Below are 57,019 nucleotides of genomic sequence, written 5' to 3'. Positions count from 1 at the left end.
TGCGCATCGCGCTCCGGCACAACCGGGTGCTGATCGCGCGCGACCTGCTCGCCGAGATCTATGAGACCGAATATGCGCTCAAGGTTCGGATCGACGGCATCGAGCAGTGTGAGTGGGGCATTCGGCTCCAGCAATTGATGGACGCGATCGCGGCGCTGGTGTCCGCCGAGGTGAGCCGCTTCCCCTCCAATGTCGGCCACATTCTCGGTTCGCGCCGGCTGCGCAGCCACGACACGCTCGGTGGAAAGCTGTCCTATCTGGCCTGGAAGGGACGCGATGCGATCGAGGACGGCGCGGCCGCGTTGCGCAAGCTGATCGGCCAAACCTGATCCCGCGCTAATGCGCGCGCGGCAGGCACAGGAAGCGATCGAGAAATCGCCCTGACAGCACGAACCTGAACCACCAATACATTATTCGCCGCGACGTCATTGCTGCGATCCTCGACAGCCCACCACCGGCTGCCCACAGCAATAGCGCACGTGCAGCAATCCGCTTGTGATGTGCTTCACATTGGCGCCGGCGCGCACCGGCGCGTTGTCGCAGAACCGTCACGAGCGAGCCGGGAAAAATGCGCGCATGACGCGCAATTGAGGCGCTCCATTATTCAGTTGGGCGAGGCGCGCGCGGCTTGGTCCAATTGCAGGACAGTGCGCGTGCATGCAGCCGCACGGCACGTCGCGAAATCTCCAGTGATTGGCGCAACCCTGCGCCCGGTGCGCGGGCAGACGTAAAAACTTCTCGACCGAGACGCAGACAATTTTAGACATGATGGGTGCTTTAACGTTACCCAGATAATTCGACAATCGACTGAAGCCTTCCATATTTGAAACTGCTCACGTCGCTAACACACCGCACGGAACGGGAGTGCTTGCGATGAACGACGACATTGTAGAACTCGCCGAACGAAGGCCGAAGACCTTCGGACGGCGAAAGATGAAGCCGCGCGCCTGCGTGGCCGACGGCAAGCGCCATCTGCGCGCGTTTCTCGCGGAAGTGCTGGAGGATCTCGGCTTCGTCACCACCGAATGCGCCAGCGCCGAGGAGCTGCAGAGCGTGCTGACGAGCGAACTGCCCGACCTGATCCTGCTCGGCATCGCCGCCGACGGCATCGAGCCCGGCAAATTTCTGGAGACGCTGGTGCGCGAGGCCTTCGACGGCAGGGTTCTGACTGTCGGCGCCCGCGAGTCGATCATCGTCAAGGCGGTGCAGCAGGTCGGCGAGGAATACGGCCTCAAGATGCTGCCGCCGCTGACCACGCCCTTTGCCGCGGAGACGCTGCGCGACCGTGTCGCGATGCTGTTGCCCGAGGAGCCGGCGCCGAGCCCGGCCGTGCATGTCGGCGAGGCCCTGCACGCCGGCTGGCTCGAGCTCTGGTACCAGCCCAAGATCGACGCGCGCACGCTGATCCGCAACGGCGCCGAGGCGCTGGTGCGGATGCGGCATCCGACCTGGGGCGTGGTGCCGCCGGCCTATTTCATCCCCGAAGAGCACGACCCGCATCTGCGCGACCTCTCCGAATTCGTGATCGAGCGCGCCATGCAGGACTGGCACTATCTGCTGGAGCAGCAGAGTCCGGTCGACCTCGCGATCAATTTGCCGGCGTCATATCTGAAGGAGCCGCAGGCCGTGCGCGATCTCTGCCGCCGCATGCCGACGCATCCGGCGTTCGGCGGGCTGACGATCGAGATCGACAGCGAGGAGGCGATCCGCGACCTCGATCTCCTGGTCGAGGTCGCCCGCGAACTGCGTTTGCACAATATCGGCCTGTCGGTCGACAATCTCGGCGCCAACTGGCCGTCGCTGATGGACCTGGGCAAAATTCCTTTCATCAAGCTGAAGGCCGACCGGCACTTCGTCACCGGCAGCGGCACTGATCGCCTCAAGCGCACGGTGTGCCGCCACATCGTCGAGCTTTCGCATGGCTATGGCGTGCACGCCGTCGCCGAGGGCGTCGAGAGCCGCGCCGACCTGGTCGCCGCCAACGAGCTCGGCTTCGACCTCGTGCAGGGTTTTCTGTTCGGCAAGCCGATGCCGCTGAAGAAGTTTGCGCGGAGCACGCTGACGCGGACGGTGATGGGGTGAGAGTGAGGCGGTCTCAGGCAAACCGCCGCGCGAAGAACACGCAGGCGACCACCAGTGCGGTCGCCACGATCATGCTCCAGGCAACCGGTTCGTGCAGAAGCCAGCCTGCCAGCGCGAGGCCGAAGAACGGCTGGAGCTGCTGCAACTGGCCGACGCGGGCGATGCCGCCGATCGCGAGCCCGCGGTACCAGAAGATGAAACCGACGAACATGCTGAAGACCGACACGTAGGCGAGCCCGATCCAGGCGGGCACGCTGACGCCGCTCCATGTCGACGGCCAGGTGAGAATCGCGACCGGCAGCATCAGCGGCAGCGACAGCAGCAGCGCCCAGGAGATCACCTGCCAGCCGCCGAGCCGGCGCGACAGCGCGGCGCCTTCGGCATAGCCGAGCCCGCACAGCACGATCGCCGCGACCATCAGCAGATCGCCGGTGAGCGATGCGGTGCCGTCGTTGGACAGCGCAAAACCCGCGACGGTGGCGCTGCCGAGAACAGCGAACAGCCAGAACATCGGCTGCGGCCGCTCGCCGCCGCGCAGCACGCCGAAGATCGCGGTCGACAGCGGCAATAGCCCGATGAAGACGATCGAATGCGCCGAGGTGATGTGCTGGAGCGCGAGCGCCGTCAGCAGGGGAAAACCGACCACGACCCCGATGGCGACGATGACGAGCGAGACGAGATCCTTGCGCTGAGGCCGCGCCTGACGGAGCAGGAAGAGCACGGCCACACCGATCAGCGCCGCGATGACCGCGCGCGCCGAGGTCAGGAACAGCGCGGAGAACCCGCCGACCGCCACCCGCGTCGCCGGCAGCGAGCCGCTGAAGATGATGACGCCAAGAAGCCCGTTGCCCCAGCCGCTGCCGGAAGATTGCATGTCCGTCTCGTCTTGTCGGTGGTGATTGCGCACACGTCGCGCTTCATTTTGCAACGCTCGTAAAGGGTGACATGGTTTTCATCGACGATATGGAAATTCGTAGTGAGGACGAATACGAACGCGAAGCCGATGACCTCGCAAGAGAGTCCCTCATCCCTTCAGATATTCTGAACCAGATTAATTGGGGCCCGGAGACAACGTTTGATGATCTTACAACACTCGCAGCGCGTGCCCGCGTTCACCCCTCCATTGCCGCTGGCCGTTGGCAGAAAGATCATCACAATTACAAAAGATTTTCACGACTGATCGAGCGAAATGCCATTCGAGAAATGTTTGATGTGGAGTGATTTTCCTAGGCTCCTGCCATCTGCAACCTCTATCCGCTACAACTAACTAGGTGGCAATCCGCCCGCTATTCAGCGAACCACGCCGGCGAGCGTCCATTCTCATCGAGGGCGCACTCGCGCGACGTACGCCGGCATCGGCGAGCCTTTGACCGCCAAATACCAGTTCGGCTAATGCATCGCCTGCTGCGACCCAAGCCGACGAACAAGGTAAGTCGGCGCGCCTCGCCGGCGGCTGGTGCTGCCCGTATTCGGGGCTGCGTGGTCATGGACTACCTCGGGGGATACACGCTTCCGCACTTGCACACTCACGCAGGCCGGAAGCGCGACTTTTCAAGGTTTCTGCGCGAAGCAAGTGTCGGATAGGATCTCAATACTGGCGGAGAGGGAGGGATTCGAACCCCCGATAGGCTTGCACCTATGCCGCATTTCGAGTGCGGTGCATTCGACCACTCTGCCACCTCTCCTGAAGGCGCCAAGTAAGGAGCATGGCCCCTGTGGTTCGGGCGTTAATAGGCGAGGACGGCGGGCCAGACAAGGCGCGAAAGGGGAAAATCCGCTGCCTGTTTCACCGCTTCCGCTCTGTTTCTCGCCGCGCTATCAATAACCGGCACCGTTTCCTGGGCTACCCCCCTCCCTGGCCCTCCCCCACATCCGCCTTCGCCCGAAGGCGGGCTTCGGCGAGACAATCGCGGGGGAGGGAACGCACCTTTATCGAGGCGCGAGCCCGTCTCATTCATTATGCGCTGAAAAAGGGGTGGGACCGCCAGACGCGGTAAACACTGGCGGTCCCGGTGCCGCTCATTGAAATACTGGCTGGGAAGGGCGGCTTCGCCAGCCAGGTGAGGCGACGGTTCCGACCGTAGCGTGCGGCCAGTGCACCGCAACGCAATCCGGTCCTTAACCTAACCAGTCAAGGTTACTCCTTGTCGGTCTTGGCTTTTTTCTTCCCGTTCTCCGTGGAATCGCGGTCTTTGCCGTTATCCTTGTCCTTGCCGTTGTCCTTGCGGCGGTTGGTGAAGCGGGCATTGCCCAGCCCGGTGCCGATGGTGAGCACGCCCCAGCGATCGACGTCCTGCATGAACGGCACCTCGGAGAGGCCCTGAACCACGCCGTCATTGTGCATCAGGATCGCGGTGTCGTGCTCGCCGATGGAAGGGATGCCCTCGAGCAGGCTCGCCGGCAGGTTGAACTTGCTGCTCTCCCAATTGCCCGGCAGGTTCTGCGCGCCTTTCTCAATGGAGCCGTCCGCGTTGATCACGCCGGGACAGGCAATGCCGATGAACGGCGCCAGCTTGAAGCCTTCCTTCTCGGCCTCGGTGATCAGCCCTTTCAGCATCTTGGTGAGCCGCTTCACCGCGCCTTCGCGCGTCGGCTCGTCGTCGGCATGACGCCACAGCTCGGACTTCACGACCTTGGCTTTCGACAGGTCTTTCGCCTTTTTCCAGCTGGTCTCCACCAGGCCGCAGCGGATGTTGGTGCCGCCGATATCGACGGCGAGGATGCTGTCATGAGCTTCGAAGATCCATGACGGCGCCAGATGCAGCGCGCCGATCAGGCCGGCCTCGTCGGGGTGATGGCGGATCGGCACCATGTCGATCTTGAAGCCCTCAGCGATGAGGATGATCTCGGTGCGCGCGATCGCGAGCTCGCCGAGCCGGGAATCGCGGAAACCACCGCCGACCACGATGCGCTCCGTCTTGGCCCAGGCCTTGGACTTGAGGAAACGGCGGGTGACGTAAGCGAGCTCCTGGGCAAAATCCTCGATGGCGCTGTGCACCACCGCCCAGGCCTCGGTGTCGTCGCCGACCAGGATGGCGTCCAGCGTCTTCTTGCTGATCTCGTCCGACGGTTCCTTGCCGAACGGGTCCTCGCCGGACTTGCGCAGCGGCTTGCGCCAGCGCTCGAGGATCTCGCGGAACGCGCCCTTGCTGGCGCGGTCGCCGATGAAGCCTTCGTCGTCCCTCATCTCGATGTTGAAGCTGTCGATATCCACCGACGGCAGCCGCTCGGCGCCGTGATGGGCGATGCCCGTCGTCGTCTTGACCAGCTCGTCTGTTGCCATGGTAGCCCCTTGCCCGTGTGACTGAATTCGCCGGGACAACGGCGGGGGAACCCGTTGGTTGCGACGTCGTCGGAAATTCGCCAGCGGGGCCGGATCGGGCCCAAATGCTTCAAATCCGGGCCGTTTTCGCCGGCTTTTCCTTGACTCCAGGGGATCAGCGGCTATAAATCCCGCAACCGGCGCGGGGCGTTTCTCGCGCCGCTTGTTTTTGCGTGGGTTTTCAAAGGGATAACTTCCGCCCGCACAAAACTCGCATAAACCCATAACGACTGACAAAAAGCCGGCCCCGACACTCTGTCGCGAGGCCGGGAATGAACACGAAGGAAAACAACGATGTTCGCAGTCATCAAAACCGGCGGCCGGCAGTACCGCGTCGTTCCGGATGATGTCCTGGAAGTAGGCAAGATCGAAGGCGAAGTCGGCTCGATCGTGCAGCTCAATGAAGTTCTCCTGGTCGGCGGCGACACGCCGATCCTGGGTCTGCCCACGGTCGCAGGCGCCTCCGTTGCGGTCGAGGTGCTCGACCACAAGCGCGGTCCCAAGGTCATCGCTTTCAAGAAGCGCCGCCGCAAGAACTCGCGCCGCAAGCGCGGCTATCGCGACGAGATTACCGTGCTGCGCATCTCGGAGATCCTGACGGACGGCGCCAAGCCCACCAAGGGACCGCGTCCGAAGCGGGAGAAGGTCGCCAAGGAAACGACCACCGAAGAGGCCGCCGCATAATTTGATCACGCGCCATCACGAATTGATGCGTGAGAAATTGTGAAATGATTCCGTCAAGGAATTGATCTAGAAATACGTAGAATTTCGGAGACGAGCCATGGCTCACAAAAAAGCAGGCGGTTCATCGCGCAACGGTCGCGATTCCAAGGGCAAGCGCCTCGGTATCAAGGCGTTCGGCGGGGAAGTTGTGATTCCCGGCAACATCATTGCGCGTCAGCGCGGCACCACCTGGCATCCCGGCCTTAATGTCGGCATGGGCACGGACCACACCTTGTTCGCCAAGGTCGAGGGCCGCGTAACGTTCCAGGCCAAAGCCAACGGCCGCACCTTCATCTCGGTGCTCCCGCTCGCAGAGGCGGCTGAATAGACGGTGGATCAAATTTGGAGTCCGCCGGGTCCCAGACCGAACCGGCGGAGTCCTTGAGATCAAAATAGATCGAAGGCTCCAGGGGAGGCGGGAAACCGGCCTCCCCTTTCGTTTGCGTGCTCACTTTTCACTTAGTGACTTCGACGGAGCCGGACATGTTGCAGGACTTTTCGAGCGTGACCTTGCGGGAGGCGAGACCGAGCGGCGTCGCCACCGAGCGGCTGACGTTGCGGCGGCCGACCCTCGCCGACGTCAGGACCATCGCCCTCCTCGCCAACGACCGTCGCGTCGCCGAAAACACCAGGCGCCTCCCGCATCCCTATTCGCAGGACGACGCCGTCGCCTTCGTCCGCGCGACCGCCGCGCCGGGCGGCGAGACCGTATTCCTGATCGAGCATGACAGCGGCCCCATCGGCATGGTCGGCATCGACCGCTCGACGCCCGACAATGCCGAGCTCGGCTATTGGCTCGGCGTCGAGCATTGGGGCCGGGGCTTTGCCACCGAAGCCGCGCGCGGCGCGATCGACTTCTTCTTCGAGGAGTTCGAGGACGATCATCTCCATGCAGGCGCGCGCGTCACCAACCCGGCGTCGCGCAACGTGCTGGAGAAGTGCGGCTTCCAGTGGAGCGGGGTCCAGCTGCATCGCTTCCTGGCGCTGGGCTCGTCGACGCCCGTCGACTGCTTCCGCCTGTCACGCAGTGTGTGGGCGTCGCTGAAGAGCTGGAGCAGTGCGAGGCGGGTGAGGTAGGCCGGAGGCGCCTCAATCACAGCTGTCATCCTGGCGAAAGCCAGGACCCATTACCCCAGCGAGAAGTCGTGGCGCGAACTATCAACCACGAATCTTCGCCAAACTCCTCCCTGGGGTGATGGGTCCTGGATCGGCGCTCCGCTTGTCCAGGACGACGCTCGAATTTATCGGCTGCGATCACGCCGGCGGATTCACATCCACGTCCCCCCGCCCGAGATCGCGCTCACGCAAGTAAATATAGAACCCGGCGCCGATGATGATGGCGGCGCCGACGATGGTGGCGATCTCGGGCACGTCGCCGAACACGACGAAGCCGAAGATCACCGCCCAGACGATCATCGAATATTGATAGGGCACGACGACGCTGGCCGGCGCCAGCTTGAGCGAGCGGTTGACGCAGAACAGCGCCGTGACCGAGACGCATCCCGCCAGCGCGAAGATCACGAGGCTGCCCGATGTCGGCGGCACCCAGTGGAACGCCGACAGCACCGCGCCCAGCAAGAACGTGCCGACGAATTGCGACGACGCCATCACGATGTCGGGCGTCTTGCGCAGGCTGCGCGTGATCAGCATCAGCGTTGCGAAGGAAAGACTGCCGCCAAGCGCGATCAGCGCCGGCAGGCTCACGGTCTGTGCCGACGGCCGCAGCGCGATCAGCACGCCGCAGAAGCCGATCAGGATCGCCGTCCAGCGCCGCCAGCCGACCTTCTCGCCGAGAAAGATCGCCGACATCGCCGTGACGAAAATGGGCCCGGCGAGATAATAGGTGATGACGTCGGCGAGCGGCAGATAAACCGTCGCAAGGAAGAAGGCCGCCACTTCCAGCGTCGACAACACGACGCGAAAAAGCTGGAGGCCCGGCCGCTCCAGATGCAGGAACTGGTGACGCTGCCGCCAGACCAGCGGCGACAGCAGCAGCAGCGCCGCGCAGGCGCGCAGGAACAGCAGCTGCCCCACCGAATAAGTCCCGACCAGGAACTTGCCCATGGCATCGCCGAACGAGAACATGAAGATCGACAGCACCATGAGCGCAATCCCGGCGAGCCGCGCCGAGCGTTCGTCATAGGCCGAGAGATTCTTGAACAGAGGCATCGAGCGCCGTTGTAATGACGCAGGCCGTCGCGACAAGCCCGCGTTGGACGAATTGAACGGATTGTCGCAGTCTCCGCGTCGCGGTAGCGACAGGTGTCTCACAAAAGAGCCAGGAAAGAGCTTAGCCATGATCGACTTCGACCCGGCCCGGCATCGCATGATCCCGGCGCAACGCTGGTTTGAGGATTTCGTGGTCGGCGAGCGCTTCGTGCTGCCGAGCCGCACGCAGACGACGGCGGTGTTCGCGGCATTCCAGACCGCGAGCGGCGATACCCATCCGGTGCATTACGATGTGGAGTATTGCCGCAGCCGCGGCATGCCGCATCTGCTCGCCCACGGTTTCCAGACGCTGATCCACACCGCACCCGGCGCGGGCCTGTTTCCGTTCATGGTCGAGGACTCCCTGGTCGGCTTCCTCGAGCAATCCAGCCGGTTCCTCAAACCGGTGTTCGCCGAGGACACAATCTATCCCGCGCTCGATGTCACCGAGCTGGTGCCGGGACGCTCGACCGGCGCGGTGACGCTCAAAAGCACCGTGTTCAACCAGCGCAAGGAGCTGGTGCTGGAGGGCACGCAGAAATTCCTGATCCGGCGCCGGCCCAACTAACGTCGTCCCGAACCTCATCTTGGGGTTAAGCACGCCCCAAAATCGCGGAAATTCGGCCGATTTGCGGGTCTATCCGGGTTGCCGCGCGGGACCGGCTGGCCTACCTATGGCCCATGAAATTCCTTGACGAAGCAAAGGTCTATATCCGCTCCGGCGACGGCGGAAACGGCTGCGTGGCGTTCCGCCGCGAAAAATTCATTGAATTCGGCGGCCCCTCCGGCGGCAATGGCGGCCGCGGCGGCAATGTCATCATCGAGGTCGCCGACGGGCTGAACACGCTGATCGACTACCGCTACCAGCAGCACTTCAAGGCCCAGAAGGGCGAGAACGGCTCGGGCTCGGACCGGCATGGCGCCAACGGCAAGTCGATCGTGCTGAAGGTCCCGATCGGCACGCAGATCTTCGACGAAGATCGCGAGACCATGATCCACGATTTCACCACTGTCGGCGAAAAGTTCGTGCTGGCCGAAGGCGGCAATGGCGGCTTCGGCAACGCGCATTTCAAGACCTCGACCAACCGCGCGCCGCGCAATGCCAATCCCGGCCAGCCCGGCGAGGAGCGCTGGATCTGGCTGCGGCTGAAGCTGATCGCGGATGCCGGCCTCGTCGGCCTGCCCAATGCCGGCAAGTCCACCTTCCTCGCCAAGGTCAGCGCGGCCAAGCCGAAGATCGCCGACTATCCCTTCACCACGCTGCATCCGCAGCTCGGTGTCGTGAATGCCGACGGCCGCGAGTTCGTGCTGGCTGATATCCCCGGCCTGATCGAAGGCGCGCATGAAGGCGTCGGTCTCGGCGACCGCTTCCTGGCCCATGTCGAGCGCTGCCGCGTGCTGCTGCATCTCATCGATGCGACCTGCGAGCATGCCGGCAAGGCCTACAAGACGGTGCGAACGGAGCTGGACGCCTATGCCGGGCAGCTCACCGACAAGATCGAGATCGTCGCGCTGAACAAGATCGACGCAGTCGAGCCGGACGAGCTGAAGAAGCAGAGGGACCGGCTGAAGCGCGCCGCCAAGAAGACGCCGCTGCTGCTCTCCGCCGTCACCGGCGACGGCGTGCAGGAAGCGCTGCGCGCGTTGGCGGATGTGATCGGCGAGAGCCCGGTCTCCGCGAAAGCGAAGAGCGCGGCCGAAGCGGAGCCGTGGTCGGTTTGAACGCTCTCCCCACGGTCGTCCCGGCGAAGGCCGGGACCCATACCGCGTGATCTGTCGGTTGGGGATGGTCTTAGTACCGAACTACTAGTCTTCGCCAAACTACTCCCTGTGGCTATGGGTCCCGGCCTTCGCCGGGACGACGCTGGAATGTGCAGCCACGACCTCGCGCGTCACCGCCCTGCTTGTCTTCGCGCCCTCGATAGCGCAGCATCGACCCATCAAGACACGGCAGGGATCACGCATGGCGCGCGCGAAGAACGTTCTCTGGATCATGTGCGACCAGCTTCGCTACGACTATCTCGGCTGCACCGGCCATCCCACGCTGAAGACGCCGAACATCGACGCCATGGCGAAGCGCGGCGTGCTGTTCAGCAAGGCCTATGTGCAGTCGCCGATCTGCGGCCCCTCGCGGATGTCGTTCTACACCGGGCGCTACATGCGCTCGCACGGCTCGCACTGGAACGGCTGGCCGCTGCGCGTCGGCGAGCCCACGCTCGGCGATCACCTCAAGAAGCTCGGCGTGCGCAACGTGCTGGTCGGCAAGACCCACATGGCGCCCGACCTCGAAGGGATGAAGGCACTCGGCATCCCGCCGGAATCGATGATCGGCGTGCACGTCGCCGAATGCGGGTTCGAGCCCTATGAGCGCGACGATGGCCTGCATCCCACGGGGCGGCCGCGTCCGAAATACGACGAATATCTGCGCCAGCAGGGTTTCGATGCGCCCAATCCCTGGGAGCATTGGGCCAATTCAGGTGCGGCCGAGGACGGCTCCCTGCAAAACGGCTGGCTGCTCGTGCATGCCGACAAGGCCGCGCGCGTGCCGGACGAGCATTCCGAGACGCCCTACATGACGCGGCGCGCGATGGACTTCATCGGCGAAGCGGAGACCGACGGCAGGCCATGGTGCCTGCATCTGTCCTACATCAAGCCGCACTGGCCCTACATCGCGCCCGAACCCTACGCCAGCATGTATTCCAAGGACGACATGATTCCGGTGATCCGCTCCGAGCGCGAGCGCCAGAATCCGCATCCGGTATTCGGCGCCTATATGGACATGCGCTACTCCCGCAACATGGCGCGCGACGATGCCCGCGAGAAGGTGATCCCGACCTATATGGGCCTGATCACCCAGATCGACGACCAGATGGGTGTGCTGATGAAGTTTCTGGAGGAGCGCGGCCTCTCGGACAGCACCATGATCGTGTTCACCTCCGATCACGGCGACTATCTCGGCGATCACTGGATGGGCGAGAAGGATCTGTTCCACGAGCAGTCGGCGAAGATCCCGCTTGTTATCATCGATCCCTCGAAGGAGGCGGATGCGACGCGCGGCACGCGCAACGATGCGCTGGTCGAAGCCATCGATCTCGCGCCGACCTTCGTGGATTATTTCGGCGGCAAGGTGCCGGGCCACATCCTCGAAGGACGCTCGCTGCTGCCGCTGCTGCGCGGCGAGAGGCCGCCGGATTGGCGCAAGGTGGCTTTCTCCGAATACGATTATGTCATGCAGGACGTGCGGCTGAAGCTGAACCAGCCGATCGAGCGCTGCCGCCTGTTCATGGTGTTCGACGGCCGCTGGAAATACATCCACGCCTCCGGCTTCCGCCCGATGCTGTACGACCTCGAAACCGATCCGGAAGAGTTTCTGGATCGCGGCGACGATTCCGAGTGCGCCGGAATCATCGCGCGACTGCAGGCGGAATTGTTCGACTGGGCGCTGCATCCCAACGACCACATCACAACGTCCCGCGAGAAGATCGCGGCCTATGCCGACAACCAGCTCCAGGTGAAGGGTGGCATCCTGATCGGCATCTGGGACGAAGCCGAGCTGGCATCGATCAAGGACGGCATCGCGCAACGCGCGAAGCTGTAGGTGAGCGGAACGAGGCTCTCTCAGCTCGTCATGCCCGGGCTTGACCCGGGCATCCACGTCTTGCGTCAAGTGGCGGTGCACGTGGATGGCCGGGACAAGCCCGGCCATGACGGCGGAGAGCGGAAACAGAAACTAATTCTCGATCTTGTACCCTGTCGCCTTCACGATCGGCTGCCACAACGCGGTGTTCGCGGCGAGCTCCTTCGTCAGAGCTTCCGCGCTGCTGCCGACCGGGATCAGCCCGATCGCGGTGAGCTTTTCCTTCACCTCGGGCTTGGCGAGCGCGGCGCTTGCGGCCGCGCCGAGCTTGCTCGCGAATTCCGGCGAGCTGCCGGCGGGAAGCCACATGCCGTACCAGGCGTCGGCGACGAGATCGATGCCGCTCTCCTTCAAGGTCGGCACCTCCAAAGCAAACGGCGAACGTTCGGCGCTCGCGACCGCAATGATCTTCACGCCCTTGGCACGATGCTGCGGCAGCGCATCCGCCAAGGTGACGATGCCGAAAGAGATGTGACCGCCGATGATGTCGTTGAGGATGGGCGCGCTGCCGCGATAGGGCACGCGCGTCAGGGCAATGCCGAGGTCCTTCTCGAGCTTGGAGCCCATGAAATGCGGGATGGTGCCGTTGCTCGGCACGCCGAACGACGCCTTGTCCGGATGCGCCTTCAGCCAGGCGACAAATCCCTTAAAATCCGCGGTATCGATCGTCGGGCTGATCACGACGGCGAACTCGAACCGCGCCAGCAGCGAGACCGGGACGAAATCCCTTGCGGTATTGAAGCTCGGGGTCGTCTCCACCATCGGCAGCAGGTACATCGTGGGCCCGGTGGTCACCAGCACCATGCTGCCGTCGGGGCTGGCCCCTTTCACCGCCTTGATGCCGATCAGGCCGTCCCCGCCGGTGCGGTTCTCGACCACGACGGTGCGCTGCAGCGCCGGCGCCATCTCCTGCGCGATCAGCCGGCACAGCGTGTCGCCGCCCGCTCCCGCCGCGAACGGGAAGATCATCTTTGTCAGCCCGGCCTGAGCTTGCGCTTCGCCCGCCTGCGCCAACAACGGCAACCCGAGGCATCCGGCAATGAAGTTGCGGCGATCCATTGGTTTCCTCTTTGAGCCCATGATGGTTGGCGACAGTTAGAGCCAGACGGGCGCTCCGGACAAGCGCCGTTTACGGGGCCTGCCGCCTTGCGCCAGCCATCGTCCTGCTGCAAAAGCAGGCCTTACCGGCGCCGCTCTCCAGCACGTACACACACCACATACACACATGGCCAGCCCCGAACTCAGTCAATTCCGCCGCATCGTCGTCAAGGTCGGCTCCGCGCTGCTGGTCGATTCCGACAAGGGCGAGGTGCGGGCGTCCTGGCTTGCCGCGCTCGCCGACGACATGGCCAAGCTGCATCGCGAGGGGCGTGACGTTCTCGTCGTCTCCTCCGGCTCGATCGCGCTCGGCCGCAGCCGCCTGAAATTGCCGCGCGGCCCGCTGAAGCTGGAGGAGAGCCAGGCAGCCGCCGCCGTCGGTCAGATCGCGCTGGCGCGGATCTGGTCGGAGGTCCTTGGCGCCCACGGCATCGGCGCCGGCCAGATCCTGGTGACGCTGCAGGACACCGAGGAGCGCCGCCGCTACCTCAACGCGCGCTCCACCATCGGCAAGTTGCTGGAATGGCGCGCAATCCCCGTGATCAACGAGAACGACACGGTCGCCACCAACGAGATCCGCTACGGCGACAATGACCGCTTGGCCGCGCGCGTCGCCACCATGGCGAGCGCGGATCTGCTGGTGCTGCTGTCCGACATCGACGGTCTTTACGACGCCCCGCCGAAGAACAACCCGAACGCCAAGCTCATTCCCGTCGTCGACAGCATCTCCTCCGAGATCGAGGCTGTGGCAGGGGAGGCCGAGTCCGAGCTATCGCGCGGCGGCATGCGCACCAAGGTCGAAGCCGCAAAAATCGCGACCACCGGCGGCACGCATATGCTGATTGCCTCGGGCAAGATCGAGCATCCGTTGCAGGCGATCGCCGATGGCGGCCGCTGCACCTGGTTCCTGACGCCTGCCAATCCCATCACCTCGCGAAAGCGCTGGATCGCAGGCTCGCTGGAGCCGAAGGGCACGCTGACCATCGACGCCGGCGCGGTCGCAGCGCTGCGCGCGGGCGCCAGCCTGCTGCCAGCCGGCGTGATCAAGGTCGAGGGCCAGTTCGCCCGCGGCGACGCCGTGATCGTGCGCGGCCCCGACACCAGCGAGGTCGGCCGCGGCCTGATCGCCTATGACGCCGACGATGCCGAGCGGATCAAGGGCCGCTCCTCCCCCGATGTGATGGCCATCCTCGGCATCAGCGGGAGGTCCGAGATGATCCACCGCGATGATCTGGTGATGGGCGGGTAAGGGCCGGCAGACGCCCAAACCGTCATGCCCGGGCTTGTCCCGCCTGCGCGGCCGAAGCCGCTTCGGCGAGGCGAAGGCCCGGGCATCCACGTTCTTTCTTGCTGGCGGCAAGGCGTGGATGGCCGGGACAAGCCCGGCCATGACGTCGGAGCTGGGCCAGTGGCCGAGGTGGCACAACACCGGGAGACCAGCCATACCCGCCCCGCCCTTCGCAAAAGCGGGATTTCCGTGCTAGGACACCGCCTTAGCAGAAGGTTGAAACTCCCATGGCCGCCCCCCTCAAAGCCGTCGACGGCAATGCCGATCTTCAGGCGCTGATGACCGATCTCGGTACCCGTGCCCGCGCTGCCGCGCGCGTGCTGGCGCTGGCGCCGCCGGAGCAGAAGAACCGGGCGCTCGAGGCCATGGAGCGGGCGATCCGCAACAATGCAGCCGCGATCCTTGCCGCCAATGCCGAGGACGTCACCGAGGCCCGCGCCTCAGGAAACGCCACCTCGTCCTTCATCGACCGCCTGACGCTGACGCCGGCGCGGGTCGAGGGCATGGCCGAGGGCATCGGCATCGTGCGCGGCATTGCCGATCCGGTCGGCATCGTCACCGAGAGCTGGCAACGGCCGAATGGCATGACCATCGAGCGCGTGCGCGTGCCGCTCGGCGTCGTCGGCGTGATCTTCGAGAGCCGGCCGAACGTTGCGGCGGACGCCGGCGTGCTGTGCCTGAAGTCGGGCAATGCCGTGATCCTGCGCGGCGGCTCCGACAGTTTCCGCTCCTGCCGCGCGATCCATGAATGCCTGGTGCAGGGCCTGCGCGAAGCGGGCCTCCCCGAGGCTGCAATCACGCTGGTACCGACGCGCGACCGCGCGGCGGTAGGCCAGATGCTGTCGGGATTGAACGGTGCCGTCGACGTGATCGTGCCGCGCGGAGGCAAGAGCCTCGTCGCACGTGTCGAGCAGGAAGCGCGCGTGCCGGTGTTCGCGCATCTCGAAGGCGTCAATCACGTCTATATCGACGGCAGCGCCGACCTCGCCATGGCGAAATCGATCGTGCTCAACGCCAAGATGCGCCGTACCGGCGTCTGTGGCGCCGCCGAGACACTGCTGGTCGATCGCGCCGCTGCCGGTAAAAACCTGAAGCCGCTGATCGAGATGCTGATCGAGGCCGGCTGCGAAGTGCGTGGCGACGACGCTGTGCAAAAGACCGATGCGCGCGTCAAACCCGCGAGCGCGGACGATTGGGACACCGAATATCTCGATGCGATCATCGCAGCGAAGGTGGTCGACGGCGTCGACGGCGCGATTGCGCATATCCAGAACCACGGCTCGCACCATACCGATGCGATCGTGAGCGCCGATGAGACCGCTGCGAAGAGATTCCTCAGCGAAGTCGATTCCGCGATCGTGCTGCACAACGCCTCGACACAGTTCGCCGACGGCGGCGAGTTCGGCTTCGGCGCCGAGATCGGCATCGCCACCGGCAGATTCCATGCCCGCGGCCCGGTTGGCGCCGAGCAGCTGACGAGCTTCAAATATCGCGTTCACGGCACCGGGCAGACGCGGCCGTAGACCACGCAGGGCGCGGGGCATTGAGCAACAATTTCATCGCGCCACGTTTCTTCGCGCAGGCCATACCTACCCATACCTCGGGCATGCGCATCGGCCTGCTCGGCGGCTCGTTCAATCCGCCGCACCAGGCCCATCGCGCGATCAGCCAGTTCGCGCTGAAACGCCTCCAGCTCGATCGCGTGTGGTGGCTGGTGACGCCAGGCAATCCACTGAAGGAGAACGGTGCGCTGCACGAGCTTGGCGCGCGCATGCAGGCCGCGCGCGACGTGGCCGACGATCCCAGGATCGAGGTGAGCTGTCTCGAATCCGTCATTCGCACGCGCTATACCATCGACACGATCAACACCTTGCGCCGCCGCCTCTCGGGCTTGCGCTTTGTCTGGATCATGGGCGCCGACAACCTCGCTCAATTCCATCGTTGGCAGCACTGGCGGCGCATCGCCGATCAGGTGCCGATTGCGGTCATCGATCGCCCGCCACAGAGTTTCCGTGCCCTCGCCTCTCCCGCCGCCCAGGCGCTCAGACGCTACCGCTTGCCGGAGAATGAGGCGCCATTGCTTGCGGATCGGGCCGCCCCGGCCTGGGTGTTCCTGACCGGTATGAAGCTGAATCTCTCGTCGACCGGCTTACGGAACCCGGACGGAAGCTGGAAAGGTACGAAGTGAGTCAGATTGTGCGAACGCCATCCGGCCTTCGGGCTCTCTGGCATATTGAAACCCTTAACCCCACATGATGTAGTGTAACCAGTGGGCGCCGGATTCGGCGTTCGCGATACAGTGAAAGGAATGGTCCCTGACCACATCTGTATTGTCCAAGACAGCCTCATCCAAGACGGCTTCACCGAAGTCTGTTTTACCCAAGGTTGCCAAGCCTACGCGTAAAACATCGACCAAAGCTGCGGCCTTGAAGGCGCAACCCGACGCCGACAAGACGCTGAGCCTGATCCTCTCCCGCCTCGACGACATGAAGGCGGAGGAGACGGTCACCATCGACCTTCGCGGCAAATCGGCCTACTCCGACTACATGATCGTCACGACCGGCCGGGCCAACCGGCACGTCGGCGCGATCGCGGAGAACGTCGCCAAAGGCCTCAAGGAAAACGGCATCAAGAACATCCACGTCGAGGGCTTGCCCAATTGCGACTGGGTGCTGATCGATTCCGGCGATGTGATCGTGCACGTGTTCAGACCCGAGGTCCGCGAATTCTACAGTCTCGAGAGATTGTACACGCAGGGCCCAGGGGCGGCGAAGGCGATCTAAAGGCTGCTGGCCGATTTCGAATCGGCTGACGCGCATGCTAGCGTCGTGCGCGCGCATATCGCGCGCGGTCCAGAAAACGCGACCCTGAACATATCATGCGCATAGCCGTCATTGCGGTGGGCCGGCTGAAGCAGGGCCCCGAACGGGAGCTTGCCGACCGCTATTTCGAGCGGTTCGATGAGGCCGGCCGCAAGCTCGGATTCCGCGAGCTCGCCATCCACGAATTGCCCGAAAGCCGCGCGCGCGATACGGCGACGCGGATGGCCGAAGAGGCCGCGGCGATCTCCGCGCATATTCCCGAAAAATCGGTGCTGGTGGCGTTGGACGAGCGCGGCCAGAATCTGGATTCGACCGTATTCGCACGGCATCTCGGCCGCTGGCGCGACGAGGGTTCCGGTCATACTATCTTCATGATCGGAGGGGCGGACGGACTTTCGCCCGAATTGCGCCGTAAGGCCAAGCTCGCGATCGCGTTCGGCTCTGCGACCTGGCCGCATCAAATGGTCCGCGTCATGCTTCTGGAACAGCTTTATCGGGCCGCCACCATTCTGGCCGGCCATCCCTATCACCGCGCGTGATCCGCGCCACAACGAGCACCTTTGCCCAAAGCGATGCGAGCGCCTGTCCTCAACCTGCTGCTGATCGCCGGCGTTGCCGGCGCAAGTATTTTGGGCGCAAGTATCTTGGGCGCAAGCCTCGCGCAAGCTCAGACGCCTGCACCGCAGACTGCGGCTGTCGCGCCCGATGCGATCAAGCAGCGCGAGCAGGAGCTCGAAGCCGCGCGCGCCAGCAAGAAGAGCGCCGAGGAAGCGCAGGCCAAGCTCAAGGCCGAGATCACCTCGCTCGGCCAGGACCGCACCCAGCTCAATCAACAATTGATCGACACCGCCGCCAACGTGCGCACCGTCGAGACCAAGATCGACGAGGCCGAAGCGCGGCTGCGATCGCTGAACGGCCGCGAGCAGGCGATGCGCAGCTCGCTCGATTTACGCCGCGCCGACATCGTCGAGGTGCTGGCGGCCTTGCAGCGCGCCGGAAGGCGGACGCCGCCGGCACTTCTGGTACGGCCCGAGGATGCCCTGCAATCGCTGCGCACGGCGATGCTGCTCGGTGCCGTGGTGCCGGAATTGCGCGGCCGCGCCGAAAAGATCGCAGGCGAGCTCGGCGAACTCGTGGCCTTACGCAAGACCATCGCGACCGAGCGGGACCAGCTTGCCTCCGACCGCGACAAGGTGCGCAACGACCAGACCCGGCTCGCGGCTCTGGTCGACGAGCGGCAGCGTCAGCAGGCGTCGCGCGAAAAGGACCTCGACGCCGAGAATGCGCGCGCCGTCGCGCTCTCGAGACAGGTCGGCGATCTCCAGGGGCTGATCGCCAAGATGGAGCAGGATCTGCAAAGCGCCGCCAAGGCGGCCGAGAAGGCGGCTGAGGCCGCCAGGCAGGCCGAGGCCAAGGCGGCTGCAAACGCGGCCGCCAGCGCCAAGACCGGCCCCGGCGCTTTCAAGGATCGTTCCCGGACCACCCCTGCGATGGCCTTCGCCGCGGCCAAGGGCCTCCTGCCTCTTCCGGTTAACGGTAACAAGATCAGGGATTTCGGCGGTTCGGACGGGCTCGGCGGGGTCCAGAAGGGCATTTCGCTGGCGAGCAGGCCCGGCTCCCAGGTCACGACGCCGTGTGATGGCTGGGTTGTCTATGCCGGCCCGTTCCGCAGCTATGGACAACTCTTGATCCTCAATGCCGGGGGCGGGTATCATGTGCTGATCGCCGGGATGGAGCGCATTTCGGTCAACATCGGTCAGTTTGTGCTCACGGGGGAGCCTGTCGCGACCATGGGGTCGACTTCTCAAGTCGCCTCCATTCTCGCCACGAACGCGAGTCAACCTGTGCTCTATGTCGAGTTCCGCAAAGACGGCACTCCAATCGATCCAGGCCCATGGTGGGCCGCAAATGAAGGCGAGAAGGTTCGCGGATGATGCGCAAGACTTCAGTTATCCTCCTCAGCGCGGCCACCGGTGCGGCGCTGACGCTGTTCGTGACGCAACCGCGCGCGGTCTTCATGGGCTCCAGCGCGCGAGCCGCCACCGCGGACACCTATCGCCAGCTCAATTTGTTCGGCGACGTCTTCGAGCGCGTACGCTCGGACTATGTCGAGAAGCCCGACGACACCAAGCTGATCGAATCCGCGATCAGCGGCATGCTCACCGGTCTTGATCCGCATTCGAGCTACATGGATGCCAAGAGCTTCCGCGACATGCAGGTGCAGACCCGCGGTGAGTTCGGCGGCCTCGGCATCGAAGTCACGATGGAAGACGGCCTGATCAAGGTGGTCTCGCCGATCGACGACACCCCGGCCTCGCGCGCCGGCGTCATGGCCAACGACATCATCACCAATCTCGACGACGAAGCGGTGCAGGGCCTGACCCTGAACCAGGCGGTCGAGAAGATGCGCGGCCCCGTCAACACCAAGATCAAGCTCAAGATCATCCGCAAGGGCCAGGACAATCCGATCGACGTCACGCTGGTGCGCGACAACATCCGCGTCCGTTCGGTGCGCGCCCGCATCGAGGCCGACGACATCGCCTATATCCGCATCACCACCTTCAACGAGCAGACCACCGAAGGCCTGAAGCGCGAGGTCGCCAACCTCTCGAATCAGATCGGCGACAAGCTGAAGGGCTACGTCATCGACCTCCGCAACAACCCGGGCGGGCTGCTCGAGGAAGCGGTCACCGTCTCCGACTCCTTCTTGGAGAAGGGCGAGATCGTCTCGACCCGCGGCCGCAATGCCGAGGAGACCCAGCGCCGGACCGCGCATACGGGCGACCTCACCAAGGGCAAGCCGGTCATCGTGCTGGTCAACGGCGGCTCGGCTTCGGCGTCGGAGATCGTCGCCGGCGCGCTGCAGGACCACAAGCGCGCGACCATCGTCGGCACGCGTTCGTTCGGCAAGGGCTCGGTGCAGACCATCATTCCGCTCGGCTCCGGCAACGGCGCGCTGCGTCTGACCACTGCGCGCTACTACACGCCGTCGGGCAAGTCGATCCAGGCCAAGGGCATCGTGCCCGACATCGAAGTGCTGCAGGACGTGCCGGACGAGCTGAAGTCGCGCACCGACACCAAGGGCGAAGCATCGCTGCGCGGCCATCTCAAGAACGACGGCGACGAAAAGACCGGCTCGCAGTCCTACGTCCCGCCGGACGCCAAGGACGACAAGGCGCTCAAGCTCGCCGACGATTTGCTCCACGGCATCAAGAACAGCGCGTCCGCGGCGCCCACACCGGGCGGCGACAAGGCCACGACCGACAAGCCCAAAGCGGCGAACTAACTCGGCGCATCGCGATCTGACGAAAAGGGCGACTCCCGGAGCCGCCCTTTTTGCTTGGAACTCCTGCTATCCCCGGCCTATCCCGGCCTGCCGCCGCTTGACCTCGGCGTGGTATCGTCATCTCGAGTGATTCGGGATCGCGCATGACTGAAACGGCCGATGATCTGAGCGCCCCGCTCGGACGGGACAAGCCGCGCCGGAAACGCCGGCTGCGGCTGCCGTTCACGCCCATGCAGCTGCTCGCAGTCCTGCTCGGCCTGTTCCTGGTCACCTTTGCCGGCTTCGCCATATTCAACAAGGATCCGCTCGGCGGCGAGCCGATGACGCGGCTCGCGATCCGCGAGCCCAATGCCGCAGACAAGGCCGGCGACGACAAGCCGGCCGCCGCCAGCCACAGCCAAGAAAGCAAGCAGGACAGCAAGCAAGAGACCAGGGACGCACCGAAGCAGGCGGGCGAGCAGAAGACCGTCACCATGATCGACGGTTCCACCGGCACGCGCCACGACGTGGTGATCGGCGGCGATGCCGCCGGCAAGAGCGAGGCGGCCTCGGCCTCCGCACCGCCGCCCGTCATGGCCGGGATCGACTCAAAACTCCTCGAGAAATCGCGCTATGGCATGATCCCCGCGATGTCCGGGGATCTGAAGCCGTTCAACGTCTATGCGGCGGATGCCGACCGCGCCAAGGCCGCCAAGATGCCGGTGGTCGCAATCCTGATCGGCGGCCTGGGCGTCGGCGCCGCCAAGACCACCGATGCCATCATGCGGCTGCCGCCGGCGGTGACGCTGGCCTTCACGCCTTACGGCTCCGATCCAGGAAAACTCGCCGAGCGCGCCCGCGCCCAGCGCCACGAGATCTTCCTCCAGATCCCGATGGAGCCCTATGACTTCCCCGACAATGATCCGGGACCGCAGACGCTGCTGACGTCGCTCAGTGCCGACCAGAACATGGACCGCCTGTACTGGCATCTGAGCCGGATGCAGGGCTATGCCGGCCTCACCAATTTCATGGGCGCCCGCTTCATCGCCACGGAGCCGGCGATGCAGCCGATCATTCGCGAGGCGGCCAAGCGCGGCCTCGGCTTCTTCGACGACGGCTCCTCGCCCCGCAGCATCGCGCCCCAGGCCGCCGGCAGCCTCGCGATGCCGTTCGGCAAGGGCGATATCGCGATCGACGCAGTGCCGACCCCGGCCGAGATCGACCGCGCCCTGACCAAGCTCGAAGCCGCGGCACGCGAGCGCGGCGTGGCCGTGGGCACCGCCTCCGCCCTCCCGGTCTCGATCGAGCGCATTGGCGTCTGGACCAAGACGTTGGGCGACCGAGGTATCCTTTTGGTGCCATTGACAACCGCGATGCTGAAATCAAAATCCAGCTAAATCAACGGATTGGTACGGCACAGGCCCGCGGGGCCTGCTTCAGCCATACCGACAGCATGCGAGAGGTCTGGCGGAATGGCGCGTTACGAGGATCTGCCCTACCGGACCTGCGTCGGCGTGATGTTGCTCAACAAGGACGGACTGGTGTTCATCGGCCGGCGCGCCGGCGGCATCGAGCATGTCGACGACACCCATGTCTGGCAGATGCCGCAGGGCGGCGTCGATCCCGGCGAGGACAATTGGGAGGCTGCCAAGCGCGAGCTCTATGAGGAGACCAGCGTGCGTTCGGTCGAGCGGCTCGGCGAGGTTCCGGACTGGCTCACTTACGACATTCCACGCACGGTCGCCGGGCGCGCCTGGAAGGGCCGCTACCGCGGTCAGCGCCAGAAATGGTTCGCGGTCCGCTTCACCGGGAAGGACAGCGAGATCAACGTCGAAAAGCCCGGCGGCGGCCACAAGGCCGAGTTCGTGAGCTGGCGCTGGGAACCGATGAAGAACCTGACCGGACTGATCATCCCGTTCAAGCGTCCGGTCTACGAGCGTGTGGTCAAGGAATTTTCCGCGCTGGCGCAGGATTAGTTCAGGTCGCCATTCCAGGTTGATGCTAGAGCCAGTTCCGTTCCGATGGAATCGGAACGGGGCTCTAGTTTTTTATTTTGACGCGTTTTCTTGACGCGAACCGGTATCCACTTCGCTCGAAAACGCTCTAATGCATCGCCTGAAATGACGACGAGAGATCCACGCGTGAGCACTGAAAAACCCTACCGTCCCAATGTCGGAATCGCGCTGTTCAATGCCGACGGCCGCGTGCTGATCGGGCACCGCTTCAAGGGCGACGGACCCGAGATCATCCTGCCGGGCCTCGACTGGCAGATGCCGCAGGGCGGCGTCGACGACGGCGAGGATTTGCGCGATGCCGCGCTGCGCGAACTCTGGGAAGAGACCAGCGTCAAGAGCGCAACCTATCTCGGCGAGACCGACTGGCTGACTTACGAATTCCCGCCCTATGACGGGCCGCAGACGCACCGGCTGGCGAAATTCCGCGGCCAGCGCCAGAAATGGTTCGCGCTGCGCTTCACCGGCAAGGATGACGAGATCGATCCGCTGACGCCGCGCAACGGGCAGCCCGCCGAGTTCGACGCCTGGCGCTGGGAGCGGCTCGATCGTGTCCCCGATGTCGTGGTGCCGTTCCGCCGCCACGTCTACAGCGCCGTGGCACAGCAGTTTGCGCCGTTCGCAAACTAAAACGCGAAAACCACCCGAGAGCCAGTTTTCAGCCCTAATTGATCGGCCCGACCGTGAATGGGCCGATTGCGATGACGTGGCAATCGCGGTCGCTCTTGGCGCAGTCGGCGAGCGCGGAATTGACGGCTGTCTGCTCGTCGGCGGCCCTCAGACCGAAGCCCGGCCGGCCCGCGGTGCCGACCGCGACGGCATTCCAGCCCATGCCGTCGGCGAGCTTACGCACGACCTCGTCGCGCGCATCGGCGACGATCGAGGCGTTAGACGCCGCGTGGAAGAAGCCGGTGATCCTGAGCAGGGTCGGGATCGGCACGACGAAATTCTCGTCGACCGCAACGACCAGGCAGGCGACGCCGGCGATCGCGCCGCACGATTCCAGCGAGCGCCGCGCGGCATCGTCGGCGGATGCTGCGCCCATCACCATGAAATATTGTCCGCCCGGGCCGAGCGCGACCGAGCGGGATTTTGCCGCGGGCACGAACATGTTCTCGAGCCGGACCTTGGCGGGCTCGCGCACCATCGGAAAATCTTTCGAGGCGAAGGCGCGCTCGGTCATGGCGTCATGCCGGACGAAGGGTTGCGGCGGCATCGGGGGCTTGCCGTGCGTGTAGACCACGTTGTTGCCGACAGCATAGAGCTCGCAGCGCCGCGGCGATTGCGCGGCATCGGCGCGCTTCTGGCACTGATCGAGTGCGGCGTTGCGCGCGGCTTCCTCGTTCGGCTGATTCAACGACGCGCCGGTGAACCCGCCGACATTGAGCGCGAACGCCTTGTAGTCGCCGGCCGCGGAATAGTCGCCCGCCAGGTAGTTGCGGATGCGCTCGTTGATGAAGGGGACGTTGTCGGCGGGAAACTTGCCCGCCATCGGCGAAGCCGATGGTGCCGGCATGGGCATCGGCGCTTTCGCCGCCATTGTGGATGACGAGCCTGGCGCTGTTGATGCGGGGCTTGATACAGGGCTTGATACAGGGCTTGGCGTGATCGCTGCGATTGACGGCGCCCTGGTCGTCTCCAACTTGGTGAAATAGAGGAAGCCGCCGACGCCGATGGCGACGACGGAGACGACACCGACCACCAACGGCCACATCCAGTTCGGCGCGGCCGCAGCCTTCGCCACCCTCTTGATCTGCGGCGTTGCGTAGCTGCCGTCCCCGCGCCGCATCGCCACCATGTAGGCATGCACCGGCGTCGGGATGTTCTTGACCTCCTGCGCGCCGATATCGGCGAACTGCACCGACAGCTTGTTGGCGACCTGCTCGTGCACCGCGCGGGAGACGCAGATGCCGCCGATCTCGGCGAGGCCCTCGAGCCGGGCGGCGATATTGACACCGTCACCGAGCAGATCACCGTCTCGCTCGACCACGTCGCCGATGGTGATACCAATGCGGAACGACATCTGCCGGCTTGGCGGATAGGCCATGTTGCGGGTTCGCAGGGATTCCTGGATGTCGATGGCGCAACGCACCGCATCGACGGCGCTTGGAAATTCCGCGAGCACGGCGTCGCCGGCAGTGTTGAAGATGCGTCCGCCCGCCCTGGCAATGAAATCGTCGACGACCTCGCGATAGGAGGCGAGACGCCGCAGCGTCTCCTCTTCGTCTTCCGCGACCAGTCGTGAATAACCGGCAATATCGGCTGCGAAAATCGCTGCGATCTTGCGTTTCATCTGCGGCCGGCCCCCGGAACAAAGTTCGCGGGCGCAGAATGGCGCTATCGGCGGCGCGGTGCAACAAAGTTTCAGCGCCCGCCACTTCCGTGACGAGCGCTGAACTTATTCAGGGATTTGTAGCTTGAGCCCCGGCGCGGTGCACCGGGGCTTAGTGCATAGCCGTGGTGTTGAGCTCGTGCTGGATGCTCTTGAAGTGGTCGAGCCGCGCAATGGCTTGATCGAGCTCGTTGCCTTCGTGCTCCTTCAATCCCTCTTCCATCTCAGAGACGGTCGCGGCGAACTGGGCGCGGTCGAGTTCGGCCAGCGAGGTCGCGACGTCGGCGAGCACGGTCAGGCCCTTGTCGGAAACTTCAGCGATACCGCCGAGCACGATAATCTTCTCGTGCCTGCCGCCGATGGTCACGGTGAGAATGCCGGGCCGGATCGCGGCCACGACCGGCGCATGTCCCGCCAGCACGCCGAAGTCACCCTCGACGCCGGGGATATCGACCTGGTCGACCTCGCCCGAGAAGGCGAGCTTTTCCGGCGAGACGAGATCGAAGTGGAAGGTGGCCATGATAAACCTGCGAATAGCGAGTGGCGAATAGCGAGTGACGAACAGGAGCAGCGTACTATTCGCTACTCCTTATTCGCCATTCGCTTCTTAGGCCGCTTCAGCGGCGAGCTTCTTGCCCTTCTCGATCGCCTCTTCGATGGTGCCGACCATGTAGAAGGCGGCTTCCGGCAGGTGGTCATACTTGCCTTCGCAGAGGCCGCGGAAGCCCTTGATGGTGTCCGCGAGGTCGACGAACTTGCCGGGCGAGCCGGTGAAGATTTCGGCGACGTGGAACGGCTGCGACAGGAAGCGCTCGATCTTGCGGGCGCGGGCCACCGTCAGCTTGTCCTCTTCCGAAAGCTCGTCCATGCCGAGAATGGCGATGATGTCCTGCAGCGACTTGTAGCGCTGCAGCACCTGCTGGACCTGACGCGCGGTGTCATAGTGCTCCTGGCCCACGACGAGCGGCGAGAGCATGCGCGAGGTCGAGTCGAGCGGATCCACCGCCGGATAGATGCCCTTTTCCGAGATCGCGCGGTTCAACACCGTGGTGGCGTCCAAATGCGCGAACGAGGTCGCGGGCGCCGGGTCGGTCAAGTCGTCGGCCGGAACGTAAATGGCCTGCACCGAGGTGATCGAACCCTTCTGCGTGGTGGTGATGCGCTCCTGCAGCGCGCCCATGTCGGTGGCGAGCGTCGGCTGGTAGCCCACGGCGCTCGGGATACGACCGAGCAGCGCGGACACTTCAGAACCGGCCTGGGTGAAGCGGAAGATGTTGTCGACGAAGAACAGCACGTCCTGGCCCTGGTCACGGAAGTGCTCGGCGACGGTCAGACCGGTGAGGCCGACGCGGGCGCGGGCGCCGGGCGGCTCGTTCATCTGGCCGAACACCAGCGCGCACTTCGACTTGACGCTCGGATCCGGATTGTGCGGATCGGCGTTGACCTTGGACTCGATGAACTCGTGATAGAGGTCGTTGCCCTCGCGGGTACGCTCGCCTACGCCGGCGAACACGGAGTAGCCACCGTGCGCCTTCGCAACGTTGTTGATCAGCTCCTGAATCAGCACGGTCTTGCCGACGCCGGCGCCGCCGAACAGGCCGATCTTGCCGCCCTTGGCGTAGGGCGCGAGCAAGTCGACGACCTTGATGCCGGTGACGAGAATTTCCGCTTCGGTCGACTGATCGGTGTAGGTCGGCGCTTCCTGGTGGATGGCGCGCTTGCCTTCGGACTGGATCGGACCGGCTTCGTCGATCGGCTCACCGATCACGTTCATGATGCGGCCGAGCGTGCCCGCGCCGACGGGAACAGAGATCGGCTGACCGGTGTCGGTCACTTCCTGGCCGCGGACCAGACCTTCGGTCACGTCCATCGCGATCGTGCGCACGGTGGACTCACCGAGATGCTGCGCAACTTCCAGCACGAGGCGGATGTTGCCGTTCTTGGTTTCCAACGAATTCAGAATGGCCGGCAGATGGCCTTCGAACTGAACGTCGACGACGGCGCCCATGACCTGGGTGACACGACCGACCTGGGTAGCTGCTGTAGCCATGAAGCTCTCCTTCGAAATTCTTTACTTGAACGACCGTCGTTTGGTTCGTGCGTCAGACCGCCTCGGCGCCGGAGATGATCTCGATCAGCTCCTTGGTGATCTGGGCTTGACGGGTTCGGTTGTAGATCTGGGTTTGCTTGCGGATCATTTCGCCCGCGTTGCGGGTGGCGTTGTCCATCGAGCTCATCTGGGCGCCATAGAACGAGGCGTTGTTTTCCAGCAGCGCGCGGAAAATCTGTACCGCGATATTCCGCGGCAACAGGCCGGAGAGGAGCTCGTCTTCCTCCGGCTCGTAATCGTAGGACGTCGACGGCGCATTCGCCGCCTTTTCTTCCACGGTCAGCGGAATGATCTGCTGCGCGGTCGGGACCTGGGCGATGACCGACTTGAACTGCGCGTAGAACAACGTGCAGACGTCGAATTCGCCGTTGTCGAAGCGGGCCAGAACCTTCTTGGCGATGTCCTCGGCGTTGAGGAAGCCGAGCTGACGAACGCCGCGCAGGTCGAGGTGCTCGACGATCTGTTTGTCGTAGAGGCGACGGAGCTGCTCGTAGCCCTTGCGGCCGACGCAGAAAAATTTGACTTCCTTGCCCTGCGCCATCAGCGTCTGGGCGCGCTCGCGCGCGAGGCGCACGATCGAGGAGTTGAACGCGCCGGACAGGCCGCGCTCGCCGGTGCAGACCAGCAGCAGGTGAACCTGATCCTTGCCGGTGCCGCCCAGCAGCACCGGCGCGCCGGGCGAACCGGCGGCAGCGCTGGCGATGTTGGAGATCACCGCGCTCATCTTGTCGGCATAGGGCCGCGCCGCCTCGGCCGCTTGCTGGGCGCGGCGCAATCGGGACGCTGCGACCATCTGCATGGCCTTGGTGATCTTCTGCGTCGCCTTTGTGGAGGCGATGCGGACGCGCATGTCTTTAAGTGACGCCATTCTTCGTTCACCCCGGCGGTTCGATCCCCTGGATCAAGCCGCTAGCCTATCCCAGTCGTTATGCCCGGGCGTGTCCCGGGCATCCACGTCTTCGTCTCCATGCGGTGAGGCACGGAAGGCCGGGACAAGAAGCCCGGCCTTTGCGACCGCTCTCTTATGCGAAGCTCTTGGCGAAACCTTCAACCACCGACTTCAGCTTGGCGGCGGTGTCGTCGGAGAGATCGCGGCTGTCGCGGATCGCGTTGAGGATCTCGACGTTCTTGCCGCGCAGCAGCGACAACAGACCGTCCTCGAACGCGCGCACCTTGTTGACCGGAAGCGGATCGAGATAGCCGTTGGTGCCGGCCCAGATCACGCAGACCTGCTCTTCCATCTTCAGCGGCGCGAACTGCGGCTGCTTCAGGAGCTCGGTCAGACGCGAGCCGCGGTTGAGCAGGCGCTGGGTCGAGGCGTCGAGGTCGGAGCCGAACTGCGCGAACGCCGCCATTTCGCGGTACTGCGCGAGCTCGCCCTTGATCTTGCCGGCGACCTTCTTGGTGGCCTTGGTCTGCGCCGAGGAGCCGACGCGCGACACCGACAGACCGACGTTCACCGCGGGGCGGATGCCCTGGAAGAACAGGTCGGTTTCGAGGAAGATCTGGCCGTCGGTGATCGAGATGACGTTGGTCGGAATGTAGGCCGACACGTCGTTGGCCTGGGTTTCGATGACCGGCAGCGCCGTCAGCGAGCCCGAGCCCTGGTCCTTGTTCAGCTTCGCCGCGCGCTCGAGCAGGCGGGAATGCAGATAGAACACGTCGCCCGGATAGGCTTCGCGGCCCGGCGGGCGGCGCAGCAGGAGCGACATCTGGCGGTAGGCGACGGCCTGCTTGGACAAATCGTCATAGATGATGACGGCGTGCATGCCGTTGTCGCGGAAGTACTCGCCCATGGTGCAGCCGGTGAACGGCGCGATGTACTGCATCGGCGCCGGATCGGACGCGGTGGCGGCGACGATGATCGAATATTCCAGCGCGCCCTGCTCTTCCAGCACCTTCACGAACTGGGCAACGGTCGAGCGCTTCTGGCCGATCGCGACGTAGACGCAATACAGCTTGATGTTCTCGTCCGGCTGCGCGTTGAGCGGCTTCTGGTTGAGGATGGTGTCGAGCGCGATCGCGGTCTTGCCGGTCTGACGGTCGCCGATGATCAGCTCGCGCTGGCCGCGGCCGATCGGGATCAGGGCGTCGATCGCCTTGAGGCCGGTCGCCATCGGTTCGTTCACGGACTTGCGCGGAATGATGCCGGGCGCCTTGACGTCGACGCGCATGCGCTTGTCGGCCTGGATCGGGCCCTTGCCGTCGATGGGATTGCCGAGCGCGTCGACGACGCGGCCGAGCAGGCCCTTGCCGACCGGCGCGTCCACGATGGCGCGGGTCCGCTTGACGGTCTGACCTTCCTTGATCTCACGGTCGGCGCCGAAAATGACGATACCGACGTTGTCGGTTTCGAGGTTCAGCGCCATGCCGCGGGTGCCGTTCTCGAACTCGACCATTTCACCGGCCTGGACGTTATCCAGGCCGTAAACGCGGGCGATGCCGTCGCCGACGGACAGCACCTGTCCGACTTCGGAGACTTCAGCTTCCTGGCCGAAATTCTTGATCTGGTCCTTGAGGATCGCGGAAATTTCCGCGGCGCGGATGTCCATCAGCCTGCCTCTTTCATCGCGTGCTTGATCGAATTGAGTTTGGTGCGAAGCGAGCTATCGATCATCCGGCTGCCAAGCTTGACCACGAGGCCACCGATGATCGAGGGATCGACCTTCACGTTGAGCGCGACGTCCTTGCCGGTCACCGACTTCAGGGCAACCTTGAGGGCGTCGAGATTCTTGTCCGATAGCGCCTCCGCCACGGTGACGTCGGCCGTGGCCTCGCCCTTGAACTTGGCGACCAGGGCGCGATAGGCGCGGATGACGTCAGCCACCGCGAACAGGCGGCGGTTGGCGGTCAGCACTTTCAGGAAATTGGCGGAGATGCCAGCGATGCCCGCCTTGTCCAAAACGGCCGAGAGGGCCCTGGACTGGGCGTCGGCCGCGAAAACCGGGCTGCGAACGAGGCGCTTCAGATCGGCGCTTTCGTTGAGCATACCCTCGAATTTCTCGAGATCGGCTTTGACCTCGTCGACCACCTTCTGGTCGCGGGCCAGTTCAAACAAGGCCGTTGCATAACGGCCCGACACACCGGAAACGGACGTATCTTCTGCAGCCACAGACGTGCTCTTTTTGCTGTCAAACTCGCAAGGGAAAAACCGTCGCCACAAAGCGGCGCCTAGCGATCCAAGCCCTTGGAATTCAAGCGGGACTTCGATTTTCGACCCCGCACGGAAGTGCCGGGCTCGTTAAAATCGCGGCTTTGCTAACATAGCAGGCGCGCACGTGCAACATGACGCCAAATTAAAGGCATGACGTTATGTCGCCAGTTCGTCGCACTCCACGACGACGCGACGATGACCTGCCACGCCGCGGAATTGCCACAGCGCTTAAGCCAGCCCGTGAGCCGACGCCGGCGATTTGTTCCTGCCCTCAGCGCATAGCGGCCATGAACACCGATCGCTGAGGCGTGATTCCGGGCCATCCGCTTCACTCGCCGAATACTTACCCAGTTCTAAATGCGGGAAGCGATGACTTCGTTTTACAGTATTTGTAAGTAATACAGAGGTTAACGAATCGTTAAAATCCAAGATTACGGAATATCTGCCGAATATCCCCGCCGGTAACAAGATATTACATGAAGACACAGAACGGATTTACTGCCCAATTCACGCCTCATTAGGAATCGAAACGCGGTCCCGCTCGCAAACTTACGGGGGCTCCACTTGCCACATATGTGGCAATACTAGCTTAGGGACCAATATATGCTTTGTTTGAAGACGCTGGGCTCTGTGACCCGGCCGCGTACGGCGATCGCCTTTGTTGCCGCAACTCTTCTCATCGGTGGAACTGCCACCGAAGCTTCCGCCAAATCCCGCCATCACCATCGGTATTCCCACCATCATCACCGCCACCACGCCCAGAACGATGCCAACACGACCTCCGATTGGCGTAACGCCAATGCGTCGATGACGCCGTCGCAGGGCACCGGACGTTCCTTCTCCGGCATGGCTTCCTTTTACGGGAATGAGTCCGGCAGCAGGACCGCCTCGGGCCAGCGCTTCAACCAGAACGCCATGACCGCGGCGCACCGTTCGCTGCCGTTCGGCACCAAGCTGCGCGTCACCCATGGCGGCTCGAGCGTCATCGTCACCATCAACGACCGTGGCCCGTTCATTCGCGGCCGTGTCCTCGACCTCTCCACGGGCGCTGCCCGCGCCATCGGCCTCACCGGCGCCGGCGTCGGCCGCGTCACCGCGGAAGTCGTCTCCTAAGGCGCGCGACGCCTGAAACAAGCCCGCCGTCTTGGGGGACGGCGGGCTTTTTTACGTGCTGTCATTCCGGGGCGCGACGAAGTCGCGAACCCGGAATCCATTCCCCCACCAACTCTGCCGCCCGATGGATTCCGGGCTCGCGCTATGCGCGCCCCGGAATGACAACCGGCCTACAAAAAGCTCTGCGGATCGACGTCGACTTCGAGCTTTTGATTGCCCTTCGGCTTCGGGCATACGGCAAGCCAGTTGCGCAGATAATCCGACAGGTCGAAGCCGCGCGCGGATTTCACCAGAATGCGGAAGCGGTAGCGGCCCTTGATGACCGCGAGCGGGGCTTCCGCCGGGCCCAGCACCACCACGCGCTCGTCGCGCGGCGCGAGCGCGACGAGGTGGCGGCCAAAGCCCTCGGCGCTCGGCCGGTCGCCGGCGGAAATGATCAGGCTCGCGAGCCGCCCGAACGGCGGATAGAGCGTGCGTTCACGCAAATCGATCTCGCTGTCGTAGAAGGCCTCGCGGTCGCAGGCGATCAGCGCCTTCATCACGGGATGATCGGGCTGATGGGTCTGGATATAGCCGATGCCACGGCCCTGCTCGCGCCCGGCGCGGCCGATCACCTGGTTGAGCAATTGCCAGGTGCGCTCGGAGGCGCGCGGATCGCCATTGGACAGGCCGAGATCCGCATCGACCAGGCCGACCAGATTGAGCCGCGGGAAATTGTGGCCCTTGGCCACGAGCTGCGTGCCGATGATGACGTCGACGCGACCCTCCGCGATGTCATTCAGCTCGGAGCGCATCGTCTCGATCGAGGTGATGAGATCGCTCGACAGCACCATGGTGCGCGCCTCCGGGAACAGCGCGGCCGCCTCTTCCTGCAAGCGCTCGACACCGGGCCCGACCGCGACCAGCGATTCCTCCGCCGCACAATGCGGACAGGTCTGCGGGCGCGGCATCGAGAAGCCGCAATGGTGACAGACGAGGCGCTGGCGGAAGCGATGATCGACCAGCCAGGCATCGCAGATGGTGCAGGCGAAGCGATGGCCGCAGGCGCGGCACAACGTCAACGGCGCATAGCCGCGGCGATTGAGGAACAAGAGCGCCTGCTCGCGCCGCTCGATCGCGGACCTGATCTCGGACGCCAGCCGCGGCGAGATGAAGCGGCCGCGCGCCGGCGGCTCGCGGCGCATGTCGATGGCCTCGATATGCGGCATGTGCTGGCCGCCGAAGCGCGACGGCAGCGCGATGCGCTGATAGCGGTTCTTGCGCGCATTGACCTCGGACTCGACCGACGGCGTCGCCGACGCCAGCACGATCGGGACCTTTGCGATGTGCGCGCGCACCACCGCCATGTCGCGGGCGTGATAATGCACGCCCTCGTCCTGCTTGTAGGCCTGGTCGTGCTCTTCATCGACCACAATGAGGCCGAGATTGGCGTAAGGCAGAAACAGCGCCGAGCGCGCGCCGATCACGACCGGCGCGCTGCCCTCGGAGATCGCCGCCCAATTGCGCGCGCGGGTGCGCGGCGTCAGCTCGGAATGCCATTCCAGAGGGCGCACGCCAAAACGTTGCGCGAAGCGATCGAGGAACTGGCCGGTGAGCGCGATCTCCGGCATCAGGATCAGCGACTGCTTTCCGCGTCGGGTCGCCTCGGCCACGGCTTCGAAATAAACCTCGGTCTTGCCCGAGCCGGTGACACCATCGAGCAGCGCGACGTGAAAGCTGCCGTTGGCGGCGAGCGCGCGCATGGCATCGACCCCGGCGCGCTGGAGCGGCGAAAAATCCGGCCGGCTGAAATCCGGATCTGGGGCCGGCGGCGGCGGAGCCGGCGGCATCGGCTCGACCGTGAGCGTGCCTTCGTCGACGAGGCCGTCGATCACGCCAGCCGAAACGCCGGCCTCCCTGGCGGCTTCCGACTTGCCGTGCAGCAGCCGGTCCGACAGCACCTGGATCAGGCGCTGCCGCGCCGGCGTCAGACGTTTTGGCGGATCGCCGACCAGGCGCACGCCAGCGCGCACCCGCTCGGGGCCGAGGTTCTCGCCCATCCGCAGGCACATGCGCAGCACCATGCCGCGCGGGCTCAGCGTGTAATTGGCGATCCAGTCCACGACCGCACGCAGCTCGGGCTTCAGCGGCGGGATGTCGAGCTTTTCGCTGACCTCCTTGAGGCGGTTGTGCAGGCGCGGATCCGGATTGGCGTTTTCGGCCCAGACCACGGCGAGCACCTCGCGCGGGCCGAGCGGCACGCCGATAATATCGCCCGCCTTCAGCTCCATCCCGCGCGGCACCTTGTAGGAATAGGTCTGGTCGAGCGCGACCGGCACCAGCACGTCGACCATGCGGGTCGCGTTGGCGGAAACGGCGTTGCTGCGCGACGTGTGATCCATGAGGGGGAATCGGAACCCGGGGGCTTCAAGGCTAGCGCCCTGAGGCGGCCTTAGCGAACGATAAACGAGTGTGATGCGATATACTGAGTGGAATCACCACGTCCAGAGCGCATGAGCAAAGCGGCCGCCCCACAGATCGAGCTCGCCAGCGCCGATCCTGATATCGCGCAGGAGATGACGCGCTGGCTGTCGCATCTCGGCGCGGAGCGACGGCTGTCGCCGAAGACGCTGGAAGCCTATGCCCGCGATTTGCGGCAGTGCTTGAATTTCCTCTGCGGCCATTGGGGCGAGCGGGTGACGCTGAAGCGTTTCGCCGCGCTGGAGGCCACCGATATCAGGGCCTTCATGGCGATGCGCCGCGCCGACGATATTGCCGGTCGCTCGCTGATGCGCGCACTCGCGGGGCTGCGCTCGTTCGGCCGCTTCCTTGAGCGCGAAGGCAAGGGCAAGGTTGGCGCGCTCTCGGCGATCCGCGCGCCGAAAGTCGCAAAGAGCCTGCCAAAGCCGTTGCCGATGGCGTCGGCCAAGCGTCTTGCGGACGCCGACGAGCGCGCCGGCGAGGACCGCGAGACCTGGATTCTGGCGCGCGATGCCGCGGTGATGGCGCTCCTCTACGGCTCGGGCCTGCGCATCTCCGAAGCGCTGGGGCTGACGCGCCGCGAGGTGCCGCGTCCCGGTGAAGGCGACGTGCTGATCGTAACCGGCAAAGGCAACAAGACCCGCATGGTGCCGGTGCTGCAGAACGTGCTCGCGCTCGTGCAGGAGTACGTCGCGATGTGCCCGTATCCGCTGCCGGCGGAGGGGCCGATCTTCGTCGGCGCACGCGGCGGGCCCTTGAGCCCGCGCATCATCCAGCTCGCGATGGAGCGGCTGCGCGGCGCGCTCGGCCTGCCCGATAGCGCCACGCCGCACGCGCTCCGGCATTCCTTCGCCACGCACCTGTTGTCACGCGGCGGCGATTTGCGCGCGATCCAGGAATTGCTCGGCCATGCCTCGCTCTCGACCACGCAGATCTATACCGGCATCGATGCCGAACGGCTGCTGGAAGTTTATGCCAGCGCGCATCCCCGTCGCTGATGCTGACATGAAGCTGTCATAGCAAGCCTCTCGGCGCGCATGCCTCTTGCGCGGCGCCCGCGGTTCGGTCAATCGTGGGGAACCGAGCCAGGAGGGACTTATGAGCGCACATGAAAGCATGGAGCATGCCGAGCACGCCGAACACGCGTCCGGCTCGAACAAGAAGATCGCGCTCCTGATTGCCGTTCTGGCGCTGTTCCTGGCGATCTCCGAGACGCTCGGCAAGGGCGCGCAGACCGAATCGATCAGCAAGAACGTCGAGGCCTCCAACCTCTGGGCGTTCTTCCAGGCCAAGAGTATCCGCCGCACCATGGTGCAGAGCATGGCGGACCAGGGCAAGCTCATCCTCGGCGCGGCGAGCGACGAGGCCAACAAGGTGGCCGTGCAGAAGCAGATCGAGGACTGGCAGAAGACCGCGCAACGCTACCGTTCCGAGCCAGAGACCGGCGAAGGCACCGAGCAGCTGGCCGAAAAGGCCAAGCACGCCGAGCATGAGCGCGACGAGGCGACTGCGAAATATCATCACTTCGAACTGGCATCCGCGGCCTTCCAGATCGGCATCGTGCTGGCGTCGGCCACCATCATCACCGGCATGATCGCACTCGCTTATGTCGCCGGCCTGCTGACGATCGCTGGGCTCGTCATGACCGGGCTCGGCCTGTGGCTGCCGCATCTGCTGCATTTGCATTAGCGAAAACGAAACGCGTGGTTTGACGCCACACACGCAGTGTCATGCCCCGGCTTGACCGGGGCATCCAGTATGCCGCGGCTTCTCCGTATCCATTGCCCTCTCTGGAATACTGGATCGCCCGGTCAAGCCGGGCGATGACAGCGAGTGTGCGGCGAACCTTCAACGCGCTTCGTGCACGCTCTTGCGAAACCGCTGGATCAGGCGGAGCGTGCGGGAGGACCAGCCTTCGCCGTTGCCGGCGATCAGCTCGCGGATGCGCCGCTTGATCGGATCGACCAGCTCGGCGGCCTTGGCACGCAGCTTCAGCACCAGATCATAGAGCCGCTCGAACCACGCCATCTCCATCAGCTTGTCGCGCGTCACATCGAACACGAAGGCGGTGACGCCGACCCCGAGCAGCTTTGCGAACACGATGGTGAAGACCGCGCTGGTCCAGTATTCGTGCGTGAGCAGCCACAGGCCGACCAGCTTGAGCGGAAACAGCGGAATGATGGGCACGGCGAACACGATCAGCGTCATCGCCGGCGACAGCGCATCGACGCGGTCCGACAGCCATTGCTTGAGCCGCGCGAGCGGGACAATTGCGACAACCCGCGCAACGATCGGTTCGAGATGGTCCCACAGCCAGGCTTCGATCAAGAAGATGATCGCGAGCAGGACCCAGACCGGTTGAAGCAGGCGGCGTAGCATGTGTTTCCCGCCCGATTCGGCGCTGGGCGCCACCTACATATGGATGGCCCGCTTGCCGACTGCAAGCGCGGCCTCCTTGATGGCCTCCGAGCGGGTCGGGTGCGCGTGGCAGGTGCGCGCGAGATCCTCCGCGCTGCCGCCAAACTCCATGAGAACAGCCGCCTCGTGGATCATTTCCCCGGCTTCGCGGCCGATTATGTGCACGCCGAGCACGCGATCGGTCTTCGCATCTGCGAGAATCTTCACAAAGCCGTCGGTGGTCTGGTTCACCTTGGAGCGGCCGTTGGCGGTAAAGGGAAACTTTCCGACGGTATAAGCCACGCCCGCCTGCTTCAGCTCCTCCTCGGTCTTGCCCACGGAGGATACTTCCGGCGTGGTATACACGACGCCGGGGATAACATCGTAGTTCACGTGGCCGGCCTGCCCGGCGATGATCTCGGCAACCGCGACGCCTTCATCCTCGGCCTTGTGCGCGAGCATCGGACCCGCGACGACGTCGCCGATAGCATAGACGCCCTTCACGCTGGTGGCGAAGTGCGGATCGATCTGCACGCGGCCGCGATTGTCGAGCGCAACGCCGGCTTCCTTCAGGCCGAGCCCCTCCGTATACGGCACACGGCCGATACAGACGAGAACGACGTCGGCTTCCAGCGTCTCGGCAGCGCCGCCGGCGGCGGGCTCGACCGTCGCTTTCAGCGTCTTGCCGGAGGTGTCCACGCCCGTGACCTTGGCACCGAGCTTGAACGCAAAGCCCTGCTTCTCCAGGATGCGCTGGAATTGCTTGGCGATCTCGCCGTCCATGCCGGGCAGAATGCGGTCGAGGAATTCGACGACGACGACTTCGGCGCCGAGACGGTGCCAGACCGAGCCGAGCTCGAGGCCGATCACGCCGGCGCCGACGATCAGCAGCTTGCCGGGGACCTTGTCCAGCGACAGCGCGCCGGTCGACGACACGATGCGCGCCTCGTCGATTTCGATGCCCTTGAGCCGCGCGATGTCCGAGCCGGTGGCGATCACGATGCTCTTGGTTTCGATGATTTGCGACTTGCCGTCGGCGGAGACTTCAACCTTGCCGGTACCGAGAATCTTGCCGGCGCCCTTGAGCACGTCGATCTTGTTCTTCTTCATCAGGAACTCGACGCCCTTGACGTTACCGTCGATGCCCTGCTGCTTGAAATTCATCATCGCAGGCAAATCGAGCTTCGGCGCGGAGACGCTGACGCCCATCTTGGCGAAGGAATGCCCGGCTTCCTCGAACATTTCGGACGCGTGCAGCAGCGCCTTCGACGGCATGCAGCCGACATTGAGGCAGGTGCCGCCGAGCGTCGCGTTCTTTTCGACCACGGCGACTTTCATGCCGAGCTGCGCTGCACGCACCGCGCAGACATAACCGCCCGGTCCGGTGCCGATGACGACGAGATCGTATGCCATGAGAGAAAGTCCCGTAAGTTTAGCGTTGAGGGATGTGTCAGCGTCCGCGCGGCGCGTCAGCGTCCGCCGGACACATCGAGAATGGCTGAGGTGACGTAGGAGGCCTCGTCCGACATCAGCCAGACGATGGCATTGGCGACTTCATCGGCAGTACCGACGCGCTTCATCGGCACCATATGGGCCAGACGATGGGCGCGGTCGGGCTCACCGCCGGCAGCGTGGATTTCGGTGTCGATCAGGCCGGGCCGGATGCCCGCGACGCGAATGCCCTCCCCGGCAACCTCATAGCCGAGGCCGACGGTGAAGGAATCGATCGCGCCCTTCGACGCGGCATAATCGACATAGGTGTTCGGCGCGCCGAGCTTGGCAGCAACCGATGACAGATTGACGATGACGCCGCCCTGGCCGCCGTGCCTGGTCGACATCCGCTTCACCGCTTCGCGCGCGCAGAGGATGGAGCCGGTGACGTTGACCGCCATCACGCGCTGGATGCGCTCGGCCGACATCTCATCGACGCGCACGCCACTGGTCCCGACGATACCGCCATTGTTGACGAGCGCGCCGAGCGTGCCGAATGCGTCTGCGGCCTTGAACAGCGCCAGGATGTCGCTTTCCTCGGCGACGTCGCATTTCACCGCGATGGCCTTGCCGTTGCTGGCAGCGATCTCGGCGACCACCTCGTCGGCGGCCGTCTTATTGCTGGCATAGCCGACCACGACACGGAAGCCGCGCGCGGCCGCCGCAATCGCGGTCGCGCGGCCAATGCCGCGGCTGCCGCCGGTGATGACAACGACTTTATCGGTCACGCGCGCCTCCATGGTTCGACACGCGCCGTCGCGAAAGGCGACGGCGCTCGCAGAGCATCAGGGATCAGAGATCGAGCACCAGGCGCGCCGGATCTTCCAGGCTCTCCTTGACGCGAACCAGGAAGGTCACGGCTTCCTTGCCGTCGATGACGCGATGATCGTAGGACAGCGCGAGATACATCATCGGGCGGACCTCGATCTTGCCGCCGACGACCATCGGCCGCTCCTGGATCTTGTGCATGCCGAGAATGCCGGACTGCGGCGCGTTCAGGATCGGGGTCGACATCAGCGAGCCGTAGATGCCGCCGTTGGTGATGGTGAAGGTGCCGCCCTGCATCTCGTCGATCTTGAGCTGGCCGTCACGGGCGCGGCGGCCGAAATCGGCGATGCCCTTCTCGATGTCGGCGATCGACTTGTTGTCGCAGTCGCGCACCACGGGCACGACGAGGCCCTTGTCGGTGCCGACGGCGACGCCGATGTGATAGTAGTTCTTGTAGATCAGATCGGTGCCGTCGATCTCGGCGTTGACGGCCGGGATGTCCTTCAGCCCCTGCACGACGGCCTTGGTGAAGAAGCCCATGAAGCCGAGCTTCGAGCCATGCTTCTTCTCGAACGCATCCTTGTAGTGCGCACGCAGCGCCATGACGTTGGTCATGTCGACCTCGTTGAAGGTCGTGAGCATCGCGGCGGTGTTCTGCACGTCCTTGAGCCGGCGCGCGATGGTCTGGCGCAACCGGGTCATCTTGACGCGCTCTTCGCGGGCGGCGTCATCGGCCGGCGAGGGTGCGCGGACCTGAACCGCGGCGGCCGGCTGGTTGACCGGGGTCGGCGCCGAGGCCGCACGCTCGATTGCGGCGAGCATGTCGCCCTTGGTGACGCGACCGTCCTTGCCGGAGCCCGGAACGGTCGAGGCGTCGATGCCGGTCTCGGCCGAGAGCTTTCGCACGGAGGGAGCGAGGGGAGAGTCGGCCGGCGGTGCTTTCGCGGCAGCGGGGGCGGCGGCTGGGGCCGCCGCGGCGGGAGCAGGCGCGGGCGCGGCAGCCGGCTTGGCGGGCGTCTTTGCGACGCCAGCCGTGCCCTCGGTGATCTGCCCGAGCAGCGCACCGACCGCAACGGTCGTGCCATCTGCGGCGATGATCTCGCTCAGCGTGCCGGCGGAGGGCGCCGGGACTTCGATGGTGACCTTGTCGGTCTCGAGCTCCACCAAGGGCTCGTCGACGGCGACGGGATCGCCGGCCTTCTTGAACCAGCGGCCGATGGTGGCCTCGGTGACGGATTCGCCGAGGGTCGGCACACGAATTTCAGTCATGGTCTTTTCCTTAAGGAGATCGCCAATGCGGTCGTGAATTTCACAGGTGTCATGCCCCGCGAAGGCGGGGCATCCAGTACTCCGCGGCGTTCGTGGTCATCACGGCCGTCACGGCGTACTGGATCGCCCGCCCCAGTGCGCAATTGCGCACAAGGCGGGCGATGACAGCGTCCTAAAAACTTCTCAGCTCAATGCTTCGTCCAGGAACGCCTTCAACTGCGCCTGATGCTTGGACATCAGACCCGTGGCGGTCGCAGCGGAGGCGGCGCGGCCGACATAACGCGGACGCCGGCTCACACCGTTCACCTGGTTCAGCACCCATTCCAGATAGGGCTCGATGAAGTGCCAGGCCCCCATGTTGCGGGGCTCTTCCTGGCACCACACCACTTCAGCCTTCTTGAAGCGCGACAGCTCGGCCACCAGCGCCTTGAGCGGCACCGGATAGAGCTGCTCGATGCGCATCAGGTAGATGTCGTCCATCCCGCGCTTCTCGCGCTCCTCGTAGAGGTCGTAATAGACCTTGCCCGAGCAGAGCACGATGCGGCGGATCTTCTCGTCGGGAACGAGCTTGATCGCTTCGCCCGGCAGCATCTGGGCGTCGTCATAGAGGATGCGGTGGAAGGTGGTCCCCTTCGCGAGCTCCTCGAGACGCGAGACCGCCCGCTTGTGACGCAGCAGCGACTTCGGCGTCATCACGATCAGCGGCTTGCGGATCTCGCGATGGAGCTGCCTACGCAGCACGTGGAAGTAGTTCGCCGGCGTGGTCGGATACACCACCTGCATGTTGTCTTCTGCGCACATCTGGAGATAACGCTCCAGACGCGCCGAGGAGTGCTCCGGTCCCTGGCCCTCATAGCCGTGCGGCAGGAGGCAGACGAGGCCGGACATGCGCAGCCATTTGCGCTCACCCGAGGAGATGAACTGGTCGAACACGACCTGCGCGCCGTTGGCGAAATCGCCGAACTGCGCTTCCCACAGGGTCAACGTGTTCGGCTCGGCGAGCGAGTAGCCGTATTCGAAGCCGAGCACGGCTTCTTCCGACAGCAGCGAGTTGATGACCTCGTAATGGCCCTGCTCGTGACCGAGATGGTTGAACGGCGTGTAGCGGCTCTCGTCTTCCTGGTCGATCAGGACCGAGTGGCGCTGCGAGAAGGTGCCGCGCTCCGAATCCTGCCCGGACAGGCGGACATGGTGGTTCTCGTTGAGCAGCGTGCAGAACGCCAGCGCCTCGCCGGTCGCCCAGTCGATGCCCGTGCCGCCGTCGATCGCCCTGGCGCGGTTTTCGAGGAAGCGCTGGATGGTGCGATGGACGCGGAAACCATCCGGCACCTTGGTGATCTTGCGGCCGATGTCCTTCAGTGCGGCGATGTCGACGCCGGTAACGCCACGCCGCGCGTCTTCTTCCTGATCCGCGATCTTGAAGCCGGCCCATTTGCCGTCGAGCCAGTCGGCCTTGTTGGGCTTGTAGCCGGAGCCGGCTTCGAGCTCGGCATCGAGCCGCGCGCGCCAGTCGGCCTTGGCCTTCTCGACCTCGCCCTCGGTCAGCACGCCTTCGCTGATGAGGCGGCGGGCATAGAGCTCGAGCGTCGACGGATGGGCCGCGATCTTCTTGTACATCACCGGCTGGGTGAAAGCCGGCTCGTCGCCCTCGTTATGGCCATGCCTGCGGTAGCAGAACATGTCGATGACGACGGGCTTGTGGAATTTCTGCCGGAACTCGGTCGCGACCTTGGCCGCGAACACGACGGCTTCCGGATCGTCGCCGTTGACGTGGAAGATCGGCGCGTCGATCATCTTCGCCACGTCGGACGGATACGGCGACGAACGCGAATAACGCGGATAGGTGGTGAAGCCGATCTGGTTGTTGACGATGAAGTGCACGGAGCCGCCGGTGCGGTAGCCCTTCAGGTCCGACAGGCCGAAACATTCCGCGACCACGCCTTGGCCCGCAAAGGCTGCGTCGCCGTGCATCAGGAGCGGCATCACCGAGATGCGCATATCCGGCGGATCGCCGTGCTGATCCTGCTTGGCGCGGACTTTTCCGAGCACCACGGGATCGACGATCTCGAGATGTGAGGGGTTGGCGGTCAGCGACAGATGGATGCGGTTGCCGTCGAACTCGCGATCCGAGGACGCGCCGAGGTGATACTTGACGTCGCCCGAGCCTTCGACCGCATCAGGATTGGCCGAACCGCCCTTGAACTCGTGGAACAGCGCGCGGTGCGGCTTGCCCATCACCTGGGTCAGCACGTTGAGGCGGCCACGATGCGGCATGCCCAGCACGACTTCTTTCACGCCGAGATTGCCGCCACGCTTGATGATCTGCTCGAGCGCGGGGATCAGCGATTCAGCACCGTCCAGGCCGAAGCGCTTGGTGCCGGTGAACTTGGTGTCGCAGAATTTCTCGAAGCCTTCGGCTTCGACCAGCTTCATCAGGATGGCGCGGCGGCCTTCGCGGGTGAAGGAGATTTCCTTGTCCGGCCCCTCGATGCGCTCCTGGATCCAGGCCTTCTGCGCCGCGTTGGTGATGTGCATGAACTCGACGCCGAGCGTCTGGCAGTAGGTGCGCTCGCAGATCGCGGTGATTTCGCGCAAGTTGGCGTATTCGAGACCGAGCACATGGTCGAGGAAGATCTTGCGGTCGAAATCGGCTTCGCTGAAGCCGTAGGTCCGCGGATCGAGCTCTTCGCGATTGCGCTGGGCTTCGATGCCGAGCGGATCGAGCTTGGCGTGGAAGTGGCCGCGCATGCGGTAGGAGCGGATCAGCATCAGCGCCCGGACCGAGTCGCGGGTGGCCTGGAGCAGGTCGGCGGAGGAGAGGCCGCCGGCCTTGTCGCCACCCTTGGCCTGGGCCTTGGCGGCGATCTTGGCGCCGACCGTCTTCTCGACTTCCGCCCAATTGCCGTCGAGCGCGGAGGTCAGATCGTCCTGCGGGATCAGCGGCCAGTTGGCGCGCTCCCAGGACGGGCCCTGGGCGTTCTTGCTGATGTCGCCCGGCTGGTCGTTGAGGCTCTTGAAGAATTCCTGCCACTCAGTGTCGACTGAGGACGGGTCCTTCTCGTAGCGGGCGTAGATTTCGTCGATGTAGGTGGCGTTGGTGCCCTGCAAAAAGGAAGAGAGGGCAAAGGCTGCGTTCGCGTCTTGGCGAGACATGCTTGAGTTCCTGGCGATTTCGGTTCGCGCATAACAAACGGCGCTGGCGCTGGGCTCCCCGGCAGAGGACCAGCGCGACAGGCACCATTTACCCTATTTGCTGCGAAACTTCGCCCGGAAAATTACGAAGGTGTGAATCAGGCTTTCAATTTTTCGGCAAGCGTGTGCCCAAGGCGGGCGGGAGACGGGGACACTGTAATTCCTGCCGATTTCATCGCGTCGGTCTTGGAACCGGCGTCGCCCTTGCCGCCCGAAATGATCGCGCCGGCGTGGCCCATGCGGCGGCCGGGAGGGGCCGTGACACCGGCGATGAAACCGACCATCGGCTTCTGGCGGCCGCGCTTGGCTTCGTCCTTAAGGAACTGGGCGGCGTCCTCCTCGGCGGAACCGCCGATCTCGCCGATCATGATGATCGACTCGGTCTTGGGGTCGCCGAGCAGCATTTCCAGCACGTCAATGAACTCGGTTCCCTTGACCGGATCGCCGCCGATGCCGACCGCGGTGGTCTGGCCGAGGCCTTCCTGGGTGGTCTGGAACACGGCTTCGTAGGTCAGGGTCCCCGAGCGCGAGACGATGCCGACGCTGCCGGTCTTGAAGATGTTGGCCGGCATGATGCCGATCTTGCACTCGCCGGCGGTCATGACGCCCGGGCAGTTCGGCCCGATCAGGCGCGACTTGGAACCGGCCAGCGAACGCTTCACCCTGACCATGTCGATGACCGGGATACCTTCCGTGATGCAGACGATCAGCGGGATCTCGGCATCGATGGCTTCGCAGATCGCATCGGCCGCGCCCGGCGGCGGCACGTAGATCACCGATGCATCGGCGCCGGTCTTCTCACGCGCCTCGCGCACGGTGTCGAACACCGGCAGGCCCAGATGCGTCGCGCCGCCTTTGCCCGGCGAAGTGCCGCCGACCATCTTAGTGCCATAGGCAATCGCGGCCTCCGAGTGGAAGGTGCCGTTCTTGCCGGTAAAGCCCTGGCAGATGACCTTGGTGTTCTTGTCGATCAGGATGGACATGAGGTCTGCTTTCGCGAAACTAACGAGTGAGAGGTCAGTGGATGCGGCGGTAGACGCCGGTGAGCACGTCGGCCCAGCCTTCCGCGTCCGGCGAGAACTGGATCTTCAACGAATAGGAATCGTCGTCGATGATTTCATAGACGTGGCGCGCATTGCCTCGCAGCGAGCCGCGCACCAGCGTCAGGGTCTTGCCGACCCACCCGCCGGAGGCGGGCGAGGGCGGCGTGTAGCCGAGCGAATCGTACCAGAACAATTTATAGGTCCGGTCTTCGCGGTCGAAGGTGAAGATGCCGTGGGTGGCGAAGCTCTGCTTGCCGTCGCGGGTCTGGACCGAGTCCTGGATCAGATAGAAGCCATTGAGATCCATGTGGGCCACGACGTGAGAGGTCGCTGTCCCGCCCTCCGTCCATCGCGACGGAAAGACCACCTCTTCGCCATTCCATTCACCGGCGAACGCGGCAAGGCGCGCGTGCTCCGGCAGCGGGGATGATGCAGCGAGATGGTCCTGGGTCATGGCCTCAGCCTCCCTTGACGGCCTTCACGATCTTCTGCGCGGCGTCGTCGAGATTGTCGGCCGGCACCACGTTCAGGCCGGATTCACGGATGATCTTCTTGCCCAGCTCGACATTGGTGCCTTCGAGGCGAACCACCAGCGGCACGCTGAGGCCGACCTCGCGCACGGCGGCCGTGACGCCCTCGGCGATCACGTCGCACTTCATGATGCCGCCGAAGATGTTGACCAGGATGCCCTTCACGTTGGGATCCGCAGTGATGATCTTGAAGGCGGCCGCGACCTTTTCCTTGCTGGCGCTGCCGCCGACGTCGAGGAAGTTCGCCGGCGCCATGCCGTAAAGCTTGATGATGTCCATCGTCGCCATCGCGAGGCCGGCGCCGTTGACCATGCAGCCGATATTGCCGTCGAGGGTGACGTAGTTGAGGTCGTATTTCGACGCCTCGATTTCCTTGGCGTCCTCCTCGGTCTCGTCGCGCAGCGCGAGCACCTCGGGGTGACGGAACAGAGCGTTGTCGTCGAACGACACCTTGGCGTCGAGCACGCGGAGCTGACCCTGCTTGGTCACGACCAGCGGGTTGATCTCCAGCATCGACATGTCCTTGGCGACGAACGCAGCGTAAAGCTGTGCGGTGAGCTTCTCGGCCTGCTTGGCGAGATCGCCGGAGAGTTTTAGCGCGTTCGCGACGGTGCGGCCGTGATGGCCCATGATGCCGGTCGCGGGATCGATCGAGAAGGTCACGATCTTCTCAGGGCTGTTGTGCGCGACGTCCTCGATGTTGACGCCGCCCTCGGTCGAGACGACGAACGAGACACGCGAGGTCTCGCGGTCGACCAGGATCGAGAGGTAGAATTCCTTGTCGATGTCGGAGCCGTCCTCGATGTAGAGGCGGTTGACCTGCTTGCCGGCGGGGCCGGTCTGGATGGTGACGAGCGTGGCGCCGAGCATCTGCTTGGCGAATTCGGAAACCTCCGCGGCCGACTTGGCGATGCGCACGCCGCCCTTGTCGCCAGCCGAGGCTTCCTTGAACTTGCCCTTGCCGCGGCCGCCGGCGTGGATCTGGCTCTTCACGACCCAGACCGGACCCGGGAGGGCCTTTGCCGCCGCGTCCGCATCGGCCGCCTTCAGGACCGGAACGCCCTTGGAGATCGCGACGCCGAACTCGTTCAGCAGCGCTTTGGCCTGATATTCATGGATATTCATATGGTCGCTCCCTGAACCCGCGGGCGGTGACCTCGTAGGCCCACCTCAGTCTTGTGGCTGGCATACCATATACCACAGGAACTGCAACCCGGATTCTCTAACATCGATCTCTGGACTTGCGGACCAGGACCCGCCCCAACCTTAAACAAGGTTTGGCGGACCCCGGAAATGAAACCGCCGAAGACCGGGTTTCGGTCTTCGGCGGAATGTTTGACCTTAGCGGCCCAGAAGGTCGGGTGCGATCTTCTTGCAGGCGTCAACCAGACCCTGCACCGCGCCGACCGACTTGTCGAAGGCTTCGCGGTCCTTGCCGACGAGCTCGATCTCGACGACGCGCTCGACGCCCTTGGAGCCGATCACGACGGGCACGCCGACATACATGTCCTTCACGCCGTATTCGCCGTTCAAATAGGCGGCCGAGGCCAGCACGCGCTTCTTGTCACGCAGATAGCTCTCGGCCATCGCGATCGCGGAAGCCGCCGGCGCGTAGAAGGCCGAGCCGGTCTTGAGCAGGTTGACGATCTCGGCGCCGCCGTTGCGGGTGCGGTCGACGATCTCGTCGAGGCGCGCCTGCGAGGTCCAACCCATCTTGACGAGATCGGGCAGCGGGATGCCGGCGACGGTGGAGTATTTTACCAGCGGCACCATGGTGTCGCCATGGCCGCCCAGCACGAAGGCGGTGACGTCTTCGACCGAAACGTTGAACTCGTCGGCCAGGAAGTAGCGAAAGCGCGACGAATCCAGCACGCCGGCCATGCCGACGACCTTCTTGTGCGGCAGGCCGCTAGCCTTCTGCAACGCCCAGACCATCGCGTCGAGCGGGTTGGTGATGCAGATGACGAAGGCGTCGGGGGCGTACTTCTTGATGCCGGCGCCGACCTGTTCCATGACCTTGAGGTTGATGGAGAGGAGGTCGTCGCGGCTCATGCCGGGCTTGCGCGGCACGCCGGCGGTGACGATGCAGACCTTTGCGTTGTCGAGCGCCTCGTAGGAGTTGGCGCCGGTGTAGTGCGCGTCAAAGCCGTCGACCGGCGAGGACTGCGCGATGTCGAGCGCCTTGCCCTGCGGCACGCCCTCGGCGATGTCGAACATCACCACGTCGCCCAGCTCTTTCAGGCCGATGAGATGAGCCAGCGTTCCGCCGATCTGACCGGAGCCAATCAAAGCAATTTTGTCGCGCGCCATGTGAGCCTGTCCTTTAGACACGTAAGGAGGGGAAAACTGAGACGGGTGGTTATCCCTTTCGCCTCCCCCGTTCAAGTCACGGGTTGCCCAATTGTCGGGCTTGCCGCGTATTCAAGCGGATCCCCGTCATTCCGGGGCTTGGGAAGCGCCGAGCCCGGAATGACAGCGCTGGCAAATAGGACTTAAGTCTCGACCAGACCCTTTAAGTCTCAACCAAACCTTTGGTCGAGCCGCTGGCGGTGGAATCCTTGCGGCCGTGGGGCAGCGCCAAATAGGATTCCGAGCTCATTTCGATCAGGCGCGAGGCGGTGCGCTTGAACTCGTTGGCCTCGTTGCCCTCGTTGGCAAGATAGAGCGAGATCGGGTTGGCATCGGCCGAGGCCATCAGCTTCACGGCATTGTCATAGAGCGTGTCGATCAGCGTGATGAAGCGCTTGGCGGCGTTGCGCTGGGAGATGTCCATCACTGGAATATGGTCGACCAGGATGGTGTGATAATCGTGCGCCAGCCAGAGATAGTCCGATGCCCCGAGCGGCTTCTCGCAGAGATCGGCGAACGCGAAGCGCGCCACGCCGTGGGCCGAGCACGGCACGTGCAGGATGCGGCCCTTGATCGAAATATCCCGCGACTTGCATTTGGCGCCGCCTGACATCTTCGACCAGGCGCGGTCGAGCGCGGCGTCCGCCTCAGTGTCTGCCGGCGTCAGCCACATCGGCACGCCCTGAAGCTTTTCCAGCCGGAAGTCGGTGCGCGCGTCGAGCCGCAGCACGTCCATGTGGTCGGTGATCTGCCTGATGAAGGGAAGGAACAGCGAACGGTTCAGACCACCCTTGTAGAGGTCGTCAGGCGCGACGTTGGAGGTCGCGACCACCACGGTGCCGAGCTCCAGCAGCTTTGCGAACAGGCGGCCGAGGATCATCGCGTCCGCGATGTCGGTGACGTGGAATTCGTCGAAACAGAGCAGCCAGCTCTCCTCGAAGATCGCATGCGCGGTCAGCGCGATGACGTCGCCGTCGGCGATCTCGCCGCGCGCGATGCCCTGGCGAAAATCGTAGATGCGCTCGTGCACCTCGGCCATGAATTCGTGGAAATGCGCGCGCCGCTTGTGCTCGACGGTCGAGTGCTGGAAGAACAGATCCATCAGCATGGTCTTGCCGCGACCGACCTCGCCATGGACGTAGAGCCCGTGCGGCGCCTCGTCCTTGTCGCTGCTGAACAGGCGGCTGAGCAGGCCCTGCTTGCGCGCCGGCTTGTAGTCGGCGAGCCGCTGATCGAGCGCCGCATAGGCGTCGGCAATTTCGGCCTGGGCGGCATCGGGCTCGATCGCGCCGGACGCGATCTGGGCCTGATAGGCCTCGCGAAATGAGGAACTGGGGGTCGAGAGCATGCTCTTTACCGCCAGAGATGAGTGGAAATTGCAACTCCGTATTGGCGCAAAGGCTTATGCGCCCGGCCTTTCGCGGACAGGGTCGCCTGCATGCGTCGAAGCGCGAAGTATGGGCGCTAGGTCGCCACCAGTATCTATTGTTGCGCTCGGCCGGGCTAGAATATACCTATTAAGGCACCCAGGAACCTCGGCATGGCCCTTAGCATCAAAGACCCCGAAACGGAGCAATTGGCGCGGAGTCTGGCGCAATTGACCGGCGAGAACATCACGACGGCGACCAAGCGCGCCATCGAAGAGCGATTACGCCGGCTCGGCGGTCAAGCTCACAAAGACGCGCTGCTTCAAGACATGGCCGAGATCAGGCGGCGCTGGAGCGAAATGCGCGTCTTGGATAACCGCACGCCTGAGGAAATTCTCGGATACGACGCGCATGGATTGCCGCGCTGATGGTGATCGACACATCGGCGATCGTTGCAATTGCGCTCAACGAAGACGATGCAGCGGACATCGAGCGACTGATCGTGAACGATCCGATCCGCCTGATCTCCGCGGCAACGGTGCTTGAAGCGACGATGGTGATCGAGACACGGCTAGGTGACGGGGGCGGGCGCGAGTTCGATCTCTGGCTCGTCAAGATCGGCGCCGAGATCGTGCCGGTCGATGCACGACAAGCCGATGCGGCACGGCGCGCCTGGCGTCGCTACGGCAAGGGACGTCACGCCGCGTCGCTGAACTATGGCGACTGCTTTTCCTACGCGCTAGCGACGACTCGCAGTGAGCCGCTGCTGTTCAAGGGCGCGGACTTCGCGAAGACCGACGTCGCCCGACCCGGCGTGGCCCCGCCGCGATAGCGCGACGCAACGAAGACTCACTCACACAGCTCGTACGCGTCTTCGACCACATACGGGCCGCCGCCGGTGGAGGCGCGGGACGAGAACAGCACGAACCGTTCGGCCGTGAACGCCTTGCTGGGAAAATAGCCGCGCAGCGAGAGATAGTCGGCGACGTCACGGTCGGTGGCGTCGTGCAGACGGGCCAGCGTGACATGCGGGATGAACTTGCGGCCTTCCGGGTCGAGGCCGATCCGCTGCATCAGGCGCTCGAGCTCGGCCTGCAATTCCATCAGCGGCTTGCTCGGCACGATGGTGGCGACCACCGCGCGCGGCTTGCGTCCGCCGAAACTCTGCAAACCCTGCACCTTCACCTCGAACGGCTTGCGGTCGACGCGAAACAGCATCGAGGCGATTTCGTTGGCGGACATGCCATCGATATTGCCGATGAAGCGCAGTGTGACGTGGTAATTTTCGGGATCGATCCAGCGGGCGCCGGGAAGGCCGCCCCGCAAATTGGAAAGCGACTGGCCAATCTCGGCCGGAATTTCCAGACCAGTGAACAAACGCGGCATCGTTTCGCACTCCCGATGCTTGGGCATGATCCCATGGGAAAGATCATATCCAAATTTTAGAGCCGGCGACGAATCACCGGTACCTCAATTCCTATCGCAGTTGTGTGACTCTGCGAAGCATCGCGCGCCTCACCCCGGTAAAACCCTGGGAATTACGGTCGGCGTTGCCTGCTTTTCAACGCCGTTGCTCAGCTATGGTGCCAAGAAATGCCTCAACCGTGGGCAAGATATTCCTGACGATGATATCGACGCCGGGCGCGGTCGGATGAATGCCGTCGGCCTGGTTGAGTTTGGCATCGGCCGCGACACCGTCGAGAAAAAACGGATAGAGCGGCACGCCGAATTTCTTCGCCAGATCCGGATAAATCGAATTGAAGCGCGCGGCATAATCCGCGCCGTAATTCGGCGGCGCCAGCATGCCGCACAGCATCACCGCGATCTTGCGCGCCTTGAGGCGCTGGACGATCTCGGTGAGCGCGGCGCGGGTCAAACCGGGATCGATGCCGCGCAGCGCATCGTTGGCGCCGAGCTCGATGATCACACCGTCGGTTCCCTCGGGGACCGACCAGTCGAGCCGGTCACGGCCACCCGAGGAGGTGTCGCCGGATACCCCGGCATTGGTCATGTCGACCGCTATGCCTTTGTCTTGCAAAGATTTTTGAAGTTTTGTGGGGAACGCTTCCGGGGCCTGGAGGCCGAGGCCGGCGCTCAAGGAATCGCCGAGAACCACCAGCTTGATCGGTTTCGCCGCCTCGGCCCATGCGGGAGCCCACGCCGGATTTGCGACCGTCATCAAAGCGAACATCAACACGGCTATGTGCATGAACAATCCGTAACGCCTCTCGACCGCGCGTGCGGAGTTGCCATATGACCGGACCATGGACACTCGCATCTCTTCCTCTTCGCTCGCCGACGTTTCGGCGGACACCATCGCCATCTCCAACGTCAATCTGTCATTGGGTACGGGCGCGGCACGCGTTCACATTCTCAAGGATATCAGCCTGCGCGTGGGCCGGAGCGAGACGATCGGCCTGATCGGCCCGTCAGGCTCGGGCAAATCCACGCTGCTGATGGTGATGGCGGGGCTGGAACGTCCTGATAGTGGAGAGGTGGTGGTCAGCGGCACGCCTTTCAATGCCCTCGACGAGGACGCGCTGGCCCGCTTCCGCGGCCGCCAGGTCGGCATCGTCTTCCAGTCCTTCCATCTGATCCCGACCATGACCGCGCTGGAGAACGTCGCGGTGCCGCTCGAGCTTGCGGGCAATCCCGACGCCGCAAGGCGCGCGGCGCAGGAGCTGCAATCGGTCGGGCTCGGCGACCGTCTGCATCATTATCCGACGCAGCTCTCCGGCGGCGAGCAGCAGCGCGTCGCGCTGGCCCGCGCGCTGGCACCCGATCCCGCTATCCTCGTGGCCGACGAGCCGACCGGCAATCTCGACGAAGCCACGGGACAACAGATCGTCGACCTCCTGTTCAGCAAGCATGCCGAGCGCGGCATGACGCTGGTGCTGGTCACGCACGATTCCTCGCTCGCGCATCGCTGCGATCGCGTGATCCGCCTGCGCTCCGGCCGCATCGACACGCAGTCGGCGCCGGCATGAGCATCGCTGCCGAACCGTTCGCGAAGCCCAACGGCATCGCGCTGTCGCTGCGCTACGCGCTGCGCGAATTGCGCGGCGGCCTGCGCGGCTTCTACGTCTTCATTGCCTGCATCGCGCTCGGCGTCATGGCCATCGCGGGCGTCGGCTCGGTCTCCGCCAGCCTGAGCGACGGCCTCGCCCGCGAGGGCCGTACGCTGCTCGGCGGCGACGTGTCGTTCGTCCTGTTTCAGCGTGAAGCAAAGCCGGAGGAAGTCGCCTTCCTGCGTTCGCGCGGCACCGTCTCGAGCGCCGCCACTCTGCGCGGCATGGCGCGCTCGGCCGAGGGCAAGCTGGCGCTGGTCGAGATGAAGGCGGTCGACGACACCTATCCGATGTTGGGCCAGTTGACGCTGGCGCCACCGCTGCCGATGTCCGACCTGCTCGCGGAGCGCGACGGCGCGTTCGGCGCGGCCGCCGATCCGACGCTGCTGGCGCGGCTGTCGCTCAAGACCGGCGATCGCGTCACCGTGGGGTCTGCCACGTTCCAGATCCGCAGCGCCGTCGAAGCCGAGCCCGACAAGCTCGCCGGCGGCATCGGCTTCGGCCCGCGTTTCCTGATCAGCGAAGCGGGCCTTCGCGCCACAGGGCTGGTCCAGCCCGGCAGCCTGGTGCGCTGGGTCTACCGTGTGAAGCTGCCGGAGATCGCCAATAGCGAGCGCGCCACCGATGCCTTCATCGCGGACGCGCGCAACGCCGCGCCGCAGGCCGGCTGGGAGGTCCGCAGCCGCTCCAATGCCTCGCCGCAGCTCGAACGCAACATCAACCGCTTCACGCAGTTCCTGACGCTGGTCGGCCTCGCCGCGCTGCTGGTCGGCGGCGTCGGCGTCGCCAATGCCGTCAAGGCCCATATCGACCACAAGCTCGAGGTGATCGCGGCCTTCAAGGCCGTCGGCGCCACGGGGCGCGACGTGTTCGGCATCTATCTCGCCCAGGTTCTCCTGCTCGCCGCGATCGGGTCGCTGATCGGCCTCGCGCTCGGCGCCGCCATGCCTTTCGCGATCGTCGGCCTGTTCGGCACGCTGCTGCCGCTGCCGGTGGTGCCGGCGGTGCATGCCGACGAACTCGCGCTGTCGTTCGTCTACGGGCTGCTCACGGCGCTTGCCTTCGGCCTGTGGCCGCTCGGCCGCGTGCACGACGTGCCGGTGGCCGCCCTGTTCCGCGACAACATCAGCTCCGAATGGCATCGGCCACGCTGGAGTTATCTCGTCTTCATGGCTGTCGTGATCGCGCTGCTCATCGCTGTCGTGATCGGGCTGTCCTTCGACAAGCGCGTCGCCGCGGTGTTCGTGGCCTCCTCCGTGGTCGTGTTCGCGCTGCTGCGCGGCATCGCCGCCCTGCTGATGACCATCGCCCGGCGGCTGCCGCGCACGCGGTGGCCGATGCTGCGACTTGCGATTGCCAACATCCACCGGCCGGGCGCGCTGACGCCCTCGGTCGTGCTGTCGTTGGGGCTCGGACTGGCCGTGCTCGTCACCATCACCCAGATCGACGGCAATCTGCGCCGGCAGTTCCTGGCGGCGCTGCCCGAGCACGCACCGTCGTTCTTCTTCATCGACATTCCGAGCACGCAGGCCGAGCAGTTCGACACGTATCTGCGCCAGATCGCCCCCGGCGCGAAGGTCGATGACGTGCCGATGCTGCGCGGGCGCATCGTCGGAGCCCGTGGGGTCCGCGCCGAGGAGCTCAAGCCCAGCACCGATTCCGAGTGGGTGCTGCAGAGCGACCGTGGCCTGACCTATACCGCCGAGCTGCCGAAAGGCTCCAAGGTGGTCGAGGGCGAGTGGTGGAGCGCCGATTATGCCGGCCCGCCGCTGGTTTCGATGGAGAAGAAGATCGCGGACGGACTCGGCCTGAAGCTCGGCGACGAGGTCGTGGTCAATATCCTCGGCCGCGACATCCCCGCGAAGATCAGCAATCTGCGCAGCATCGACTGGCAGGGCCTCGGCATCAATTTCGTCCTCGTGTTTTCGCCGAACGCATTCAAGGGCGCGCCGCACACCCACATCGCGACGCTGACGGAAGCCGGCGGCGATGCGGTCGGCGACGGCAAGATCATCAGGGAGGTCGCTGACGCCTATCCGATGGTGACGAGCGTGCGCGTGCGCGAGGTGATGGAGACGGTCGGCTCGGTCGTGACCAACCTGGCGCTGGCGATCCGCGGCGCCAGCGCGGTGACCCTGATCTCGGCGATCCTGGTGTTGGGCGGCGCGCTCGCCGCCGGCCATCGTCACCGGGTCTACGATGCGGTGATCCTCAAGACGCTGGGCGCGACCCGGCTGCGGCTGCTCGGCGCCTATGCGCTCGAATACCTCCTGATCGGACTTGTCACCGCGGTGTTCGGCGTCCTAGCCGGCAGCGTCGCGGCCTGGATGATCGTGACCCGGCTGATGACCCTCACTTTCGTCTGGCAGGGCGGCAGCGCCGCCGGCGTGGTCGCGGCTGCCTTGGTCGTCACGGTCGGCCTCGGGCTCGCCGGCACGCTGCTGGCATTGAACAAAAAGCCCGCCACGGTGTTGCGGAATTTGTGACAAATGGTAGCGGGCGGCGGCACGGGAGCGGAATCGCACGATTCCAGCGATTAACCACGTCCGCTCGCCAGGATTGCAGGGAAGGGCGACATTCAGCCGCGCGTGGACGGTTGCAGCGGATGTGTTAGTTTCCCACATATCGAGTGGGTTCGGAGCCCCGATTGTTAGCCAAAATTTAGTCGGCAGACATCGGTATCCGAGATAGAGTTTGACGAACCGGCGGCATGGCGACCCTCATGCCGGACCGGACCAACCAACGGGAATTCGACCATGTCGGACCTAGACCGCAATTACGCTTCTCCTTTCGGCAGGGCCGCCGGGCGTGTTGACGCCGCGACGGTCGATGCCGGCCTGCGCGCCTACATGCTGCGCATCTACAACTACATGAGCATTGGCCTGGCCATCACCGGCCTTGCCGCGCTCGGCGTCTACATGGCCGCCGTGACGGACGTTCCGACCCCGGAAGCCGTCCGCGTCGGCAAGCTGTTCCTGACGCCGTTCGGCTACGCGATGTTCGTCAGCCCCCTGAAGTGGCTGTTCATGCTCGCGCCGCTCGCCATGGTGTTCGTGATCTCGGCGGGCATCAACCGTCTCGCTCCCTCGACCGCCCAGATCCTGTTCTGGGTGTTCGCGGCGCTGATGGGCGTCTCGCTGTCCTCGATCTTCCTGGTGTTCACGCACACCTCGATCGTGCGGGTGTTCTTCATCACCGCGGCGACCTTCGGCGCGCTCAGCCTCTACGGCTACACCACCAAGCGTGACATGAGCGGAATGGGTTCGTTCCTGTTCATGGGCCTGATCGGCATCGTCATCGCGAGCCTGGTGAACCTGTTCCTGGCGAGCTCGGTGCTGCAGTTCGTCGTGTCGGTGGTCGGCGTGCTGGTGTTCGCGGGCCTCACCGCGTGGGATACCCAGCGGCTGAAGAACGACTACATCTACGGCTACGCCTCGGCCGGCGGTGACATCGCAGAGCGTGCGGCCATCACCGGCGCGCTGTCGCTGTACCTGAACTTCATCAACCTGTTCACGCTGCTCCTGCAGCTGCTCGGCCAGCGCGACTAAGCGTCAGACCAGAGCGAACGACACCAGCCCCGGCCGAAAGGCCGGGGTTTTTGTTTGGGCGTGATGTTCCCTCAACCACCGTCATTGCGAGGAGCTCTTGCGCCGAAGCAATCCAGAGTCCCTCCCACGGACGCATTTCTGGATTGCTTCGCTTCGCTCGCAATGACGACGTGGAGAGGCCGTTTCGCCTCTTCCAGCGGTCCCGGTAAGGCTTTAATCTTGCCCCATGTCCGCACCCGAAATCAGGCCCACCCTTGAGGCCGACCTCCCCGCCATCACCGCCATCTATCAGCAAGCCGTCCGCGAGGGCACCGCGACGTTCGAGCTGGAGCCGCCTGACCTTACCGAGATGACGCGCCGCTACCGCACGCTGATCGACGGCGGCTATCCCTATTTCGTCGCCATCCTCGACGGGCGCGTCGCCGGCTACGCCTATGCCGGTGCCTACCGGCCACGGCCGGCCTACCGCTTCACGGTCGAGAACTCGATCTATCTCGATCCGTCCTTCCACCGCCGCGGCATCGGGGCGCTCCTGCTGGAGCGGCTGATCATCGAATGCGAGGCGCGCGGCTTTCGCCAGATGATTGCCGTGATCGGCGATTCCGCCAATGCCGGTTCGATCGGCGTGCACACCAAGGGCGGCTTCAAGATGATCGGCACGCATCCCAGCGTCGGGCTGAAATTCGGCCGCTGGCTGGACACGGTGATGATGCAGCGCGATCTTGGTCAGGGCGCGACTACGGTGCCGGAGAAGTAGGGTTCAGCTCTTGTAGCCCGGATGGAGCGCAGCGAAATCCGGGCTACGAAACGCTACACCACCGCCAGCTTGCGATCGATCACCAGCAGCACGCGCTCCAGCTCGTGGCCGCGGCGCAGGATCAAGCCCGTCGCCGAGATCACGCTGTACATGCCCTGCTTGCGCGCAAGGCGCGGATCCTTTTCGATACGATAGATCGGCACTTCCGAGGCGCGGCGAAAGACCGAGAACACAGCGCGATCCCTGAGGAAGTCGATGGCGTAGTCGCGCCACTCGCCGTCCGCGACCATCCGGCCGTACAGATTGAGAATACGGTGCAGCTCGAGCCGGTTGAACGTCACCCGGCTCAGTTGCGCATTCGAAGCGGCGGGGCGCGCCGCCGCGCGCTGTTCGCTCGGATCGGCATCCTCCGACAGACTCATAGGCCGCCTCCTGTCGCATCAGCATGACCGCGTCCGCGAAGACCGTCCCCGGAACCGCGGATCATGACAGTTGCATGATCGCGCCAACTGTTCCCCACCGCAAGGCCCTCGAAAGGGCTCTGGAATCCGGAGCAATCCGCATACACGCAGCGGTGGAACTCTGTCGCGGCAAACCGTCACGGGATCGTTAGCAGGAATCATAGTGTCGCCGCTTTTCCGCCAAGCGACTGCCGCCCTGCATTGCGAAAAGACCTATGTGCGTTGACCCGGTCCTTTCGGTTCCGGATTCCTCAGCCCCCAGCCCCCCGGGGCCGTCAGGATCGGGTCTGTTCGCACGACAAGGAGGGCCAACGCGAGTTGGTCCTTTTTTGTTTGTGTCGGGATGTTTCTCACTCGCTGTCATTCCGGGGCGCTCCTCTTGGCGCGAGCCCGGAATCCATTTCTCAGCTCGGATGGTGGATCGATGGATTCCGGGTTCGCGCTTCGCGCGCCCCGGAATGACGAGAGACAAGTTGTCTTGAGATGATCTTGAGCACGCTGCGCGTCAGTGCAGCGACGTATACGCCGCGCCTAGCATCGGCCCCGGCTTTTCCCGGCTGCCGTCCTGGACATAGACCACGGCACCGTCGACGCCGTCGCGCGTGAGGTTCTCGATCGGCACCGTCCAGCTTTCCGGGCGGCCGGTCCAGTCGCCGACCTTCAGCAGGTTGCGCACCACGTTGTGATAGATCACCTGCTGTCCGCGATTTTCGCCGCGGCTGATCGCGATCGGCACCGACTTCGCAATCGAGCAGATCCAGACCTCGCCGTGGGACGCCGTCGGCTCGTTGCTCGCGGCCACCGAGACGTTGATCTGCTTGCCCGCGAGCGACATCGTCACCGGCACGCTCATCACGCCCGTGCCCTTGTCGGTTTTGCCGATGGCGCTTTCGATGCCGGTGCGGTCGCTGCCGACGACATGCGTGGAGCCGTTCACCACGACCTGCGGCGTGTAGACTTCGCGGTCGCCGCGCATGCGTGAATAGGCACGCTGCCGTGCAGAGAAGCGCGAATCGGCCAATGTGTCCTTCCAGCCGAGATAGTCCCAATAGTCGATCGGCATGCTCAGCGCGATGATCGAGGGATCGCGGGAGAGGTCGCCGATGATCTTGTCGGCCGGCGGGCAGGAGGAGCAGCCCTGCGAGGTAAACAA

General features: G+C 64.5%; 53 protein-coding genes and 1 tRNA gene (2 of these 54 cut by a window edge). 28 read left to right on the top strand and 26 right to left on the bottom strand.

All coding sequences use genetic code 11. The features are described 5' to 3' along the window. Together AC0L21_RS27255 and AC0L21_RS27250 are read left to right on the top strand one after the other, a co-directional pair. A protein-coding gene (locus tag AC0L21_RS27255) for a hypothetical protein (RefSeq protein WP_473264797.1) crosses the window boundary here: on the top strand, positions 1–329 show its 3' portion. The gene continues 835 nt to the left of window position 1, outside the view; the window shows 329 of its 1,164 coding nt (coding positions 836–1,164); the start codon falls outside the window, past its left edge; it ends in the stop codon at positions 327–329. A gap of 544 nt (positions 330–873) precedes the next feature. Next, positions 874–2,082: an EAL domain-containing protein gene (locus tag AC0L21_RS27250; RefSeq protein WP_473264795.1), complete on the top strand. Its 1,209-nt coding sequence runs from the start codon at positions 874–876 to the stop codon at positions 2,080–2,082. Positions 2,083–2,095: 13 nt separating this feature from the next. On the opposite strand, the gene AC0L21_RS27245 is transcribed toward AC0L21_RS27250, so the two are convergent. Next, positions 2,096–2,956 carry a DMT family transporter gene (locus tag AC0L21_RS27245; RefSeq protein ID WP_473264794.1) on the bottom strand — a complete coding sequence of 287 codons (861 nt, stop codon included), beginning with the start codon at positions 2,954–2,956 and terminating at the stop codon, positions 2,096–2,098. A gap of 71 nt (positions 2,957–3,027) precedes the next feature. On the opposite strand from AC0L21_RS27245, the gene AC0L21_RS27240 reads away from it, so the two are divergent. Further along, entirely contained in the window at positions 3,028–3,303 is a 276-nt protein-coding gene (locus AC0L21_RS27240; RefSeq protein ID WP_473264793.1) for a M78 family metallopeptidase domain-containing protein, read from the top strand. 374 nt (positions 3,304–3,677) lie between these two features. On the opposite strand, the gene AC0L21_RS27235 is transcribed toward AC0L21_RS27240, so the two are convergent. Continuing rightward, positions 3,678–3,767 (bottom strand) — tRNA-Ser (locus AC0L21_RS27235). A gap of 452 nt (positions 3,768–4,219) precedes the next feature. Then, on the bottom strand, positions 4,220–5,365 hold the full coding sequence (locus tag AC0L21_RS27230; RefSeq protein ID WP_473264791.1) for an ROK family protein: 1,146 nt from the start codon (positions 5,363–5,365) through the stop codon (positions 4,220–4,222). 333 nt (positions 5,366–5,698) lie between these two features. Here AC0L21_RS27230 and rplU point away from each other — a divergent pair, with 333 nt between their 5' ends. The 3 genes from rplU (at position 5,699) to AC0L21_RS27215 (ending at position 7,204) form a co-directional block, all read left to right on the top strand. Next, entirely contained in the window at positions 5,699–6,088 is a 390-nt protein-coding gene (gene rplU / locus AC0L21_RS27225; protein WP_473264790.1) for a 50S ribosomal protein L21, read from the top strand. Positions 6,089–6,185: 97 nt separating this feature from the next. Further along, complete coding sequence (gene rpmA / locus AC0L21_RS27220) at positions 6,186–6,455, top strand: 50S ribosomal protein L27 (RefSeq protein ID WP_007598923.1); 270 nt, start codon at positions 6,186–6,188, stop codon at positions 6,453–6,455. 155 nt (positions 6,456–6,610) lie between these two features. After that, positions 6,611–7,204, top strand: coding sequence for a GNAT family N-acetyltransferase (locus tag AC0L21_RS27215; protein ID WP_473264789.1), 594 nt, complete (start codon positions 6,611–6,613; stop codon positions 7,202–7,204). Between the two features lie 177 nt (positions 7,205–7,381). Here AC0L21_RS27215 and AC0L21_RS27210 read toward each other — a convergent pair whose 3' ends face one another. Then, complete coding sequence (locus AC0L21_RS27210; protein ID WP_473264787.1) at positions 7,382–8,296, bottom strand: DMT family transporter; 915 nt, start codon at positions 8,294–8,296, stop codon at positions 7,382–7,384. Between the two features lie 127 nt (positions 8,297–8,423). On the opposite strand from AC0L21_RS27210, the gene AC0L21_RS27205 reads away from it, so the two are divergent. The 3 genes from AC0L21_RS27205 (at position 8,424) to AC0L21_RS27195 (ending at position 11,933) form a co-directional block, all read left to right on the top strand. After that, positions 8,424–8,903: a MaoC family dehydratase gene (locus AC0L21_RS27205; RefSeq protein WP_473264786.1), complete on the top strand. Its 480-nt coding sequence runs from the start codon at positions 8,424–8,426 to the stop codon at positions 8,901–8,903. Between the two features lie 113 nt (positions 8,904–9,016). Continuing rightward, positions 9,017–10,057, top strand: coding sequence for a GTPase ObgE (gene obgE, locus AC0L21_RS27200; protein ID WP_473264785.1), 1,041 nt, complete (start codon positions 9,017–9,019; stop codon positions 10,055–10,057). 241 nt (positions 10,058–10,298) lie between these two features. Then, positions 10,299–11,933 (top strand): alkaline phosphatase family protein, encoded by a 1,635-nt coding sequence (locus AC0L21_RS27195; protein ID WP_473264784.1) that lies wholly within the window; start codon positions 10,299–10,301, stop codon positions 11,931–11,933. Positions 11,934–12,065: 132 nt separating this feature from the next. On the opposite strand, the gene AC0L21_RS27190 is transcribed toward AC0L21_RS27195, so the two are convergent. Further along, on the bottom strand, positions 12,066–13,031 hold the full coding sequence (locus tag AC0L21_RS27190; RefSeq protein ID WP_473264783.1) for a Bug family tripartite tricarboxylate transporter substrate binding protein: 966 nt from the start codon (positions 13,029–13,031) through the stop codon (positions 12,066–12,068). A gap of 166 nt (positions 13,032–13,197) precedes the next feature. Here AC0L21_RS27190 and proB point away from each other — a divergent pair, with 166 nt between their 5' ends. The 10 genes from proB (at position 13,198) to AC0L21_RS27140 (ending at position 23,087) form a co-directional block, all read left to right on the top strand. Continuing rightward, positions 13,198–14,319, top strand: a complete 1,122-nt coding sequence (proB, locus tag AC0L21_RS27185; protein ID WP_279668884.1) for a glutamate 5-kinase — start codon at positions 13,198–13,200, stop codon at positions 14,317–14,319. 266 nt (positions 14,320–14,585) lie between these two features. Next, on the top strand, positions 14,586–15,881 hold the full coding sequence (locus AC0L21_RS27180; RefSeq protein ID WP_473264782.1) for a glutamate-5-semialdehyde dehydrogenase: 1,296 nt from the start codon (positions 14,586–14,588) through the stop codon (positions 15,879–15,881). Positions 15,882–15,901: 20 nt separating this feature from the next. Continuing rightward, positions 15,902–16,546, top strand: coding sequence for a nicotinate-nucleotide adenylyltransferase (locus AC0L21_RS27175; protein WP_473264781.1), 645 nt, complete (start codon positions 15,902–15,904; stop codon positions 16,544–16,546). 238 nt (positions 16,547–16,784) lie between these two features. Continuing rightward, the gene (gene rsfS / locus AC0L21_RS27170) at positions 16,785–17,141 is read left to right on the top strand and encodes a ribosome silencing factor (protein WP_007604366.1); all 357 of its coding nucleotides are present in this window, start codon (positions 16,785–16,787) and stop codon (positions 17,139–17,141) included. A gap of 95 nt (positions 17,142–17,236) precedes the next feature. Continuing rightward, positions 17,237–17,719: a 23S rRNA (pseudouridine(1915)-N(3))-methyltransferase RlmH gene (gene rlmH, locus AC0L21_RS27165; protein ID WP_473264780.1), complete on the top strand. Its 483-nt coding sequence runs from the start codon at positions 17,237–17,239 to the stop codon at positions 17,717–17,719. A 33-nt stretch (positions 17,720–17,752) separates the two neighbouring features. Beyond that, entirely contained in the window at positions 17,753–19,114 is a 1,362-nt protein-coding gene (locus tag AC0L21_RS27160; RefSeq protein WP_473264779.1) for a murein hydrolase activator EnvC family protein, read from the top strand. Then, positions 19,111–20,466: a S41 family peptidase gene (locus tag AC0L21_RS27155; protein ID WP_007598902.1), complete on the top strand. Its 1,356-nt coding sequence runs from the start codon at positions 19,111–19,113 to the stop codon at positions 20,464–20,466. Before AC0L21_RS27160 ends, AC0L21_RS27155 begins: the two co-directional genes overlap by 4 nt. A 143-nt stretch (positions 20,467–20,609) precedes the next feature. Beyond that, entirely contained in the window at positions 20,610–21,842 is a 1,233-nt protein-coding gene (locus AC0L21_RS27150) for a divergent polysaccharide deacetylase family protein (RefSeq protein WP_473264778.1), read from the top strand. 75 nt (positions 21,843–21,917) lie between these two features. After that, positions 21,918–22,421: an RNA pyrophosphohydrolase gene (locus AC0L21_RS27145; protein ID WP_007604352.1), complete on the top strand. Its 504-nt coding sequence runs from the start codon at positions 21,918–21,920 to the stop codon at positions 22,419–22,421. A gap of 165 nt (positions 22,422–22,586) precedes the next feature. Beyond that, entirely contained in the window at positions 22,587–23,087 is a 501-nt protein-coding gene (locus AC0L21_RS27140; RefSeq protein ID WP_473264777.1) for an RNA pyrophosphohydrolase, read from the top strand. Positions 23,088–23,121: 34 nt separating this feature from the next. Here AC0L21_RS27140 and AC0L21_RS27135 read toward each other — a convergent pair whose 3' ends face one another. The 6 genes from AC0L21_RS27135 to AC0L21_RS27110 all read right to left on the bottom strand — a co-directional run bounded on the left by AC0L21_RS27135 (position 23,122) and on the right by AC0L21_RS27110 (position 30,011). After that, positions 23,122–24,750 (bottom strand): adenylate/guanylate cyclase domain-containing protein, encoded by a 1,629-nt coding sequence (locus tag AC0L21_RS27135; RefSeq protein WP_473264776.1) that lies wholly within the window; start codon positions 24,748–24,750, stop codon positions 23,122–23,124. Between the two features lie 151 nt (positions 24,751–24,901). After that, the gene (locus tag AC0L21_RS27130) at positions 24,902–25,309 is read right to left on the bottom strand and encodes a F0F1 ATP synthase subunit epsilon (RefSeq protein ID WP_473264775.1); all 408 of its coding nucleotides are present in this window, start codon (positions 25,307–25,309) and stop codon (positions 24,902–24,904) included. Positions 25,310–25,396: 87 nt separating this feature from the next. Further along, positions 25,397–26,839, bottom strand: a complete 1,443-nt coding sequence (atpD, locus tag AC0L21_RS27125; protein ID WP_473264774.1) for a F0F1 ATP synthase subunit beta — start codon at positions 26,837–26,839, stop codon at positions 25,397–25,399. Positions 26,840–26,891: 52 nt separating this feature from the next. Next, positions 26,892–27,767 carry a F0F1 ATP synthase subunit gamma gene (locus AC0L21_RS27120; RefSeq protein WP_473264773.1) on the bottom strand — a complete coding sequence of 292 codons (876 nt, stop codon included), beginning with the start codon at positions 27,765–27,767 and terminating at the stop codon, positions 26,892–26,894. Between the two features lie 154 nt (positions 27,768–27,921). Further along, positions 27,922–29,451: a F0F1 ATP synthase subunit alpha gene (gene atpA / locus AC0L21_RS27115; protein WP_007604342.1), complete on the bottom strand. Its 1,530-nt coding sequence runs from the start codon at positions 29,449–29,451 to the stop codon at positions 27,922–27,924. Continuing rightward, positions 29,451–30,011, bottom strand: coding sequence for a F0F1 ATP synthase subunit delta (locus AC0L21_RS27110; RefSeq protein ID WP_027566412.1), 561 nt, complete (start codon positions 30,009–30,011; stop codon positions 29,451–29,453). The genes atpA and AC0L21_RS27110 overlap by 1 nt, the downstream gene beginning before the upstream one ends. A gap of 645 nt (positions 30,012–30,656) precedes the next feature. Here AC0L21_RS27110 and AC0L21_RS27105 point away from each other — a divergent pair. Next, a complete protein-coding gene (locus tag AC0L21_RS27105; protein ID WP_027566411.1) occupies positions 30,657–31,166 on the top strand; it encodes a septal ring lytic transglycosylase RlpA family protein in 510 nt (169 codons plus the stop codon). Positions 31,167–31,336: 170 nt separating this feature from the next. Here the strand turns inward: AC0L21_RS27105 and AC0L21_RS27100 are convergent, their stop codons facing one another. After that, positions 31,337–33,547 carry a primosomal protein N' gene (locus AC0L21_RS27100; protein ID WP_473264772.1) on the bottom strand — a complete coding sequence of 737 codons (2,211 nt, stop codon included), beginning with the start codon at positions 33,545–33,547 and terminating at the stop codon, positions 31,337–31,339. A 111-nt stretch (positions 33,548–33,658) separates the two neighbouring features. On the opposite strand from AC0L21_RS27100, the gene AC0L21_RS27095 reads away from it, so the two are divergent. Together AC0L21_RS27095 and AC0L21_RS27090 are read left to right on the top strand one after the other, a co-directional pair. After that, positions 33,659–34,624, top strand: a complete 966-nt coding sequence (locus AC0L21_RS27095; protein WP_473264771.1) for a tyrosine recombinase XerC — start codon at positions 33,659–33,661, stop codon at positions 34,622–34,624. 100 nt (positions 34,625–34,724) lie between these two features. Further along, positions 34,725–35,315, top strand: coding sequence for a DUF4337 domain-containing protein (locus AC0L21_RS27090; RefSeq protein ID WP_473264770.1), 591 nt, complete (start codon positions 34,725–34,727; stop codon positions 35,313–35,315). Positions 35,316–35,474: 159 nt separating this feature from the next. On the opposite strand, the gene AC0L21_RS27085 is transcribed toward AC0L21_RS27090, so the two are convergent. The 10 genes from AC0L21_RS27085 to zapE all read right to left on the bottom strand — a co-directional run bounded on the left by AC0L21_RS27085 (position 35,475) and on the right by zapE (position 48,013). Then, positions 35,475–36,005, bottom strand: a complete 531-nt coding sequence (locus AC0L21_RS27085) for a hypothetical protein (RefSeq protein ID WP_473264769.1) — start codon at positions 36,003–36,005, stop codon at positions 35,475–35,477. Between the two features lie 33 nt (positions 36,006–36,038). Further along, positions 36,039–37,436, bottom strand: coding sequence for a dihydrolipoyl dehydrogenase (gene lpdA, locus AC0L21_RS27080; protein WP_473264768.1), 1,398 nt, complete (start codon positions 37,434–37,436; stop codon positions 36,039–36,041). A 56-nt stretch (positions 37,437–37,492) separates the two neighbouring features. After that, complete coding sequence (locus tag AC0L21_RS27075; RefSeq protein ID WP_473264767.1) at positions 37,493–38,254, bottom strand: SDR family oxidoreductase; 762 nt, start codon at positions 38,252–38,254, stop codon at positions 37,493–37,495. 52 nt (positions 38,255–38,306) lie between these two features. Continuing rightward, positions 38,307–39,551, bottom strand: a complete 1,245-nt coding sequence (gene odhB, locus AC0L21_RS27070; protein ID WP_473264766.1) for a 2-oxoglutarate dehydrogenase complex dihydrolipoyllysine-residue succinyltransferase — start codon at positions 39,549–39,551, stop codon at positions 38,307–38,309. 183 nt (positions 39,552–39,734) lie between these two features. After that, positions 39,735–42,704, bottom strand: coding sequence for a 2-oxoglutarate dehydrogenase E1 component (locus AC0L21_RS27065; protein WP_473264765.1), 2,970 nt, complete (start codon positions 42,702–42,704; stop codon positions 39,735–39,737). Between the two features lie 137 nt (positions 42,705–42,841). Further along, positions 42,842–43,726 (bottom strand): succinate--CoA ligase subunit alpha, encoded by an 885-nt coding sequence (sucD, locus tag AC0L21_RS27060; protein WP_007598874.1) that lies wholly within the window; start codon positions 43,724–43,726, stop codon positions 42,842–42,844. A gap of 34 nt (positions 43,727–43,760) precedes the next feature. Further along, positions 43,761–44,240: a DUF1579 family protein gene (locus AC0L21_RS27055; protein WP_007598873.1), complete on the bottom strand. Its 480-nt coding sequence runs from the start codon at positions 44,238–44,240 to the stop codon at positions 43,761–43,763. Positions 44,241–44,244: 4 nt separating this feature from the next. After that, positions 44,245–45,441, bottom strand: coding sequence for an ADP-forming succinate--CoA ligase subunit beta (sucC, locus tag AC0L21_RS27050; RefSeq protein ID WP_007604323.1), 1,197 nt, complete (start codon positions 45,439–45,441; stop codon positions 44,245–44,247). A gap of 216 nt (positions 45,442–45,657) precedes the next feature. Further along, entirely contained in the window at positions 45,658–46,626 is a 969-nt protein-coding gene (gene mdh, locus AC0L21_RS27045; protein WP_007598869.1) for a malate dehydrogenase, read from the bottom strand. Positions 46,627–46,828: 202 nt separating this feature from the next. Continuing rightward, complete coding sequence (gene zapE / locus AC0L21_RS27040; RefSeq protein ID WP_473264764.1) at positions 46,829–48,013, bottom strand: cell division protein ZapE; 1,185 nt, start codon at positions 48,011–48,013, stop codon at positions 46,829–46,831. A gap of 192 nt (positions 48,014–48,205) precedes the next feature. Between zapE and AC0L21_RS27035 the strand changes: the two genes are divergently transcribed. Beyond that, positions 48,206–48,460, top strand: coding sequence for a type II toxin-antitoxin system VapB family antitoxin (locus AC0L21_RS27035; RefSeq protein ID WP_106945563.1), 255 nt, complete (start codon positions 48,206–48,208; stop codon positions 48,458–48,460). Next, a complete protein-coding gene (locus AC0L21_RS27030) occupies positions 48,460–48,864 on the top strand; it encodes a type II toxin-antitoxin system VapC family toxin (protein ID WP_473264763.1) in 405 nt (134 codons plus the stop codon). The genes AC0L21_RS27035 and AC0L21_RS27030 overlap by 1 nt, the downstream gene beginning before the upstream one ends. Positions 48,865–48,881: 17 nt before the next feature. Here the strand turns inward: AC0L21_RS27030 and thpR are convergent, their stop codons facing one another. Continuing rightward, positions 48,882–49,418: an RNA 2',3'-cyclic phosphodiesterase gene (gene thpR / locus AC0L21_RS27025; protein WP_007598862.1), complete on the bottom strand. Its 537-nt coding sequence runs from the start codon at positions 49,416–49,418 to the stop codon at positions 48,882–48,884. Between the two features lie 175 nt (positions 49,419–49,593). After that, positions 49,594–50,241, bottom strand: a complete 648-nt coding sequence (locus tag AC0L21_RS27020) for an arylesterase (RefSeq protein ID WP_473264804.1) — start codon at positions 50,239–50,241, stop codon at positions 49,594–49,596. Positions 50,242–50,296: 55 nt separating this feature from the next. Here AC0L21_RS27020 and AC0L21_RS27015 point away from each other — a divergent pair, with 55 nt between their 5' ends. The 4 genes from AC0L21_RS27015 (at position 50,297) to AC0L21_RS27000 (ending at position 55,405) form a co-directional block, all read left to right on the top strand. Continuing rightward, positions 50,297–51,019, top strand: coding sequence for an ABC transporter ATP-binding protein (locus AC0L21_RS27015; protein ID WP_473264761.1), 723 nt, complete (start codon positions 50,297–50,299; stop codon positions 51,017–51,019). After that, positions 51,016–53,586 carry an ABC transporter permease gene (locus AC0L21_RS27010; RefSeq protein WP_473264760.1) on the top strand — a complete coding sequence of 857 codons (2,571 nt, stop codon included), beginning with the start codon at positions 51,016–51,018 and terminating at the stop codon, positions 53,584–53,586. The genes AC0L21_RS27015 and AC0L21_RS27010 overlap by 4 nt, the downstream gene beginning before the upstream one ends. A 270-nt stretch (positions 53,587–53,856) precedes the next feature. Further along, positions 53,857–54,648, top strand: a complete 792-nt coding sequence (locus tag AC0L21_RS27005) for a Bax inhibitor-1/YccA family protein (RefSeq protein ID WP_007598855.1) — start codon at positions 53,857–53,859, stop codon at positions 54,646–54,648. Positions 54,649–54,874: 226 nt separating this feature from the next. Continuing rightward, positions 54,875–55,405 carry a GNAT family N-acetyltransferase gene (locus AC0L21_RS27000; RefSeq protein WP_473264759.1) on the top strand — a complete coding sequence of 177 codons (531 nt, stop codon included), beginning with the start codon at positions 54,875–54,877 and terminating at the stop codon, positions 55,403–55,405. A 53-nt stretch (positions 55,406–55,458) separates the two neighbouring features. On the opposite strand, the gene AC0L21_RS26995 is transcribed toward AC0L21_RS27000, so the two are convergent. Both AC0L21_RS26995 and AC0L21_RS26990 read right to left on the bottom strand, forming a co-directional pair. Next, positions 55,459–55,827, bottom strand: a complete 369-nt coding sequence (locus AC0L21_RS26995) for a DUF2794 domain-containing protein (protein WP_007598853.1) — start codon at positions 55,825–55,827, stop codon at positions 55,459–55,461. A gap of 544 nt (positions 55,828–56,371) precedes the next feature. Beyond that, a protein-coding gene (locus AC0L21_RS26990; protein WP_473264758.1) for a DUF1223 domain-containing protein crosses the window boundary here: on the bottom strand, positions 56,372–57,019 show its 3' portion. Its footprint extends 129 nt past the window's final position; 648 of the gene's 777 nt are visible here — the last part of the coding sequence; its start codon lies off the right edge, out of view; its stop codon occupies positions 56,372–56,374.

It is taken from the genome of Bradyrhizobium sp. WSM4873, assembly GCF_055811355.1.
Note: the sequence above shows the minus strand (reverse complement) of the source record. Positions and strands in the feature narration are given on the sequence as shown.

Coding starts and splice junctions, on each gene's coding strand:
- atpD (WP_473264774.1), bottom strand. CDS start 26,839: ATGGCTACAGCAGCTACCCAGGTCGGTCGTGTCACCCAGGTCATGGGC.
- lpdA (WP_473264768.1), bottom strand. CDS start 37,436: ATGGCATACGATCTCGTCGTCATCGGCACCGGACCGGGCGGTTATGTC.
- proB (WP_279668884.1), top strand. CDS start 13,198: ATGGCCAGCCCCGAACTCAGTCAATTCCGCCGCATCGTCGTCAAGGTC.
- rpmA (WP_007598923.1), top strand. CDS start 6,186: ATGGCTCACAAAAAAGCAGGCGGTTCATCGCGCAACGGTCGCGATTCC.
- AC0L21_RS27055 (WP_007598873.1), bottom strand. CDS start 44,240: ATGACCCAGGACCATCTCGCTGCATCATCCCCGCTGCCGGAGCACGCG.
- AC0L21_RS27130 (WP_473264775.1), bottom strand. CDS start 25,309: ATGGCCACCTTCCACTTCGATCTCGTCTCGCCGGAAAAGCTCGCCTTC.
- odhB (WP_473264766.1), bottom strand. CDS start 39,551: ATGACTGAAATTCGTGTGCCGACCCTCGGCGAATCCGTCACCGAGGCC.
- thpR (WP_007598862.1), bottom strand. CDS start 49,418: ATGCCGCGTTTGTTCACTGGTCTGGAAATTCCGGCCGAGATTGGCCAG.
- rplU (WP_473264790.1), top strand. CDS start 5,699: ATGTTCGCAGTCATCAAAACCGGCGGCCGGCAGTACCGCGTCGTTCCG.
- AC0L21_RS27035 (WP_106945563.1), top strand. CDS start 48,206: ATGGCCCTTAGCATCAAAGACCCCGAAACGGAGCAATTGGCGCGGAGT.
- zapE (WP_473264764.1), bottom strand. CDS start 48,013: ATGCTCTCGACCCCCAGTTCCTCATTTCGCGAGGCCTATCAGGCCCAG.
- AC0L21_RS27215 (WP_473264789.1), top strand. CDS start 6,611: ATGTTGCAGGACTTTTCGAGCGTGACCTTGCGGGAGGCGAGACCGAGC.
- AC0L21_RS27005 (WP_007598855.1), top strand. CDS start 53,857: ATGTCGGACCTAGACCGCAATTACGCTTCTCCTTTCGGCAGGGCCGCC.
- AC0L21_RS27180 (WP_473264782.1), top strand. CDS start 14,586: ATGGCCGCCCCCCTCAAAGCCGTCGACGGCAATGCCGATCTTCAGGCG.
- AC0L21_RS27120 (WP_473264773.1), bottom strand. CDS start 27,767: ATGGCGTCACTTAAAGACATGCGCGTCCGCATCGCCTCCACAAAGGCG.
- AC0L21_RS27250 (WP_473264795.1), top strand. CDS start 874: ATGAACGACGACATTGTAGAACTCGCCGAACGAAGGCCGAAGACCTTC.
- AC0L21_RS27105 (WP_027566411.1), top strand. CDS start 30,657: ATGCTTTGTTTGAAGACGCTGGGCTCTGTGACCCGGCCGCGTACGGCG.
- sucD (WP_007598874.1), bottom strand. CDS start 43,726: ATGTCCATCCTGATCGACAAGAACACCAAGGTCATCTGCCAGGGCTTT.
- AC0L21_RS27145 (WP_007604352.1), top strand. CDS start 21,918: ATGGCGCGTTACGAGGATCTGCCCTACCGGACCTGCGTCGGCGTGATG.
- AC0L21_RS27020 (WP_473264804.1), bottom strand. CDS start 50,241: ATGCACATAGCCGTGTTGATGTTCGCTTTGATGACGGTCGCAAATCCG.
- sucC (WP_007604323.1), bottom strand. CDS start 45,441: ATGAATATCCATGAATATCAGGCCAAAGCGCTGCTGAACGAGTTCGGC.
- AC0L21_RS27210 (WP_473264787.1), bottom strand. CDS start 8,296: ATGCCTCTGTTCAAGAATCTCTCGGCCTATGACGAACGCTCGGCGCGG.
- AC0L21_RS27135 (WP_473264776.1), bottom strand. CDS start 24,750: ATGAAACGCAAGATCGCAGCGATTTTCGCAGCCGATATTGCCGGTTAT.
- AC0L21_RS27065 (WP_473264765.1), bottom strand. CDS start 42,704: ATGTCTCGCCAAGACGCGAACGCAGCCTTTGCCCTCTCTTCCTTTTTG.
- AC0L21_RS27090 (WP_473264770.1), top strand. CDS start 34,725: ATGAGCGCACATGAAAGCATGGAGCATGCCGAGCACGCCGAACACGCG.
- AC0L21_RS27085 (WP_473264769.1), bottom strand. CDS start 36,005: ATGCTACGCCGCCTGCTTCAACCGGTCTGGGTCCTGCTCGCGATCATC.
- AC0L21_RS27205 (WP_473264786.1), top strand. CDS start 8,424: ATGATCGACTTCGACCCGGCCCGGCATCGCATGATCCCGGCGCAACGC.
- AC0L21_RS27075 (WP_473264767.1), bottom strand. CDS start 38,254: ATGGAGGCGCGCGTGACCGATAAAGTCGTTGTCATCACCGGCGGCAGC.
- AC0L21_RS26995 (WP_007598853.1), bottom strand. CDS start 55,827: ATGAGTCTGTCGGAGGATGCCGATCCGAGCGAACAGCGCGCGGCGGCG.
- AC0L21_RS27100 (WP_473264772.1), bottom strand. CDS start 33,547: ATGGATCACACGTCGCGCAGCAACGCCGTTTCCGCCAACGCGACCCGC.
- AC0L21_RS27195 (WP_473264784.1), top strand. CDS start 10,299: ATGGCGCGCGCGAAGAACGTTCTCTGGATCATGTGCGACCAGCTTCGC.
- AC0L21_RS27160 (WP_473264779.1), top strand. CDS start 17,753: ATGCGAGCGCCTGTCCTCAACCTGCTGCTGATCGCCGGCGTTGCCGGC.
- AC0L21_RS27240 (WP_473264793.1), top strand. CDS start 3,028: ATGGTTTTCATCGACGATATGGAAATTCGTAGTGAGGACGAATACGAA.
- atpA (WP_007604342.1), bottom strand. CDS start 29,451: ATGGACATCCGCGCCGCGGAAATTTCCGCGATCCTCAAGGACCAGATC.
- AC0L21_RS27030 (WP_473264763.1), top strand. CDS start 48,460: ATGGTGATCGACACATCGGCGATCGTTGCAATTGCGCTCAACGAAGAC.
- AC0L21_RS27015 (WP_473264761.1), top strand. CDS start 50,297: ATGGACACTCGCATCTCTTCCTCTTCGCTCGCCGACGTTTCGGCGGAC.
- AC0L21_RS27230 (WP_473264791.1), bottom strand. CDS start 5,365: ATGGCAACAGACGAGCTGGTCAAGACGACGACGGGCATCGCCCATCAC.
- AC0L21_RS27155 (WP_007598902.1), top strand. CDS start 19,111: ATGATGCGCAAGACTTCAGTTATCCTCCTCAGCGCGGCCACCGGTGCG.
- rlmH (WP_473264780.1), top strand. CDS start 17,237: ATGCGCATAGCCGTCATTGCGGTGGGCCGGCTGAAGCAGGGCCCCGAA.
- AC0L21_RS27245 (WP_473264794.1), bottom strand. CDS start 2,956: ATGCAATCTTCCGGCAGCGGCTGGGGCAACGGGCTTCTTGGCGTCATC.
- AC0L21_RS27190 (WP_473264783.1), bottom strand. CDS start 13,031: ATGGATCGCCGCAACTTCATTGCCGGATGCCTCGGGTTGCCGTTGTTG.
- AC0L21_RS27010 (WP_473264760.1), top strand. CDS start 51,016: ATGAGCATCGCTGCCGAACCGTTCGCGAAGCCCAACGGCATCGCGCTG.
- AC0L21_RS27150 (WP_473264778.1), top strand. CDS start 20,610: ATGACTGAAACGGCCGATGATCTGAGCGCCCCGCTCGGACGGGACAAG.
- AC0L21_RS27000 (WP_473264759.1), top strand. CDS start 54,875: ATGTCCGCACCCGAAATCAGGCCCACCCTTGAGGCCGACCTCCCCGCC.
- AC0L21_RS27095 (WP_473264771.1), top strand. CDS start 33,659: ATGAGCAAAGCGGCCGCCCCACAGATCGAGCTCGCCAGCGCCGATCCT.
- obgE (WP_473264785.1), top strand. CDS start 9,017: ATGAAATTCCTTGACGAAGCAAAGGTCTATATCCGCTCCGGCGACGGC.
- mdh (WP_007598869.1), bottom strand. CDS start 46,626: ATGGCGCGCGACAAAATTGCTTTGATTGGCTCCGGTCAGATCGGCGGA.